The sequence below is a fragment of the Pasteurella oralis genome (genome assembly GCF_002850605.1).
Taxonomy (GTDB): domain Bacteria; phylum Pseudomonadota; class Gammaproteobacteria; order Enterobacterales; family Pasteurellaceae; genus Pasteurella; species Pasteurella oralis.
Window position 1 is genome coordinate 57,672 of sequence record NZ_NXGB01000003.1, and the last position, 57,671, is coordinate 115,342.

The 57,671-nt window shown below is 37.7% G+C and carries 59 protein-coding genes and 2 tRNA genes (2 of these 61 cut by a window edge); 34 read left to right on the forward strand and 27 right to left on the reverse strand.

The window, feature by feature from the left end; genetic code table 11:
• Nucleotides 1–1,703 carry the 3' portion of a heavy metal translocating P-type ATPase gene (locus C0975_RS04585; protein ID WP_101775222.1) on the forward strand. It extends 460 nt beyond the left edge of the window, so only the last 1,703 of its 2,163 coding nucleotides appear in the window; its start codon lies beyond the left edge, outside the window; the stop codon is at nt 1,701–1,703.
• Nucleotides 1,704–1,773: 70 nt separating this feature from the next.
• On the opposite strand, the gene folA is transcribed toward C0975_RS04585, so the two are convergent.
• Nucleotides 1,774–2,265: a type 3 dihydrofolate reductase gene (folA, locus tag C0975_RS04590; protein ID WP_101775223.1), complete on the reverse strand. Its 492-nt coding sequence runs from the start codon at nt 2,263–2,265 to the stop codon at nt 1,774–1,776.
• Nucleotides 2,266–2,436: 171 nt separating this feature from the next.
• On the opposite strand from folA, the gene proB reads away from it, so the two are divergent.
• Both proB and C0975_RS11580 read left to right on the forward strand, forming a co-directional pair.
• Nucleotides 2,437–3,540 carry a glutamate 5-kinase gene (gene proB, locus C0975_RS04595; RefSeq protein WP_101775455.1) on the forward strand — a complete coding sequence of 368 codons (1,104 nt, stop codon included), beginning with the start codon at nt 2,437–2,439 and terminating at the stop codon, nt 3,538–3,540.
• Between the two features lie 155 nt (nt 3,541–3,695).
• On the forward strand, nt 3,696–3,881 hold the full coding sequence (locus C0975_RS11580) for a hypothetical protein (RefSeq protein ID WP_245853298.1): 186 nt from the start codon (nt 3,696–3,698) through the stop codon (nt 3,879–3,881).
• A gap of 36 nt (nt 3,882–3,917) precedes the next feature.
• Here the strand turns inward: C0975_RS11580 and bamJ are convergent, their stop codons facing one another.
• Both bamJ and asd read right to left on the reverse strand, forming a co-directional pair.
• Nucleotides 3,918–4,550: a BamJ family beta-barrel-assembly machinery protein gene (bamJ, locus tag C0975_RS04605; RefSeq protein ID WP_101775224.1), complete on the reverse strand. Its 633-nt coding sequence runs from the start codon at nt 4,548–4,550 to the stop codon at nt 3,918–3,920.
• 25 nt (nt 4,551–4,575) lie between these two features.
• A complete protein-coding gene (gene asd, locus C0975_RS04610; protein WP_101775225.1) occupies nt 4,576–5,463 on the reverse strand; it encodes an archaetidylserine decarboxylase in 888 nt (295 codons plus the stop codon).
• A 127-nt stretch (nt 5,464–5,590) separates the two neighbouring features.
• Here asd and bioA point away from each other — a divergent pair, with 127 nt between their 5' ends.
• The 6 genes from bioA to C0975_RS04640 all read left to right on the forward strand — a co-directional run bounded on the left by bioA (nt 5,591) and on the right by C0975_RS04640 (nt 11,003).
• Nucleotides 5,591–6,883, forward strand: a complete 1,293-nt coding sequence (gene bioA, locus C0975_RS04615) for an adenosylmethionine--8-amino-7-oxononanoate transaminase (RefSeq protein ID WP_101775226.1) — start codon at nt 5,591–5,593, stop codon at nt 6,881–6,883.
• Nucleotides 6,870–8,039: an 8-amino-7-oxononanoate synthase gene (gene bioF / locus C0975_RS04620; RefSeq protein WP_167383035.1), complete on the forward strand. Its 1,170-nt coding sequence runs from the start codon at nt 6,870–6,872 to the stop codon at nt 8,037–8,039. Before bioA ends, bioF begins: the two co-directional genes overlap by 14 nt.
• Nucleotides 8,036–8,698: a pimeloyl-ACP methyl esterase BioG family protein gene (locus C0975_RS04625; protein WP_101775227.1), complete on the forward strand. Its 663-nt coding sequence runs from the start codon at nt 8,036–8,038 to the stop codon at nt 8,696–8,698. The genes bioF and C0975_RS04625 overlap by 4 nt, the downstream gene beginning before the upstream one ends.
• A complete protein-coding gene (bioC, locus tag C0975_RS04630; protein WP_101775228.1) occupies nt 8,686–9,441 on the forward strand; it encodes a malonyl-ACP O-methyltransferase BioC in 756 nt (251 codons plus the stop codon). Before C0975_RS04625 ends, bioC begins: the two co-directional genes overlap by 13 nt.
• Before the next feature lie 27 nt (nt 9,442–9,468).
• Nucleotides 9,469–10,113: a dethiobiotin synthase gene (bioD, locus tag C0975_RS04635; RefSeq protein ID WP_101775229.1), complete on the forward strand. Its 645-nt coding sequence runs from the start codon at nt 9,469–9,471 to the stop codon at nt 10,111–10,113.
• 131 nt (nt 10,114–10,244) lie between these two features.
• Complete coding sequence (locus C0975_RS04640) at nt 10,245–11,003, forward strand: carbonic anhydrase (protein WP_101775230.1); 759 nt, start codon at nt 10,245–10,247, stop codon at nt 11,001–11,003.
• 108 nt (nt 11,004–11,111) lie between these two features.
• Here C0975_RS04640 and oppF read toward each other — a convergent pair whose 3' ends face one another.
• The 5 genes from oppF to C0975_RS04665 all read right to left on the reverse strand — a co-directional run bounded on the left by oppF (nt 11,112) and on the right by C0975_RS04665 (nt 16,718).
• Nucleotides 11,112–12,101 (reverse strand): murein tripeptide/oligopeptide ABC transporter ATP binding protein OppF, encoded by a 990-nt coding sequence (gene oppF, locus C0975_RS04645; protein ID WP_101775231.1) that lies wholly within the window; start codon nt 12,099–12,101, stop codon nt 11,112–11,114.
• Entirely contained in the window at nt 12,101–13,090 is a 990-nt protein-coding gene (oppD, locus tag C0975_RS04650) for an ABC transporter ATP-binding protein (protein WP_101775232.1), read from the reverse strand. The genes oppF and oppD overlap by 1 nt, the downstream gene beginning before the upstream one ends.
• Nucleotides 13,091–13,111: 21 nt before the next feature.
• Nucleotides 13,112–14,023, reverse strand: coding sequence for an oligopeptide ABC transporter permease OppC (gene oppC / locus C0975_RS04655; RefSeq protein WP_101775233.1), 912 nt, complete (start codon nt 14,021–14,023; stop codon nt 13,112–13,114).
• A 25-nt stretch (nt 14,024–14,048) separates the two neighbouring features.
• Nucleotides 14,049–14,969 (reverse strand): oligopeptide ABC transporter permease OppB, encoded by a 921-nt coding sequence (gene oppB, locus C0975_RS04660; RefSeq protein WP_101775234.1) that lies wholly within the window; start codon nt 14,967–14,969, stop codon nt 14,049–14,051.
• 99 nt (nt 14,970–15,068) lie between these two features.
• Complete coding sequence (locus tag C0975_RS04665; protein WP_101775235.1) at nt 15,069–16,718, reverse strand: ABC transporter substrate-binding protein; 1,650 nt, start codon at nt 16,716–16,718, stop codon at nt 15,069–15,071.
• 289 nt (nt 16,719–17,007) lie between these two features.
• Between C0975_RS04665 and yceD the strand changes: the two genes are divergently transcribed.
• The 9 genes from yceD (at nt 17,008) to C0975_RS04710 (ending at nt 24,876) form a co-directional block, all read left to right on the forward strand.
• A complete protein-coding gene (yceD, locus tag C0975_RS04670; RefSeq protein ID WP_101775236.1) occupies nt 17,008–17,532 on the forward strand; it encodes a 23S rRNA accumulation protein YceD in 525 nt (174 codons plus the stop codon).
• Nucleotides 17,533–17,549: 17 nt separating this feature from the next.
• Complete coding sequence (gene rpmF / locus C0975_RS04675) at nt 17,550–17,720, forward strand: 50S ribosomal protein L32 (protein ID WP_005544470.1); 171 nt, start codon at nt 17,550–17,552, stop codon at nt 17,718–17,720.
• A 29-nt stretch (nt 17,721–17,749) separates the two neighbouring features.
• On the forward strand, nt 17,750–18,805 hold the full coding sequence (gene plsX / locus C0975_RS04680; RefSeq protein WP_101775237.1) for a phosphate acyltransferase PlsX: 1,056 nt from the start codon (nt 17,750–17,752) through the stop codon (nt 18,803–18,805).
• A gap of 42 nt (nt 18,806–18,847) precedes the next feature.
• Complete coding sequence (locus tag C0975_RS04685; protein WP_101775238.1) at nt 18,848–19,801, forward strand: beta-ketoacyl-ACP synthase III; 954 nt, start codon at nt 18,848–18,850, stop codon at nt 19,799–19,801.
• 65 nt (nt 19,802–19,866) lie between these two features.
• Nucleotides 19,867–20,805 (forward strand): ACP S-malonyltransferase, encoded by a 939-nt coding sequence (fabD, locus tag C0975_RS04690; RefSeq protein WP_101775239.1) that lies wholly within the window; start codon nt 19,867–19,869, stop codon nt 20,803–20,805.
• Nucleotides 20,806–21,077: 272 nt separating this feature from the next.
• Nucleotides 21,078–21,806 (forward strand): 3-oxoacyl-ACP reductase FabG, encoded by a 729-nt coding sequence (gene fabG, locus C0975_RS04695; RefSeq protein WP_101775240.1) that lies wholly within the window; start codon nt 21,078–21,080, stop codon nt 21,804–21,806.
• A 264-nt stretch (nt 21,807–22,070) separates the two neighbouring features.
• Nucleotides 22,071–22,301, forward strand: coding sequence for an acyl carrier protein (gene acpP, locus C0975_RS04700; protein ID WP_034617387.1), 231 nt, complete (start codon nt 22,071–22,073; stop codon nt 22,299–22,301).
• A gap of 239 nt (nt 22,302–22,540) precedes the next feature.
• A complete protein-coding gene (locus tag C0975_RS04705) occupies nt 22,541–23,878 on the forward strand; it encodes an anaerobic C4-dicarboxylate transporter (protein ID WP_101775241.1) in 1,338 nt (445 codons plus the stop codon).
• 98 nt (nt 23,879–23,976) lie between these two features.
• Nucleotides 23,977–24,876, forward strand: coding sequence for a DUF2167 domain-containing protein (locus C0975_RS04710; RefSeq protein WP_101775242.1), 900 nt, complete (start codon nt 23,977–23,979; stop codon nt 24,874–24,876).
• 84 nt (nt 24,877–24,960) lie between these two features.
• Here C0975_RS04710 and rho read toward each other — a convergent pair whose 3' ends face one another.
• A complete protein-coding gene (gene rho, locus C0975_RS04715) occupies nt 24,961–26,223 on the reverse strand; it encodes a transcription termination factor Rho (RefSeq protein ID WP_046339095.1) in 1,263 nt (420 codons plus the stop codon).
• Between the two features lie 214 nt (nt 26,224–26,437).
• Here rho and rhlB point away from each other — a divergent pair, with 214 nt between their 5' ends.
• The 10 genes from rhlB to lipA all read left to right on the forward strand — a co-directional run bounded on the left by rhlB (nt 26,438) and on the right by lipA (nt 35,886).
• A complete protein-coding gene (gene rhlB, locus C0975_RS04720) occupies nt 26,438–27,712 on the forward strand; it encodes an ATP-dependent RNA helicase RhlB (RefSeq protein WP_101775457.1) in 1,275 nt (424 codons plus the stop codon).
• 83 nt (nt 27,713–27,795) lie between these two features.
• Complete coding sequence (gene rsfS / locus C0975_RS04725; RefSeq protein ID WP_101775243.1) at nt 27,796–28,107, forward strand: ribosome silencing factor; 312 nt, start codon at nt 27,796–27,798, stop codon at nt 28,105–28,107.
• A gap of 3 nt (nt 28,108–28,110) precedes the next feature.
• Nucleotides 28,111–28,578, forward strand: coding sequence for a 23S rRNA (pseudouridine(1915)-N(3))-methyltransferase RlmH (rlmH, locus tag C0975_RS04730; RefSeq protein ID WP_101775244.1), 468 nt, complete (start codon nt 28,111–28,113; stop codon nt 28,576–28,578).
• A 15-nt stretch (nt 28,579–28,593) separates the two neighbouring features.
• Nucleotides 28,594–30,525 (forward strand): penicillin-binding protein 2, encoded by a 1,932-nt coding sequence (gene mrdA, locus C0975_RS04735; protein WP_101775245.1) that lies wholly within the window; start codon nt 28,594–28,596, stop codon nt 30,523–30,525.
• Nucleotides 30,525–31,640 (forward strand): rod shape-determining protein RodA, encoded by a 1,116-nt coding sequence (rodA, locus tag C0975_RS04740; RefSeq protein WP_101775246.1) that lies wholly within the window; start codon nt 30,525–30,527, stop codon nt 31,638–31,640. Before mrdA ends, rodA begins: the two co-directional genes overlap by 1 nt.
• A 49-nt stretch (nt 31,641–31,689) precedes the next feature.
• Nucleotides 31,690–32,571, forward strand: a complete 882-nt coding sequence (locus tag C0975_RS04745; RefSeq protein ID WP_174674042.1) for a septal ring lytic transglycosylase RlpA family protein — start codon at nt 31,690–31,692, stop codon at nt 32,569–32,571.
• Nucleotides 32,572–32,593: 22 nt separating this feature from the next.
• Nucleotides 32,594–33,778 (forward strand): serine hydrolase, encoded by a 1,185-nt coding sequence (locus C0975_RS04750; RefSeq protein WP_101775248.1) that lies wholly within the window; start codon nt 32,594–32,596, stop codon nt 33,776–33,778.
• Nucleotides 33,779–33,888: 110 nt separating this feature from the next.
• On the forward strand, nt 33,889–34,185 hold the full coding sequence (gene ybeD, locus C0975_RS04755; protein ID WP_101775249.1) for a DUF493 family protein YbeD: 297 nt from the start codon (nt 33,889–33,891) through the stop codon (nt 34,183–34,185).
• 6 nt (nt 34,186–34,191) lie between these two features.
• Entirely contained in the window at nt 34,192–34,848 is a 657-nt protein-coding gene (gene lipB / locus C0975_RS04760) for a lipoyl(octanoyl) transferase LipB (protein ID WP_101775250.1), read from the forward strand.
• Nucleotides 34,849–34,923: 75 nt separating this feature from the next.
• The gene (lipA, locus tag C0975_RS04765; protein WP_101775251.1) at nt 34,924–35,886 is read left to right on the forward strand and encodes a lipoyl synthase; all 963 of its coding nucleotides are present in this window, start codon (nt 34,924–34,926) and stop codon (nt 35,884–35,886) included.
• A 71-nt stretch (nt 35,887–35,957) separates the two neighbouring features.
• On the opposite strand, the gene C0975_RS04770 is transcribed toward lipA, so the two are convergent.
• From C0975_RS04770 to C0975_RS04830, 13 genes are all read right to left on the reverse strand, one after another.
• Nucleotides 35,958–36,377 carry a DUF417 family protein gene (locus C0975_RS04770; protein WP_101775252.1) on the reverse strand — a complete coding sequence of 140 codons (420 nt, stop codon included), beginning with the start codon at nt 36,375–36,377 and terminating at the stop codon, nt 35,958–35,960.
• A gap of 247 nt (nt 36,378–36,624) precedes the next feature.
• Nucleotides 36,625–37,578 carry a transaldolase gene (gene tal, locus C0975_RS04775; protein ID WP_101775253.1) on the reverse strand — a complete coding sequence of 318 codons (954 nt, stop codon included), beginning with the start codon at nt 37,576–37,578 and terminating at the stop codon, nt 36,625–36,627.
• A 33-nt stretch (nt 37,579–37,611) separates the two neighbouring features.
• Entirely contained in the window at nt 37,612–38,661 is a 1,050-nt protein-coding gene (gene tpiA / locus C0975_RS04780) for a triose-phosphate isomerase (RefSeq protein ID WP_101775254.1), read from the reverse strand.
• Between the two features lie 11 nt (nt 38,662–38,672).
• The gene (locus C0975_RS04785) at nt 38,673–39,344 is read right to left on the reverse strand and encodes a cyclase family protein (protein ID WP_101775255.1); all 672 of its coding nucleotides are present in this window, start codon (nt 39,342–39,344) and stop codon (nt 38,673–38,675) included.
• A gap of 10 nt (nt 39,345–39,354) precedes the next feature.
• Nucleotides 39,355–40,647 (reverse strand): TRAP transporter large permease, encoded by a 1,293-nt coding sequence (locus C0975_RS04790; protein WP_101775256.1) that lies wholly within the window; start codon nt 40,645–40,647, stop codon nt 39,355–39,357.
• Nucleotides 40,647–41,123 carry a TRAP transporter small permease gene (locus C0975_RS04795; protein ID WP_101775257.1) on the reverse strand — a complete coding sequence of 159 codons (477 nt, stop codon included), beginning with the start codon at nt 41,121–41,123 and terminating at the stop codon, nt 40,647–40,649. Before C0975_RS04795 ends, C0975_RS04790 begins: the two co-directional genes overlap by 1 nt.
• A 62-nt stretch (nt 41,124–41,185) precedes the next feature.
• Nucleotides 41,186–42,163, reverse strand: a complete 978-nt coding sequence (locus tag C0975_RS04800; RefSeq protein ID WP_101775258.1) for a TRAP transporter substrate-binding protein — start codon at nt 42,161–42,163, stop codon at nt 41,186–41,188.
• A 50-nt stretch (nt 42,164–42,213) separates the two neighbouring features.
• A complete protein-coding gene (gene rpiB / locus C0975_RS04805) occupies nt 42,214–42,669 on the reverse strand; it encodes a ribose 5-phosphate isomerase B (RefSeq protein ID WP_101775259.1) in 456 nt (151 codons plus the stop codon).
• Nucleotides 42,670–42,690: 21 nt separating this feature from the next.
• Complete coding sequence (locus tag C0975_RS04810) at nt 42,691–43,644, reverse strand: sugar-binding transcriptional regulator (protein WP_101775260.1); 954 nt, start codon at nt 43,642–43,644, stop codon at nt 42,691–42,693.
• Nucleotides 43,641–44,492 (reverse strand): sugar phosphate isomerase/epimerase family protein, encoded by an 852-nt coding sequence (locus C0975_RS04815; RefSeq protein ID WP_245853301.1) that lies wholly within the window; start codon nt 44,490–44,492, stop codon nt 43,641–43,643. The genes C0975_RS04810 and C0975_RS04815 overlap by 4 nt, the downstream gene beginning before the upstream one ends.
• A 156-nt stretch (nt 44,493–44,648) precedes the next feature.
• Nucleotides 44,649–45,275, reverse strand: coding sequence for a dihydroxyacetone kinase subunit DhaL (dhaL, locus tag C0975_RS04820; RefSeq protein WP_101775262.1), 627 nt, complete (start codon nt 45,273–45,275; stop codon nt 44,649–44,651).
• 1 nt (nt 45,276) lies between these two features.
• The gene (locus C0975_RS04825) at nt 45,277–46,281 is read right to left on the reverse strand and encodes a dihydroxyacetone kinase subunit DhaK (RefSeq protein WP_101775263.1); all 1,005 of its coding nucleotides are present in this window, start codon (nt 46,279–46,281) and stop codon (nt 45,277–45,279) included.
• A 20-nt stretch (nt 46,282–46,301) separates the two neighbouring features.
• Nucleotides 46,302–47,315 carry a 4-hydroxythreonine-4-phosphate dehydrogenase PdxA gene (locus tag C0975_RS04830; protein ID WP_101775264.1) on the reverse strand — a complete coding sequence of 338 codons (1,014 nt, stop codon included), beginning with the start codon at nt 47,313–47,315 and terminating at the stop codon, nt 46,302–46,304.
• 359 nt (nt 47,316–47,674) lie between these two features.
• Here C0975_RS04830 and C0975_RS04835 point away from each other — a divergent pair, with 359 nt between their 5' ends.
• From C0975_RS04835 to C0975_RS04845, 3 genes are read left to right on the forward strand one after another with little or no spacing between them, the layout of a single operon-like run.
• Nucleotides 47,675–48,661, forward strand: a complete 987-nt coding sequence (locus tag C0975_RS04835; protein ID WP_101775265.1) for a TRAP transporter substrate-binding protein — start codon at nt 47,675–47,677, stop codon at nt 48,659–48,661.
• A gap of 24 nt (nt 48,662–48,685) precedes the next feature.
• Entirely contained in the window at nt 48,686–49,246 is a 561-nt protein-coding gene (locus C0975_RS04840) for a TRAP transporter small permease (RefSeq protein WP_101775266.1), read from the forward strand.
• The gene (locus C0975_RS04845) at nt 49,243–50,523 is read left to right on the forward strand and encodes a TRAP transporter large permease (protein WP_101775267.1); all 1,281 of its coding nucleotides are present in this window, start codon (nt 49,243–49,245) and stop codon (nt 50,521–50,523) included. Before C0975_RS04840 ends, C0975_RS04845 begins: the two co-directional genes overlap by 4 nt.
• 607 nt (nt 50,524–51,130) lie before the next feature.
• On the opposite strand, the gene C0975_RS04850 is transcribed toward C0975_RS04845, so the two are convergent.
• Nucleotides 51,131–51,207: transfer RNA gene (locus tag C0975_RS04850), tRNA-Arg, on the reverse strand.
• A gap of 29 nt (nt 51,208–51,236) precedes the next feature.
• Nucleotides 51,237–51,313 (reverse strand) — tRNA-Pro (locus C0975_RS04855).
• A gap of 158 nt (nt 51,314–51,471) precedes the next feature.
• Here C0975_RS04855 and folD point away from each other — a divergent pair.
• On the forward strand, nt 51,472–52,323 hold the full coding sequence (gene folD, locus C0975_RS04860; protein WP_101775268.1) for a bifunctional methylenetetrahydrofolate dehydrogenase/methenyltetrahydrofolate cyclohydrolase FolD: 852 nt from the start codon (nt 51,472–51,474) through the stop codon (nt 52,321–52,323).
• Between the two features lie 265 nt (nt 52,324–52,588).
• Here folD and C0975_RS04865 read toward each other — a convergent pair whose 3' ends face one another.
• Nucleotides 52,589–53,104: a single-stranded DNA-binding protein gene (locus C0975_RS04865; protein WP_101775269.1), complete on the reverse strand. Its 516-nt coding sequence runs from the start codon at nt 53,102–53,104 to the stop codon at nt 52,589–52,591.
• 167 nt (nt 53,105–53,271) lie between these two features.
• On the opposite strand from C0975_RS04865, the gene uvrA reads away from it, so the two are divergent.
• Both uvrA and sodC read left to right on the forward strand, forming a co-directional pair.
• The gene (gene uvrA / locus C0975_RS04870; RefSeq protein WP_101775270.1) at nt 53,272–56,103 is read left to right on the forward strand and encodes an excinuclease ABC subunit UvrA; all 2,832 of its coding nucleotides are present in this window, start codon (nt 53,272–53,274) and stop codon (nt 56,101–56,103) included.
• A 72-nt stretch (nt 56,104–56,175) separates the two neighbouring features.
• Entirely contained in the window at nt 56,176–56,736 is a 561-nt protein-coding gene (gene sodC, locus C0975_RS04875) for a superoxide dismutase family protein (RefSeq protein ID WP_101775271.1), read from the forward strand.
• Nucleotides 56,737–56,817: 81 nt separating this feature from the next.
• On the opposite strand, the gene rlmB is transcribed toward sodC, so the two are convergent.
• Nucleotides 56,818–57,555: a 23S rRNA (guanosine(2251)-2'-O)-methyltransferase RlmB gene (gene rlmB / locus C0975_RS04880; RefSeq protein WP_101775272.1), complete on the reverse strand. Its 738-nt coding sequence runs from the start codon at nt 57,553–57,555 to the stop codon at nt 56,818–56,820.
• Nucleotides 57,556–57,671, reverse strand: the end of a protein-coding gene (gene rnr / locus C0975_RS04885) for a ribonuclease R (RefSeq protein ID WP_101775273.1). It continues 2,278 nt past the right edge of the window; only the last 116 of its 2,394 coding nucleotides appear in the window; its start codon lies off the right edge, out of view; its stop codon occupies nt 57,556–57,558.

The window sequence follows — 57,671 nt, forward strand, 5'->3', positions numbered from 1 at the left end:
GCTTAGGAACATTAAGTATTTATTTTTATTCTCTATTTATGTTGTTGTATAGCTCAGAACATACAGCGTATGCTATGCCGCCTGTGTATTTTGAAGCAGGTGTTATGGTATTAGGTTTTGTTAGTCTGGGTAAATTTTTAGAAGAACGCACTAAAAAACACAGCTTAAATAGCTTAGGTTTACTGCTTAAATTAACACCAAAACAAGTCAAAGTATTACGTGAACAACAATGGCAAGAGATTCCTTTAGATCAAGTACAAGTGGGTGAGTTATTACGTGCTAATCAAGGTGAACGTATTGCCGCAGATGGTATTGTACAAAGTGGGAGTGGTTGGAGTGATGAAAGTCATTTAACTGGCGAGTCCAAACCTGAAATTAAAAATGTAGGGAGTAAGGTGTTGGCTGGTGCAATGTTGAGCGAGGGTACATTAATTTATCGAGCAGAACAATTAGGTAGCCATACTTTATTGGGTGATATGATGAATGCATTATCAGAAGCACAGGGAAGTAAGGCCCCAATTGCTCGTTTCGCAGATAAAGTAGCCGCAGTGTTTGTGCCTGCCGTTATTGGTATTGCGTTATTCACTTTTGTCTTAACTTATTGGATTAGCCAAAATGCAGTGACAGCATTGATTCATGCCGTGGCAGTATTGGTGATTGCTTGTCCTTGTGCATTAGGTTTAGCGACCCCTGCTGCGATTATGGTTGGTATGGGCAATGCAGTAAAACGTGGGATTTGGTTCAAAGATGCCGCTGCAATGGAAGAAAGTGCAGCCGTAAATACGGTAGTATTAGATAAAACTGGCACCTTAACTGAAGGTAAACCACAGATCGCTACATCTTGGCTTGACCAAAATATGGGCTATTCAGCAACACAATTGCTACAGATTGCAGCTTCGGTTGAGCAACATGCCAATCATCCTTTGGCGCAAGCGATTGTACAGTTGGCAGCTGAACAGCAGCTGGCTTTATTCAACACTACACAAATTCAGATCACACTTGGTGCAGGTATTCAGGCAGTGGTGGAGGATATTGGTGTTGTGAAAGTAGGTAAGCCAGAATATTGTCAATTATTACTGCCTACACTGACAGATCCTGTTTGGCAAATTGCAAGTATTGTTGCGGTTGCTGTCGATGAACAACCAATTGGTGCATTTGCAATTGCTGATAGTTTGAAAACGGATTCTCTGGTGGCGATTGAACGCTTAAGAAAACAACATATTGATGTGTATATCATGAGTGGTGATCAACAAAGTGCAGTGGAATATATTGCTCAGCAACTTAGTGTTACACAAGCCTATGGAAATTTATCACCACGTGATAAAGCTGCAAAAATTCAGCAGCTTAGAGCGGAAGGCAAAGTCGTTGCTATGGTGGGTGATGGCATTAACGATGCGCCTGCATTGGCAACTGCTAATGTAAGTTTTGCTATGCAAAATGGGGCAGATGTGGCAGAGCATACTGCTTCAGCAACGCTGATGCAACATTCAGTTAATCAGATGGTAGATGCCTTGTTGGTTTCACAAGCGACTTTAAAAAATATTAAGCAGAATCTGTTTTTTGCTTTTGTTTATAATGTGTTAGGTATTCCATTAGCTGCTTTCGGTTTATTGAATCCGATTATTGCGGGTGCGGCGATGGCAATGAGTTCAGTTTCTGTGTTAATGAATGCATTACGCTTAAAATCGCTGAAACTTGAGTAATAGTAGGGGTTTACTGAGATTAAGAAAAAGTCTATCGAATAATATGATTCGATAGGCTTTTTTCGTGATTTTAGCGGCAGTTGCTAGCTGATAAAATAACAAAGCGTAAATCATAAGGGTTATTGCCATCTGCCTTACGCCATTCTTCATAGTCAATGTGCCAATCGTTCCAATTGATAGTAGGGAAATAAGTATCGCCTTCTAATTCTGCTTGGATTTCAGTGAGATAGAGCTTGTCTGCTTGCGGCAAATATTGCTTAAACAGTTCACCACCACCAATGAGCATAATTTCAGCAGAATCTTTGACAAAATCGACCGCACTTTCCAGACTGTTTTTCCAAATAATACCTTGCTGTTGATAAGGCTGGCGTGATAGCACGATATTGGTTCTATTCGGCAACGGGTGTCCGATGCTTTCAAAGGTTTTACGCCCCATAATGACAGGTTTACCTGTTGTATTTTTACGAAACCAAGCTAAGTCGGCTGGCAGGTGCCAAGGCATTTGATTATCTTTTCCAATGACAGCATTTTTTGTCATCGCAACGATAAGGCTGAAAGTCATATGATAGTCCTGTTATTAAGCCAGAGAAATGCGATTACTATAACATAATTTGGGGTGTAGAAAAGGAGGTTATCTTGTCGGTTTAAGCAAGAGAAAATTAATGCTTTTTTTAGTTATTAATGGTAATTTAGCCACAATTTTTGAACAAAAAAGAATAAGATGATGCTCAATATGAAAACAGATAAAACGATCGTAGTGAAATTTGGTACTAGTACCTTAACACAGGGTTCTGCCAAGTTAAATTTGCCACATATGATGGAAATTGTACGCCAACTTGCTCAGCTGCACCAAGCAGGTTTCCGTCTAGTTATTGTCACTTCTGGCGCGATTGCGGCTGGTCGTCATTATTTGAATCATCCTCAGTTGCCGCCTACAATTGCCTCAAAGCAATTGCTGGCTGCGGTGGGGCAGAGTCAGTTGATTCAAACATGGGAAAAGCTTTTTGCTATTTATGATATTCATATTGGTCAAATTTTATTGACTCGTGCAGATATTGAAGATCGCGAACGTTTCTTAAATGCAAGAGACACTTTACGTGCTTTACTTGATAATCAAATTATTCCCGTGATTAATGAGAATGACGCGGTGGCGACGTCAGAAATCAAAGTAGGGGATAATGATAATTTATCAGCGCTGGTTGCGATTTTAGTACAAGCAGAACAGCTTTATTTGTTAACTGATCAACAAGGACTTTTTGATAGTGATCCGCGTAAAAATCCAGCGGCTAAACTGATTTCAGAAGTGGATAAAATTACTGATCATATTCGTTCAATTGCGGGTGGCAGTGGGACCTCTTTAGGGACTGGTGGTATGTCTACCAAAATTAGTGCTGCCGATGTTGCAACGCGCTCGGGTATTGAAACGATTATTGCGCCAGGTAACCGAGCAAATGTGATTAGTGATTTAGCTTATGGTGCAGATATTGGGACAAAATTTACGGTACAAGCAGATCGTTTAGAAGGGCGTAAGCAATGGTTATATGCTGCACCAGCGGCGGGTGTGATTACGATTGATGAGGGAGCAGAAAGTGCGGTATTGATTCAATATAAATCATTACTACCTGCTGGGATTATTAATGTAGACGGACGCTTTTCGCGTGGTGAAGTTGTGAAAATTCGCACTCAACAAGGTAAAGATATTGCATTAGGCGTACCGCGCTACAATAGTGATGCATTACATTTGTTGAAAGGTAAAAAATCACAAGATATTGAGCAAATTTTAGGTTATGAATACGGCTCAGTTGCGGTACATCGAGATGATATGATTGTGCTATAAACTTAGGATAATACAATGAAGCAAATTAATTTACTGTTATTTAGTGTGATTGCACTTAATCTCACGAGCTGTGCTCAACCTAGTGTTTCTGCACATCCGCAAATTGAAGCACATAAACCTTTTTCAGTGACGCAAACGGAAAAACGTATAATACAATGGCATGTCAAGATAAAGACGATTGGTATTTGGATGGTTATCGTGTTGGGAAGTCGTTTCGTCAGCATAAACAAAAAATGTTAGCTCAACGTAGTACTTATTGTGAGCAGCAAACACAGCAAGCGATAGCACAAGTTTTTTTAATTTCGTGGGAAAATGGCTATCAACAAGGTTTAAAACGATAAAATGAAATAAAAGCGGTGAACTCACCGCTTTATTATTTATAGGATATCTAATAATTCCACTTCAAATACTAATGTACTAAATGGCGGAATTGATGCGCCTGCACCACGCTCACCATAAGCTAAGTTGTGAGGAATAGTTAAGCGCCATTTTGAACCCACTGGCATCATAGCTAGAGCTTCAATCCAACCAGCAATCACACCACTGACTGGAAACTCCGCAGGTTGACCTCGTTTAACTGAGCTATCAAATACAGTACCATCAATTAAAGTCCCTGTGTAGTGTACACGCACTTGATCTTGACGACTTGGTACAGAACCTGTGCCTTCAACTAATACTTCGTATTGCAAACCTGACTCAGTGATGTTAACGCCATTTTTTTTTGCATTTTCTGTTAAGAATTGCTGACCTGCTGCTTCAATTTCTTTGAATTGGGCTTGTTGCGCTTCAGTTGCTTGCTGCTGTAAGGTTTGTAAAGCTTGGCTAACCACAGTTAAATCTAATGCAGGTGGATTTTGGTTTAATACATCAAAGATACCTTTTGCGACAGCTTCCGCGCTGACATCAAGTTGACTATCTAGTAATTGTTGACCAATTTGTAGACCGATACCGTAACTGCCTTGCGCAGAAACGCTGTCTAATGAAACTTGTTCAAAAAATTGTTTGCTCATGCTATTTTCCTATTGTCGTTAAATATTATTTTTGGTGTGCTAAAATTTCACCCATCCGCACAGGGCTGTCTACTTGTAAATGATCTGCGAGCTGTACATGATCTTTTTCAAATAAATTGATGACAGTCGAGCCTAATTGAAATGCGCCCATTTCTTGTCCCTTCACTAATTTAATCGCGTTTTCACCTTCATAACGCCAAGTCGTCACTTGATTTGGACGTGGCGGGTTAACAACACCTGCCCAAACTGTACTCATGCTTGCAGTAATTGTGGCACCTACTAAAATCTGCACCATTTTGCCAAATTCCGTATCAAATACACAGATAAGGCGTTCATTTTGCGCAAATAGATTTGGTACATGTTCAGCTAAGAAAGGATTCACGGAAAATAAGTCACCTGGTACATAAATCATTTGACGTAATGTCGCATCACAAGGCATATGTACACGATGATAATCACGCGGTGAAAGGTAAATCGTTGCAAATTCACCATGTTTGAATGTGTCTGTTAATGCTTGATCGCCAGCAAGTAAATCAGACAAGCTGAAATAATGCCCTTTAGCTTGTAATAAAAGATCATGAGCAATATGCCCAATTTGGCTGATTCGTCCATCTGCTGGGAGGCAAAGTGCGGTTGGATTTTGATTAATTGGACGCGCATTTTCCGCCAGTGGGCGAATAAAAAACTCATTGAAGCTCGCATAGTCACTAAAAGCAGGTCTAGCCGCTTCTGCCATGTTGACATTATATTTTTTAGCAAACAACTTGATCACAAAATGAGTGACTGAACCCCATTGCTGTTTGGCGAACCAACCTGCAAGTTGAGTTAAATAAAGTTGCGGCATGACGTATTGGAAAGCAATTTTAATTCGTTGCCAATAACTAAGTTGAGATTTTTTTTCTAATATATTCATGGTGATAAATCATCTTTTTAAGTTAGAATAAAAGGCTTTCAAACCTCAGTGCTGGGCGATTATAGCAAGTTATTCAATTTATGTAAGTAGTTGTGTTCATTTACGCCAGTTTACCGGAGAGTCCCCCATGAATGAAAATTCACTTTTACAATTTGATCGGCAACACATTTGGCATCCCTATGCAGCAGTAAATAGTGAACTACCATTATTTGCAGTACAGCGTGCAGAAGGGGTGATAATTCAATTAATGGATGGTAGGCAGCTTATTGATGGCATGTCTTCTTGGTGGTCTGCGATACATGGTTATAATCATCCACGTTTAAATCAAGCCGCGACGCAACAGCTGGCGCAAATGAGTCATGTCATGTTTGGTGGTTTAACCCATGAACCTGCTGTACGATTAGCACAACAACTTGTTCAACTCCTACCCGCGCCATTAGATAAAATTTTCTTTGCTGATAGTGGTTCTGTTGCGGTCGAAGTCGCAATGAAAATGGCAGTACAATATCAACAAGCTAGAGGTGAGCAGCAACGCTATAAATTCGCCACTATTCGTGCAGGTTATCATGGCGATACTTGGCATGCCATGTCAGTGTGTGATCCTGTGACAGGTATGCACAGTTTATTTGCTAAAGGATTACCCGTTCAATATTTTTTACCACAACCTTGTGTGAAGTTTGATGAAATCTGGCATGATGAAGCCATTACGCCATTAGAAGAGCTACTTGCTGAAAAAGGTCATGAAATTGCTGCTTTAATTTTGGAGCCTATCGTGCAAGGTGCAGGAGGAATGTATTTTTATTCTCCACAATATTTAGTACAAGCAAAAGCATTATGTGAACAGTATGGGATATTGCTGATTTTTGATGAAATTGCAACAGGGTTTGGGCGTACTGGTAAGTTATTTGCTTATCAACATGCACAAGTGCTACCTGATATTATGTGTCTTGGTAAAGCACTGACTGGTGGCTATTTGACTCTCTCTGCTACAATTACGAGTCAACAAGTTGCTGAAACAATCTGTTCTGGTGAAGCGAAATGTTTTATGCATGGACCAACTTTTATGGCAAATCCATTAGCTTGTGCCATTGCTGCTGAAAGTATCCAATTATTATTAGACAGTGACTGGCAAAGCAATGTGCAGCGGATTGAACAACAATTTAAACAAGAATTACATGCTGCGCAAATGCTCTCTGCGGTAAAAGAAGTCCGAGTGTTAGGGGCAATTGGCGTGATTGAAATGAAACAAGCTGTCAATATGGCGACTTTACAACTACGTTTTGTGAAAAATGGCGTATGGGTTCGCCCGTTTGGTAAGCTGGTATATTTAATGCCGCCTTTTATTATCCAGCCTCATGAATTATCGCAGCTTATTGCAGGCACTATTCAAGCTCTAAGGGAAGAATATGGCAATCTATAATCATTTCAGTCAGCAACTTGCCGGTTTGCGTGAACAAAATCAATTTCGCCAACTGCCACAATTAACACATCTGGGGCGTTTTATTCATAAAGATGGCAAAACCATGCTTAATATGTCATCGAATGATTATTTAGGCTTAGCGAATAATGCAGCATTACGCCAAGCTTTTCTCAATCAATATCAAGATCAATTACCAAGTTTGACTTCGTCTTCCTCGCGTTTGTTAACGGGGTCTTTTCCGATTTATGATTCACTTGAAACATTGATGGCGAACGCTTTTGGTCGTGAAAGCGCCTTACTGTTTAACAGTGGCTATCATGCCAATATTGGGATTTTACCTGCTTTAGCCGATAAGCAAACGTTAATCGTGGCAGATAAATTAGTCCATGCTAGTCTGATTGATGGTATTCGTTTAGCACAGTGTGATTTTCTACGCTTCCGTCATAATGATTATGCGCATTTGGCACAAATCTTGCACAAAAAACACCGCACTTTTGCGCGTATTATTGTGGTGACGGAATCTGTATTCAGTATGGACGGTGATCTGGCTGATTTAAATCAACTGGTGGTATTAAAACAGCAATTTGACAATGTCATGTTGTATGTCGATGAAGCCCATGCCATTGGTGTTTATGGTGCAACAGGGCTTGGATTAGCACAGCAACAACAATGTATTGAACAGATTGATCTCTTAGTTGGTACTTTCGGTAAAGCTTTGGCTTCTATGGGCGCCTATGTGGTTTGTGATCAGGTGCTCAAAGACTATTTAGTCAATAAAATGCGTCCTTTAATTTTTTCCACTGCCTTGCCGCCATTGAATGTGGCTTGGACTCACTTTTTATTTGAAAACTTACCGCACTTTAGCCAGCAACGGCAACATTTAGCCCAGCTTAGTGATTACTTACGCCAACAAATTGTTCGCTTATTTAATGTTACCATGCCAAGTGAAAGCTGTATTGTGCCTTATATTTTAGGTGACAATCAGAACACGGTACAATTGGCACAGCAATTACAGCAGCAAGGCTATTATTGTTTACCTATTCGTCCGCCGACAGTACCACAAGGTACTTCGCGTATTCGTTTCTCTCTTAGTGCAGACATGACGTTTGATGATGTGACGGGATTAGTTGGCTGTTTACAGGAGTTGAGCGCGTGAAAATACAACATTTTGATCAACAAGGGCAGCATGTTATCGTCTATTTCGCTGGTTGGGGCACGCCACCAAGCGTAGTTCAGCATTTACGTCTACCTGAAAATTACGATTTAGTGATTTGTTACGATTATCAACAGTTAGACTGTGAGTTTGATTTCAAACGCTACCAAACTATTCGTGTTGTGGCATGGTCAATGGGTGTTTGGGTGGCAGAACGTATTATGCAACCTTATCAATTGACCTCTGCAACGGCAATTAATGGTACTGGCTATCCTTGTCATGATCAATTTGGGATTCCTTGTACTATATTTGAAGGGACCTTAACAGGATTGAATGAAGAAAATCGGCATAAATTTGAGCGTCGAATTTGTGGCAATAAAACAGCGCTGCAAGATTATCAACAGTTAGCACAACGCCCGACACTTGATGAAATTTACTCAGAACTGACCGCACTTTATCAAGGTTTACAGCAAGATCAACGTACCGATCTGATTCTATGGAGCAAGGCGATCATTGGTACAAAAGATAAAATTTTTCCTGCGCAACATCAACGTGATTATTGGCAATCTCGTTGCCAAATCACAGAAGTTGAAGCGGAGCATTTGTTGTTTCCACAGTTTAGTCATTGGGCGCAATGTTGGGAATACCAATGCAAAAGTTAACGAAACAGCGTATTAAACAACGCTTTACGCAGGCCTTGGCGCACTATGATCAACAAGCCTTCGCTCAACAACAAATCCAACAGCGTTTAATTGATTTACTACCTTTAATGCAATGCCAAAAATTTGAAAATGTACTGGAGTTAGGTTGTGGAACGGGGGGATTAACACAAGGTTTAATGACAGCACTTTATGCACAGCATTGGGAACTCAATGATCTTTGTGATGTGCAGCAGCATTTACAGATGACACTGCCTCAGCCTTTTAAATTTCATTGTGGTGATGCAGAACAGTTTTGTTTCAGCAAAAAATATGATCTGATTGCGGCAGCTTCAGTGGTGCAATGGTTTGAAGACAAACAAGGTTTTATTCAGCGGGTGAAAACTGGCTTAAGAAAACAAGGGTTCTTGTTGTTAAGTACGTTTAGTGCGACCAATTTATACGAAGTGAAACAAATTACGGGAATTGGGTTAGACTATCCGAGTGCAGCACAATGGCAGCAATGGTTGGTGCCAGAATTTGAGCTATTGGCATTCGCACAGGAGGAGATTGTATTGACCTTTGCGCAACCCATCGAAGTATTAAAACATCTGCAAAAAACAGGCGTCAATGCGATTAGCCAACATGGATGGACTAAAACTAAATTGCAGCATTTTTGCCACCAATATCAGCAAAATTATGTCAATTCGCAACAACAAGTGACTTTAACCTATGCGCCATTGTATTTATTGGCACGCTTAAAATAGCATCAAATAAACTCAAAAAGGATAAGTATGGCAGCGACAATTTTCTTTATCAGCGGTATTGATACCGATATTGGCAAAACTATCGTCACTGGCTGGTATGCTAAAAAATTAATGCTGCAAGGCTTCTCAGTGATTACCCAAAAGATGATTCAAACTGGCTGTGAAGGTATTGCAGAAGATTTATTAACTCACCGTAAAATACAAGGCATTGAACTAACTGAAGAAGACAAACAAGGAATCACTTGCCCTTATGTATTTGATTATCCTTGTTCTCCGCATTTAGCTGCAAGGTTAGCGCAGCGCAAAATCGACAGTAAAATCATTGAAAAATCGACCGCACTTTTAGCACAGAAGTATGACTATGTGCTACTGGAAGGGGCGGGGGGATTATATGTACCCTATAACGACAGTGAAACCACCTTAGATTATATTCGTACCCAGCAATATCCCGTCATTCTAGTCACATCTGGTAAGTTAGGGAGCATTAATCACACTCTATTAAGTCTACAAGCTTGTCAGGTTAACAAGATTAAAGTGCATGCTGTTGTTTATAATTTATACCCAACAGGCGATGCTATTATCAGTCAAGAAACCCAACATTTTTTACAAACTTATTTAGCACAGCATTTTCCTAGCACCTTATTTGAAGTGATGGACTTCATTGCCTTCTGAACAGGTAGAACAAGTCATGTTTCACTTGAAATGGAGTACTATTTTGCCTAGCATAGCCTTGTTTTTTTTTAAGGTTTTATGGTGTTTAAACCGTATTATCAATTTATTTATTTGGGTTAAGGAGTTATGCAATGAAAATGTTAAAAATTTTTAAGCTTACTTTTGGAGTGATCACGCTTACTGCTTGTAGTCAAACAATGCAATCTGCCGAAAAGCATAGCCATTGGGGCTATACGGGGCATGAATCACCAGAGCATTGGGCGGCGCTTTCACCAAAATTTGCGATTTGTAGTGAAGGAAAAAGCCAATCACCAGTGAATATTGTTAACACGATTGATGGCAAGTTAGCGCCTATTAAAATTGATTATCGTCCTTCTCAGGTTGAAATTGTAAACAACGGACACACTATTCAAGTGGATTTCAAAGAGCCGACTAACCTCATGCAATTGAACGGTAGCACCTATACATTAAAACAATTCCATTTCCATGTACCAAGTGAAAATCAAATTAAGGGAAAATCTTTCCCATTAGAAGCCCATTTTGTGCATGCGGATCAAGCGGGTAATCTTGCCGTGCTTGGCGTGTTATATACATTATCAAGTGAGAATCAGCGTTTAGCACCGATTTGGAATAACATGCCACAGAAAGCTGGTGAAACTTTCAAGCTCGAAAGTGCATTTGATCCCGCTAAATTGATTCCTAAAAAACGTGACTATTATCGCTTCAGCGGTTCATTAACCACGCCACCTTGCTCTGAAGGCGTGAATTGGTTAGTGTTAAAACAATATGACCATATTAGCCAATCACAAGTCGACGCTTTTTCTGCGTTAATGCATGGACATAATAACCGTCCTGTACAGCCAATTAATGCTCGTGTGATTGTTGAATAAGGACATTTTTTGACTTAAAAAGTGCGGTCGGTTTTACAGCGATTTTTTAGTTTAAAACTCGCAAAAAACAAACCGCACTTTTTGTGCGGTTTGTTCGTGTTTGTTAGATTAGCCTGCTTTAAAACAAGCGACAAAGTGATTATCTTGTCCTTTGAGTAACGGTTTATCTGCAATGCAGTGCTGATCTGCTAATGGACAGCGGGTTCGGAATACGCAACCTGACGGTGGATTAATCGGGGAAGGCAGGTCGCCTTCAAGTAATTGAATCTGTTTGTTGCGTTCCAATTTAGGATCAGGAATAGGTACCGCAGACATCAAAGCTTTAGTATACGGGTGTTTGGTGTCGTGATAGACCTGTTCATAATCGCCTAGTTCGACAGCATTACCTAAATACATCACTAAAACACGATCAGAAATATGCTTCACTACCGCTAAATCATGTGCAATAAAAATGAGTGATAATCCCATTTCACGTTGCAATGATTTGAGTAAATTAACGACCTGTGCTTGAATTGACACGTCTAATGCAGATACGGGCTCATCACAAATGATCAATTTAGGTTCTACAATTAAAGCACGAGCAATCCCAATACGCTGACATTGACCACCTGAAAACTCATGAGGATAGCGATTAATTAAGTTTGGCAATAAGCCGACTTTCATCATCATTGCACGGACTTTTTCTTTAATTTCTTCTTTAGTTAAGTGCGGTTGATAAATTTTTAGTGGTTCAGCAATAATGCTCCCAATAGTCATCCGTGGATTTAATGATGCCAATGGGTCTTGGAAGATCATTTGAATATCACTGCGTACAGCTTTCCACTCTTTTGCATTTTGTTGGGTTAAGTCTTTGCCTAACCAAAGAATATTACCACCAGAGCTTTCTACTAAGCCCGTAATCGCACGTGCTAAAGTGGATTTACCACAGCCTGATTCACCCACAACGCCAAGTGTTTCGCCTTCATATAAATTGAAAGAGACATTATTGACCGCTTTTAAAGTTTGATGTTTAGTGAAAAACAAAGATTTGGTATCTTTAATTTTGAAATGAACGCTTAAATCTTTGACTTCTAGGATGGCTTTTTTCTCTGTCGTCATTATGCGTTTCCTCTAGTTAACTGTTCTGCTGATAAAAAGCACGCGCACAGGCGTTGATCTGCCAATATTTCTAATTTTGGTGCTTTTAAACATTGTTCTGTGGCATGAATACAACGAGGTTGGAATGGACAACCACTTGGTAGTTGAAGTAAGTTTGGTGGATTACCAGGAATAGTAATCAGCTCTTCTTCTTGACCATCAACACGTGGAACCGCACCAATGAGTCCTTTTGAATAAGGATGGCTTGGACTATAGAAAATTTGTTCTGCTGTGCCATATTCCATTGTACGACCTGCATACATAACCAACACGTTATCACAAATGCCTGCCACAACACCTAAGTCATGAGTAATCATGATGATTGCAGTATTAAATTCAGTTTTAAGTTCGTTTAATAACGTCATGATTTGTGCTTGGACTGTCACATCTAACGCAGTAGTTGGTTCATCAGCGATCAATAATTTTGGACGGCATAGCAGTGCCATTGCAATCATCACACGCTGACGCATACCACCTGAAAATTCATGAGGATACATATTCATACGTTTGCGGGATTCTGGCATTTTTACAGCATCTAACATACGTACAGATTCTTCAAATGCCGTTTTACGATCCATACCTTTGTGTAAGATCAAGACTTCCATCAGTTGCTCACCAATTTTCATGTAAGGATTAAGCGATGTCATGGGATCTTGGAAGATCATAGCAATTTGTTCTGCACGCAGGCGGTTAAGCTGTGCTTCTGGTAAATTAAGAATTTCTTCACCATTAAATTTGGCTGAACCCGCAATACGTCCGTTATCAGCAAGTAACCCCATTAAAGCGAAGGCAGTTTGGGATTTACCTGAACCTGATTCACCAACAATTCCTAATGTTTCACCCGCATTTAAAGAAAATGTTAAGTTATTGACCGCTGTAACATCGCCATCTGGCGTTTTGAAAGTGACACGCAAGTCTTGTACATCGAGTAGTAAATTTTTTGTTGTCATTGTGCTCTCCAAAGGCTTGTACTAGCGATCTTTCGGGTCAAGTGCATCACGCAAACCATCACCGATAAAGTTAAAACAAAATAGGGTAATGACTAAGAACAGCGCTGGGAATACTAATAACCAAGGTGCAGCTTCCATTGATTTGGCACCATCGTTCAGTAATCCACCCCAGCTACTTAGCGGTTCCTGTGTCCCCAGACCTAAGAAGCTTAAAAATGATTCAAATAAGATCATACCTGGTACCAGTAAGGAGGCATAAACGACTACAACGCCAAGCACATTAGGCACAATATGACGCCATACAATTTGACGAGAAGAGACACCACACACGATCGCGGCTTCGATGAATTCTTTTTGCTTCAAGCTTAAGGTTTGTCCACGTACAATCCTTGCCATGTCTAGCCAAGACACCATACCTATTGCCACAAAAATGAGGAAAATATTGCGTCCAAAGAAGGTGACTAACAAGATAACAAAGAACATAAATGGGAAAGAGTTAAGAATCTCTAGAAAACGCATCATAAAAGTATCAACTTTACCACCAATATAGCCAGAAGTTGCACCATATAATGTGCCGACTAAGACGGCGATTAATGCGCCTGCAATACCAACTAATAGCGAGATTCTACCGCCAATGGCGACTCGAACGAGCAGATCTCGCCCAGATGCATCGGTACCAAAATAATGCATTGTTTCCCATTCTGGTGGAATTGAAATGGCTCCAAAATCAAGCTCATCGTAAGGATAAGGCATGAGCATTGGGGCAAAAATAACGAAAAGGCTAATACAAAATAAAATAAATAAACTGGTTAATGCCGCTTTATTATGAAAAAAGCGACGGCGTGCATCTTGCCATAAACTACGTCCTTCAACCGTTTCTAATGTTTCCACAACGGTTTCTAGCAGTTCAGCATCTTTTTGATTTTTTAACATTTTTTATCCCTGTTAGCACTGCAAATTAATAACGGATTTTTGGATCGATAACCGCATATAAGATATCGACAACAGCATTAAATGTAATCGTTAATGCGCCAACTAAAATGGTTAGGCTTAATACTAAAGAATAATCACGGTTGAGTGCGCCATTAACGAAAAGTTGTCCAATACCTGGAATACCAAAAATACTTTCAATGACCATTGAGCCCGTGATAATACCGACAAAGGCAGGACCCATATAAGAAATCACAGGTAATAAAGCCGGGCGTAATGCATGCTTGGTTAAAATACGTCCCATTGGTAAGCCTTTGGCTTTGGCGGTACGAATAAAATTAGAATGTAATACTTCAATCATGGAGCCACGTGTGATACGTGCGATACTGGCAATATAAGATAAACAGAGCGCAATCATGGGCATTAACATGAATTTAAATGCGCCGCCTTCCCAACCACCGGAAGGTAACCATTTTAATGTGATAGAAAAAACCAGTATCAATAATGGGGCAACCACAAAGCTGGGGATGACTACGCCAGTCATAGCAAAGGTCATAATCAAATAATCCAGCCACTTGTTTTGTTTTAGTGCAGCAATCGTACCTGCGCTGACACCAAGTGTTAAAGCAACTAAAAAGGCAGAAAAGCCCAGTTTAAAGGAAACTGGAAAGGCTGTCGCGACAAGCTGATTTACCGTATAGTCTTTATATTTAAAAGAAGGACCAAAATCACCATGTGCAAGATCTTTTAAGTAAATAACGTATTGTTTGTAAAGTGGTTCATTTAAGTGGTATTTAGCTTCGATATTAGCAATGACTTCAGGTGGATAATTTTTTTCACTGGTAAATGGGCTACCTGGTGCTAATCGCATCATGAAAAAAGAAATTGTAATCAGAATAAAAAGCGTTGGAATTGCCTGAAACAAACGACGAATGATCAATTTAAACATACAAGATAATCCAATTTAAAACACGCCAACGTGTAAAAAAATAAGAAAGTGCGGTCGGTTTAGTAAAAGTATTGACCGCACTATAAAGTCGTATAAAAATTATTGTTTAACTAAATAAACATCTTTTAAGTAGTAGTTTTTACCTGGGTGCTTGGTCGCAAAGCCTTTTACATAAGGTTTTACCATACGAGGATCAACATAGTAATACATTGGTACTAATGCTGTATCTTTTTCTAGCTGTTGCTCAAGTTTAGCGTAAACTTCTGCACGACCTTCATCACTCTCTACTTGGTAGGATGAGGCTAATAATGCATCATATTCTGCACTCTTATAGAAAGCAGTATTGTTACTACTGGTTGATAAGAAATAGTTTAAGAACGTTGTTGCTTCGTTATAGTCAGCACACCAGCCTGCACGAGTGACATCATAGTTACCTTGATGGCGTGAGTCTAAATAGGTTTTCCATTCTTGGTTTTCTAATTTAATGTTTACTGCACCATCGAGATTTTTCTTCCAAATAGAAGTTGCCGCAATCGCAATTTTCTTATGGTTATCTGAAGTGTTGTAAAGTAAGTTGAAAGTTAATGGATTATTCTTATCAAAGCCAGCTTCTTTTAGTAATTCGACAGCTTTTTTATTACGCTCTGCTTGCGGTAAGTTTGACCACTCAGGCGTTGTGATTTTTTCACCGCCATTAATATAAGGTGGTGTAAAATTATATGCAGGAACTTGACCTTGCGCAGTCACTTTTTCAGTAATAATGTTACGGTCCATTGCCATTGATAAGGCTTTTCTTACACGAACATCATTGAATGGTGCTTTTTTATGATTGATTTCATATAGATAAGTGCATAGCACCGGTGGTGTATATACTTCATTTGGGAATTCGGCTTTTAATTTAGCAAAAAGCTCTACTGGAAGTGCGTAGTTAGTGATATCTAAATCACCTGCGCGATAGCGTGAAACATCAGTATTTTCAGAGGTAATTGGATAAAGCGTGACATGAGTTAATACTGTTTTTGGGTGGTTCCAATAATGATTATTTGGTACCATCTCTAATTTTTCATTGATGATCCAATTAGTAATTTTAAACGCCCCATTACCGACAATATTTTTAAGATCAGTCCATTTATCGCCAAACTGTTCTACAAGTTTTTTATTTACTGGTGCAAGTACATAGTGTTCAGTGAGTTTATCTGCATAAGGGACACTTTCAGAAAGTGTGAGTTGTAACGTATGTGCATCAAGTGCTTTTACACCTAAGTCTGTGAGAGGTTTTTTACCTGCAACAATATCTGCTGAATTTAATAATTTTAAATATTTTAAATAGCTGGAATAAGGCGAGGCTGTTTTTGGATCAGCTAAACGTTGGAAAGCAAACACGAAATCTTCTGCGGTAACAGGTTCACCATTTGACCATTTGCCATCTTTACGAAGATGGAACGTCCAAGTTTTGAAATCTGCACTATGTTCCCATTTTTCTGCGGCACCTGGAATGATATGACCATCAGCATCTGAAATCACTAATGTTTCGAAAAGTTGACGAGCAACTAATGCTTCGGGCGTTCCTTCGATTTTATGCGGGTCAAGAGAGGATGGATCTGAGCCATTATTCATTCTGAGTTCTTGCTTATCAGCAAGAACAGTACCTGCAGGTACTTCGGCTGCGAAAGCGCTTTGTGTTGCCAAAAGCGTTAACGCACTTGTTAATGCGATATTAAGAAATGTTTTTTTCACTGTGTTTGTCATAGTTTTACCTTTTTTTGTGAGTAAAAAGAACTTCTATTAATAAAGGAAAAATGGAGTGCTGTAAAGTATTGAAAGTGTGATTTGTGAGCTAAAATAGATAAATTTGATTTAGATACACCATTTGTTATTTTCTTTTGAAGTTTTTCTACTCTTTATTCATCATTTTTAAATAAATGAATTAAAATTGATGTGATGAAAAAGGTTTTTGCTAAATTTTCGGGGGAAGTTCAGTGAAAAAGTAATAATTTCCTTTGACTATTTTGTTCTCAAACGGTAATATTCACGCCCTATGCAAAAGGTAAAATTACCCCTAACTGTTGACCCAGTTAAAGATGCACAGCGTCGATTAGATTATGATGGCTATTATGCTATTAATCAGCTTGAACGTCTTTCTGAGTCAGTAAGTAAAGTGCTCAGCGATGCACAGGTTAGATTATCGTTTTTTATTGATCCACAAAAATTAGTGGTCATGAAAGGTCAAGCAACAGTTGATATTGAAGTTGTCTGTCAACGTTGTCAAAAAGCCTTTATGCAAACTATCGATTGTACATTTTGTTACAGTCCTGTGGCTAATTTGGATCAAGCCGATGTATTGCCCGAAATTTATGAGCCAATCGAATTTGATGAGTTTGGTGAAATAGATTTACTTGGTACTGTTGAAGATGAATTAATTTTAAGTCTACCAATTGTACCATTGCATTCATCTGAACACTGTGAAGTGTCCGTGGCTGAACAGGTTTTTGGCGAATTGCCCGAAGAGCTGGCAAAAAAACCGAACCCGTTCGCTGTATTAGCTAGTTTAAAGCAAAAGTAAATTTAGGAGTATAGCCAATGGCTGTTCAACAAAACAAAAAATCTCGTTCAAGACGCGATATGCGTCGTTCACACGATGCATTAACCACTGCCGCAGTATCAGTTGATAAAGCAAGCGGTGAAACTCATTTACGTCACCACGTAACTGCCGATGGTTACTATCGTGGTCGTAAAGTGATTAATAAATAATTTATACATTATTTAATTAAGGTAATCACTTGAGTCGTCTAACCCTTGCGTTAGATGTGATGGGCGGGGACATAGGTCCCCGTATTACTATCCCTGCATCCTTACTTGCGTTGGAAAATGATCCAATGCTTTCTTTATTATTGTTTGGTGATAGCCAGCAAATTCTTCCCTTACTTGAAAACATCCCCGCTTCTGTTCAACAACGCCTTACTGTTTGTCATTGTTCACGTACGATTGATAATGAACATGGTATTTCTTATGCATTGCGCAATAGCAAAGGGACATCAATGCGTTTGGCTATCGAAGCCGTACAAAAAGGTGAAGCGCAAGGTTGTGTTAGTGCAGGGAATACAGCTGCATTAATGGGGCTTTCAAAAATTTTGTTACAACCACTTAAAGGGATTCAACGCCCTGCGCTTATTTCTGTGATTCCAACTGTTGATGGCAGAAAAAGTGTTATGCTTGATCTTGGTGCTAACATTGATTGTGATGCGGAAAACTTATATCAATTTGCATTGATGGGCAGTATTTTTGTCGAAAATATTTTAAATTTGGTTTATCCGAGAGTTGCGTTACTTAATATTGGCAGTGAAGATATCAAAGGGCATAAGTCAATTCGAGATGCGGCAGTTTTATTAGAAAAGGATACCGCACTTAATTATGTTGGCTTCATTGAAGGTAACTTTTTGTTAAATGGCAAAGCTGATGTTATTGTAAGCGATGGATTTGCGGGCAATGTGGCATTAAAAACGCTTGAAGGTGCGGCTAAAAATGTTATTGCCTTACTAAAAGGTAAATCGAAAAATAGTCTACTGAAACCTGTATTTTCTTGGTTATTACGTCATTTATTTAAAGATAGCTATCAGCGTTTAAAGCAAATTAACCCAGATGAATATAATGGTGCTTCTTTAATTGGATTGGCATCCGTTGTAGTAAAAAGCCATGGTAGTGCAAATATCGAGGCCTTTTCTTATGCAATTGCTGATGCTGCATTTCAAGTGCGTCAGCAAATTCCAACAAAAATTTTAGCTGGACTCGAAAAATACGAGTCATCTGCGCATATAAAAATAACAAGTGATCATTAATTTAATATAGCGAGTTCGCTATCCTTTTTAACGAGATTTATTATGTATAGTAAAATCTTATCAACAGGTAGTTACTTACCCAAAAATATTCGTACTAATGCAGATTTAGAAAAAATGGTGGAAACCTCTGATGAATGGATTTCTGAACGTACTGGTATTAAAGAACGCCGTATTGCTGATCCACATGAGACGGTAGCAACTATGGGCTTTGAGGCAGCAAAAAAATGTTTGGCTATGTCACCGATGGATGTGAATGAAATTGATTTGATTGTTGTTGCAACAACAAGTTCAACTCATGCATTTCCAAGTGCTGCTTGTCAAATTCAAAAAATGCTTGAAATTAAAGATGCTATTGCTTTTGATGTGGCTGCTGCTTGTTCAGGTTTTGTTTATGCATTAACAGTTGCAGATCAATTTATTCGTACTGGAAAAGTCAATAAAGCACTTGTCATTGGTGCAGATCTTTTTTCTCGTACTTTGAATCCAGCAGATCGTGGTACTGTAATTTTGTTTGGCGATGGTGCTGGTGCGGTTATTTTAGAACGCTCAAATGAAGCAGGAATTCTTTCTACGCATTTACATGCGACTGGAGAAAATGCAGATGTTTTAACGCTAGCCAATCAAGCGCGAAGTGTTGAAAGCGATCCCGCATATTTAGAAATGCAAGGTAATGCGACGTTTAAAATTGCTGTACGTGAGTTAGCAAATGTCGTAGAAGAAACTCTTGAAGCAAATAATTTGGATAAAAAAGATATTGATTGGTTAGTACCACATCAAGCCAATTTACGTATTATTTCGGCAACAGCAAAAAAATTAGAAATGGATATGTCGCAAGTAGTTGTTACTCTCGATCGTCATGGTAATACTTCGGCGGGTAGTATTCCAAGTGCGCTAGATGAGGCTGTGCGTGATGGTCGTATTCAGCGTGGTCAGATGTTATTGTTAGAAGCTTTTGGTGGTGGTCTGACTTGGGGAGCGGCATTAGTTAAGTTCTAATAGCACTGGTCATGCATAAAAGTGCGGTTGATTTTTAAAAAGTTTTAATGAATAAGGAAAAAAACATGAAAAAATTTGCAATGGTATTTCCGGGGCAAGGTTCACAAGCGGTGGGCATGTTAGCTGAATTAGCAGAGCAATATCCTGTTGTACAACAAACTTTTCAACAAGCTTCAGAGGTATTAGGCTATGATTTGTGGCAATTAGTGCAGAAAGGCCCAGCAGAAGAATTAAATAAAACTTGGCAAACTCAACCTGCATTGTTAGCGGCTTCTGTTGCGATTTATCGTGTTTGGCAACAACAATATCCGAATTTAAAACCCGAATTAATGGCAGGACATAGTTTAGGCGAATATTCTGCGTTAGTTTGTGCTGATGTGATTGATTTCCAAGATGCGATTAAATTAGTAGAGTTACGTGGTAAGTTAATGCAACAAGCCGTACCAGAAGGTACGGGAGCAATGTATGCTATTATTGGTTTAGATAATGCGTCAATTATTAAAGCTTGTGCAGAATCAGGACAAGGTGAAGTGGTTTCAGCCGTAAACTTTAATTCACCAGGTCAGGTTGTTATCGCTGGTGCAAAAGCCGCAGTTGAACGTGCCGCAGTCGCTTGTAAAGAAGCTGGAGCAAAACGTGCTTTACCTTTAGCAGTCAGTGTACCTTCACATTGTGCATTAATGAAACCTGCGGCTGATCAATTAGCGGTTTCTTTAGATAATATTGCAATTAAAACACCAACGACTTCAGTGATTAATAATGTTGATGTTGCAACAGAAACGGAAAGTTCAGCAATTCGTAGCGCACTTGTTCGTCAGCTTTATAGCCCTGTGCGCTGGACTGAAAGCGTAGAAAAAATGGCAGGGCAAGGAATTGAAGTACTCATTGAAATTGGACCAAATAAAGTGTTAACAGGTTTAACAAGTCGTATTGTAAAAGAGCTTGTTGCTCAAGCAGTAAATGATGTTAATTCATTAGCATTAGCCGAACAGGCATTGGCATAAGATAGATTTTGTCTAGTATTGCTATGAAACATGGTGTTCACTTTATTGTTCTTTTGTGTAATGGCTACATTTGTTGAACATACTTTAGTGATTGTTTCTTCTGGCGCTACTTTAAATACACACGTTGTCTAAAACATTAACACAATGTAAACAAAAGTAAATTTTGAGTGTGTATTGAAAGAAATACAATATAAAGAAAAGAGTAAAGAACGATTTAAACTTCGCTGTGTCGAATTAGTGAATGAGACACAAATTTAATTAAGGAGATATTTATGCAGGGTAAAATCGCGTTAGTCACAGGCGCAACTCGTGGTATTGGACGTGCAATAGCAGAGGAATTAGTTGCGAAAGGGGCGTTTGTTATTGGTACTGCAACATCAGAGAAAGGGGCGGAAAGTATTTCTGCGTATTTAGGTGAAAAAGGAAAAGGTTTGGTTTTAAATGTATCCGATTTTGCTTCAATCGATGCAACATTAGAAAAAATCAAAGCTGATTTTGGTGATATTGACGTGCTAGTCAATAATGCGGGTATCACACGTGATAATTTATTGATGCGTATGAAGGATGAAGAATGGTTTGCTATTATGCAAACTAACTTAACATCAGTTTACTATTTATCAAAAGCGATGTTGCGTTCAATGATGAAAAAACGCTTTGGTCGTATCATTACTATTGGTTCTGTGGTGGGGTCAATGGGAAATCCAGGACAAACTAACTATTGTGCAGCGAAAGCGGGTTTAATCGGTTTTAGTAAAGCGCTGGCAAAAGAAGTGGCTTCGCGTGGTATTACCGTGAACGTGGTTGCCCCAGGTTTTATCGCGACAGACATGACAGAAGTGTTAACAGATGAGCAAAAAGCAGGTATTTTGTCGCAAGTTCCGGCAGGTCGTTTAGGGGAACCAAAAGATATTGCGAAAGCAGTTGCGTTTTTAGCTTCTGATGATGCGAGCTATATTACAGGTACAACTTTGCATGTGAATGGTGGTATGTATACCAACTAATTGTGTGAAATCAATTACAGATTTTAGGGGATAAAAGCATAGCCAAAGATTGAGGTTAATGTTAAAATCTTGGTTGCAATGTAACTTGGTTACGCCACTTTAAAGCGTAGATGAAGTAACGTAACTGTATTTTCACTGTATGTGTTTTTTAAAAGATGGTTTTAAGGTTTGACCACCAGCAAAAATCATTGTAACTTTACAAAAAATATATACACTAACTAACTCGTCGCAGTGAGCGAAAAACTAAACAATAGGAAGAAACAAATGAGCATTGAAGAACGCGTAAAAAAAATCATCGTTGAGCAATTAGGCGTTAAAGAAGACGAAGTTAAATCTGAAGCGTCTTTCGTTGAAGATTTAGGTGCGGATTCTTTAGATACTGTTGAATTAGTGATGGCTTTAGAAGAAGAATTTGATATCGAAATTCCAGATGAAGAAGCAGAAAAAATTACAACAGTTCAATCTGCGATTGATTACGTTCAAAACAATCAGTAATTCACATTTAGGCGGTTTGTATAACCGCCTAAATTTTTTCCCATCTTATCACTATCATTTCCTCATTTGATTTAAATAACTCCCTATTTTTTATAAGCATTTTACTTTTTTTGATTTAAACCAAATAATTGTTTTATTTTTCGAAAAAATTACTTAAAAGAAAGTGAAAAGGATTGTGTACAAATATAAATCAAGTATGATGTCGCTAATATTTTTTATAACATTTTAGAGGTATATCTATGCTTTATTTAGAGTTTTTGTTCCTACTACTCATGCTATATGTGGGTAGCCGTTTTGGCGGTATAGGATTGGGGGTTGTATCTGGGATTGGCTTAGTGATCGAAGTCTTTATTTTCCGCATGCCAGTTGGAAAAGCCCCAGTTGATGTTATGTTGATTATTCTTTCCGTTGTTACTTGTGCATCTATTTTAGAAGCTGCTGGTGGCTTAAAATTTATGCTGCAAGTCGCAGAACGTATTTTACGTAGTAACCCGAAACGTATCACATTACTTGGTCCAATCGTTACTTATTTAATGACATTTATGCTTGGAACAGGTCACTCAGTCTATTCGATTATGCCAATTATTGGTGATGTGGCATTAAAAAATAAAATTCGCCCTGAGCGTCCAATGGCAGCAGCATCTGTTGCATCTCAATTAGCGATTACGTCAAGTCCACTTTCTGCAGCAGTAGTATTCTATCTTGGTAAAATTGTTGAATTACCCGGTTTTGCACATATTTCCTTATTAGATATTATTTCAGTTACCGTTCCTGCAACCTTTATTGGTACACTTGCATTATCTTTATATAGTATGCGCCGTGGTAAAGAGCTAGAAGATGATCCAGAATACCAGCGCCGCTTACAAGATCCAATTTGGCGCGATCGTATTTTAAATACAACAACGACAACGTTAAATGAAGAGTTACCGCCTGCGGCAAAACAATCAGTTTACTTATTTTTGCTCGCTTTAGCTGTTATTGTCATTGTGGCGATGTTCCCTGAAATTCGTACTATTGGTGAGGGTGATAAAGTTAAACCTATTTCGATGTCACTTATTATCCAAATGATGATGCTCTGTTTTGGCGGTATTATCTTATTAGTGACTCGAACTAATCCTCAAATTGTACCAAATGGTGTTGTATTTAAATCAGGTATGGTGGCAGCTATTGCAATTTTTGGTATTGCATGGATGAGTGATACTTACTTCAAATTCGCTATGCCAGAGTTTAGAGAAGGTATTACTTCAATGGTAAGACATTACCCTTGGACCTTTGCACTTGCGTTATTTGCTGTGTCAGTAGTCATTAACAGTCAAGCTGCAACGGCTGTCATGATGTTACCTGTTGGTCTTGAATTAGGTCTACCTGTGGCATTATTGGTCGGTTTAATGCCCGCTACTTATGGTTATTTCTTTATTCCAAACTATCCATCAGATATTGCAACAGTCAACTTTGATGTGACAGGTACAACAAAAATAGGTAAGTATTACTTTAACCATAGCTTTATGGTACCAGGACTTATTGGGGTTGTGACAGCTTGTTGTGTTGGTTATGTGATAGCACAAATCATGATTTAATTTGTGATTTTTGTTATAAAAATGCGGTCAAAGTTAAAATATTGACCGCATTTTTCATATCATTTGGTTATTTCTCTTTCTATATTTAAGGAACATGTATGTTTAGAGCGTTAGGACAAATTTTCACAAAACTGACCGCACTTTTATTGCTTGTATTCAGTGTCAATACGATGGTTGTAGCAGAAACTGCAGAGTCAAAGCAAAAATTAGATGAAATTGAAAGGCTTCTCTTTATTCATGGGACCGAAGGTCCTGTCAAATTTCCTTTACCTGGTGGTGTTTTTGACTTGCCTAGTGATATGGTACTTTTGCCTGGATTTTATGCTAATCAATTCATGGAGCTTATTGGTAATAACGCGGATATAGGTCGTTTAGCAATAGTGATGAAAAAAGATGACCCTTCTTGGATTTTTGATATCGTCTATTCTGATATCGGTTATATCTCAGATAAAGAAGCAAAAACATGGGATATAGATGCACTGTTTGAGAAATTGCGAGAAGGTGATAAAGAGCTCAATGAGATTCGTCGTGAAAAAGGTGCAGCAGAAATTGATACCTTAGGTTGGGTCAAAAAACCAATTTACGATGACAAAAAGCACCATCTCGTTTGGGCTATTAATTTAAAACCAATAGGACCTAATGTAGAGGAAGGGGCTAGCAATATTGTTAATTATAATGCTTATCTGCTTAGTCGTATAGGTTATATCGGGTTATCATTCTTGACTGAAGAATCAACATTTGAGTCTGAGCAAGCGATTGCGGAAGAGCTGCGTGAGCGTATCCACTTTAATGAAGGGGAAGGATATGAAGATTTTACACTAGGGAAAGACAAAGTTGCTTGGTTTGGGATATCTACTTTAGTTAGCGGTACATTTGGACAAAAATCAAGTTTATTTACAGAGAGAGATAAATTTTTTTTGCTAGTTGCGATGATTATTATTGCGGTTGTATTGTTTGCTGTTATTGCATTTAAACGATTATTAAGACGGAAGTGTTAATTTCATCGAATAGCCATGATACAGTTCAGTAATAGAAAAGCCTCAAAATCAATTTTTGAGGCTTTTAACATTTGAGTTGTAAAACTATGAACGCTTCATAATCTCGAAGAATTCATCATTAGTTTTTGCTACCATGAGTTTATCAATGAGGAATTCCATTGCTTCCACTTCACCCATTGGGTTAAGAATTTTACGTAGGATCCACATTTTTTGTAACTCATCAGGTGTAGTGAGTAAGTCTTCTTTACGTGTACCTGAACGATTAAAGTCGATTGCTGGGAAGACACGTTTTTCTGCAATTTTACGGGATAGATGTAATTCCATATTACCTGTACCTTTGAATTCTTCAAAGATAACTTCATCCATTTTAGAACCTGTATCGACGAGAGCAGTGGCAATAATGGTTAAGCTACCGCCTTCTTCTACATTACGTGCTGCACCGAAGAAGCGTTTTGGGCGATGTAATGCATTTGCGTCCACACCACCAGAAAGAATCTTACCAGACGCGGGGGTCACGGTATTATAAGCTCGTGCTAGACGGGTAATTGAGTCTAGTAAAATCACAACATCTTTTTTATGCTCAACTGAGCGTTTTGCTTTCTCAATAACCATTTCTGCCACTTGCACATGACGCGTTGCTGGCTCATCAAAAGTTGAAGCAATTACTTCACCTTTTACTGAACGTTGCATTTCAGTCACTTCTTCTGGACGTTCATCGATTAAAAGTACGATAAGCTCACATTCTGGATAGTTGTGGGTAATACTTTGCGCAATATTTTGCAATAACATTGTTTTACCCGCTTTAGGTGGCGCGACGATAAGACCACGCTGTCCTTTACCAATAGGCGAAGCTAAATCTAAGATACGAGCAGTTAAGTCTTCTGTTGAACCGTTACCACGCTCCATTCTCAAACGAGAATTAGCATGTAATGGAGTTAAGTTTTCAAATAGGATTTTGCTACGTGAAACTTCAGGTCTATCGTCATTTACTTGATCAACTTTTAATAAAGCAAAATAACGTTCACCTTCTTTAGGTGGGCGAATTTTACCTTCAATTTTATCACCAGTTTGTAAGTTGAAACGACGAATTTGGCTTGGCGATACATAGATATCATCAGGACCAGCGAGATAGGAACTGTCTGCTGAACGTAAGAAACCGAAACCATCTGGTAAAATTTCTAATACGCCGCCACCAAAGATGTCTTCCCCACTTTTGGCATGTTGTTTTAAGATAGCAAAAACAATGTCTTGTTTGCGTAAACGCGCTAAATTTTCTAAGCCCATTTGTCCTTCGCCGAGTTCGACAAGTTCGGAAACGGGTCTATTTTTAAGTTCTGTAAGATGCATAATATTTGAGGGTTGTTATTGATTTGATAAAAAGAATAAATGAATGAATATGTGATTTTTTAGAATGTGCGTAAATTATCACTAAAACCCGCTACTGTCTAGTTTTAGCCCGGATTTTTGTGAAAAAAATTGAAAAAGTGCGGTCAGTTTTTGGGGATTTTTCTACTTCATGCTATTCTTAGCACAATTTTTTCTAAGCGATTTCTTATTTTTTATGCAAAATAATTATTTAACTCAACTCCGTTTTACTGATTTGCCTTTAAATAGCAAAGTATTAAGTGCACTACAAGCGAAGGGCTTTGATTATTGTACGCCAATTCAAGCACTTTCTTTGCCTATCAGCTTGGCTGGGAAAGATGTGGCGGGACAAGCACAAACAGGCACGGGAAAAACAATGGCATTTTTAACAGCCACTTTTCACCATTTATTAGAATGTCAAACAGGATCTTCTTTTTCACAGCCTCGAGCATTAATTTTGGCACCAACCCGTGAATTAGCAGTCCAAATTAACAATGATGCTGAGTTGTTAGCTAAAGCAACAGGGTTAAAAACAGGTTTAGCCTATGGTGGAGATGGTTATGATAAACAGTTAAAAGCGATTGAAGAAGGTGTTGATATTTTAATCGGCACGACTGGACGAGTAATTGACTATGTCAAACAAGGCATTGTTTGCTTAGATCAAATTCAAGTGGTAGTGCTGGATGAAGCTGATCGTATGTTCGATCTGGGATTTATTAAAGATATTCGCTATTTGTTGCGTAAATGCCCGCCACCACAACAGCGCTTAACTATGTTATTTTCTGCTACATTATCCTATAAAGTGCGTGAGCTAGCATTTGAAGATATGAATGAGCCTGAATATGTCGAAATTGAGCCATTACAAAAAACGGGTCATCGTATTAAAGAGGAGCTATTTTATCCATCAAATCAAGACAAAATGGCGCTGTTGTTGACTTTATTAGAAGAAGAATGGCCAGAACGTTGTATTATCTTTGCCAATACGAAACATCGCTGTGAAGATATTTGGGGTTATTTGGCCGCAGATGGGCATCGTGTCGGCTTATTGACTGGCGATGTTGCACAGAAAAAACGCCTTTCTTTATTAAAGCAGTTTACTGATGGGCAATTAGATATTTTAGTTGCGACTGATGTAGCTGCACGCGGTTTGCATATTGCTGATGTGACGCATGTTTTTAATTATGATTTACCTGATGATCGGGAAGACTATGTACATCGTATTGGACGCACGGGGCGTGCTGGCGAAAGTGGTGTTTCAATCAGTTTCGCGTGTGAAGAATATGCAATGAATTTGCCGGCAATTGAAGAATATATTGCACATAGTATTCCTGTTAGTCAATATGATGCAAATGCGTTATTAGTATTACCAAAGCCTCATCGTATTAAGCGAAGTGGGCATTCAGCGAAGAACCACGCTAATATGCAGCGGAATTCGCAAAATAAACGGCATTTAAAACGAAATTTCAGCTAAGTTATACGCATTATTTTTTCCAGATGGATTTTAGTACAAAAGGTAGATAATTGAGTGTAACAAATAAGTTAAAGGATATTAATTTGAATACATTGACTGATTTTATTATCGATAAATTAGATGATTTAAAAGCAACAGATATTTTACATCTTGATGTACGTGGTAAATCACCGATTACAGATGATATGGTAATTTGTACTGGTACATCAAGCCGTCATGTTTCTTCTTTAGCGCAAAATTTAATTACAGAATGTAAACGCGCTGGTTTTGAAACTTTTGCTGATGAAGGTCTAGATACGGCAGATTGGATTGTTGTGGATTTGGGGCAAGCGATTGTTCACATCATGCAAGCAGACAGCCGAGAAATGTATCAACTGGAAAAACTGTGGGGCTAAGTTGTGAAAATTCAACTGATCGCCGTTGGGACAAAAATGCCGACTTGGGTAACACACGGGTTTGAAGAATACCAGCGTCGTTTTCCAAAAGATATGCCGTTTGAGCTTATTGAGATTGCTGCGGGTAAGCGTGGTAAAAATGCGGATATTAAGCGTATTTTGGAACAAGAAGGTAAAGCAATGCTAGCTGCTTGTGGTAAAAATCGAATTGTCAGTTTAGATATTCCTGGCAAACCTTGGACTACAGAACAGTTAGCTGTCCAGCTTGAAGCATGGAAACATGATGGTCGTGATGTATGTTTATTAATTGGGGGACCAGAAGGATTATCGCCAGAATGTAAAGCAGCAGCTGAACAAAGCTGGTCATTATCGCCTTTAACTTTACCACATCCATTAGTGCGTATTGTCGTCGCAGAAAGCTTATATCGAGCTTGGTCTTTGACTACTAATCATCCTTATCATCGTGAATAATTGATTAATTCCACTATGAATTTGAAAAAATTGCTGTCACAACCACAACAAGAACTAATTCGAGATAAAAAATCGGAGCGCAATCTTTTTGCACGCCGTGCATTAGTGTCTTTTATTGTTGTGCTAATTTTATCAGCAATTTTGGCAACCAATTTGTACCACTTACAAATTATGAATTATGACAGTTATCAAACACGCTCAAATGGTAATCGGATTAAGTTATTGCCTTTGCCCCCCACTCGCGGCTTGATTTATGACCGTTATGGTAAACTTTTAGCGGAGAATTTAACTTTCTTTGGTTTATATATAGTGCCTGAAAAAGTGGAAAATTTAGACCGCACTTTTGAAGAATTAAAGACAATAGTTGGATTAACCGAAGAAGATATTGACGCATTCAAAAAAGAACGTCGCCGTTCTTCTCGTTATACTTCGATTTTATTAAAACCACATTTAACGGAAGAACAAATTGCTCGCTTTTCAGTAAATCAATATCGTTTTGCTAGTTTAGAGATTAAACCTTACTTCAAGCGTCATTATTTGTATGGTGAACCGTTGACACATATTTTAGGTTATGTAGCAAAAATTAATGATAAAGACGTAGAGCGTTTGAAAAAAGAAGATAAATATGCCAATTATGCTGGTACACATGATATCGGTAAGTTAGGTATTGAACGTTATTATGAGTCGCAGTTACATGGCACAACAGGGTTTGAAGAAGTTGAGGTTAATAACCGTGGTAAGGTGATTCGTAAATTACGTGAGCAACCTGCTATTGCCGGTAAAAGTATTCATTTGACGATTGATTTAGAGTTACAGCGTTATATTACTGATTTACTTGGTAATCAAAAGGGCGCTGTGGTGGTACTTGACCCGAAAGATAATAGTATTTTGGCGATGGTTTCTACTCCAAGTTATGACAATAATTTGTTTGTTGGTGGGATTTCAAGTGCGGATTATAGACGCCTTTTAAATGACCCTAATCGACCTTTATATAGCCGTGTGACACAAGGCGCTTATCCACCAGCGTCAACTGTTAAACCTTTTATTGGTGTCGCGGCGTTATATGAAAATGTGATTACACAAAACATGACAATTTTTGATCCCGGTTATTGGATTTTACCAAATACGACGAAACGTTTTCGTGATTGGAAAAAAACAGGACATGGGCATACTGATTTAAATAAGGCTATTGTAGAGTCTTCTGATACTTATTTTTATCAAACCGCTTATAACATGGGAATTGACCGTTTGTCTGATTGGATGAAACGTTTTGGTTTTGGTGTGCCAACGGGTATTGATATTCAAGAGGAAACAGCGGGTATTATGCCAAGTCGTGACTGGAAGCAAAAACGGCATAAACGACCTTGGGTGCAGGGGGATACGATTTCAGTAGGAATAGGACAAGGCTATTGGATAGCAACGCCATTACAAGTGGCAAAAGCGACAAGTATTTTAATCAATAATGGTAAAGTGCATACCCCTCATTTGATGAAAAGCATTGAGGGAAGTGCGGTCGAATTTTATCAAGATCCTTTATTGTATGAGGATATTACTGAACCAAAAGCGGCTTATTGGGAAGCAGCTAAACGTGGTATGTATAATGTAGTCAATGCTTCTAATGGTACTGGACGTAAAGCTTTTGTGGGGACGAATTATCGTGTGGCTGGAAAATCGGGCACAGCACAGGTCTTTAGTTTAAAAGAAAATCAGACTTATGATGCAAGTGGACTGAAAAAAGAATTACATGACCATGCATGGTTTACGGCTTATGCGCCTTATGATGATCCTAAAATGGTGGTGGCAATTATTTTAGAAAATGCGGGTGGTGGCTCCAGTGTCGCAGCGCCTGTCGTGCGACAAATTATGGATTATTACCTTAATCAACGTTTACCACAAATGAATCATTTATCAACAGCGCCACAAACGGAATCTGAGGTGATTGAATAATGCGCGAAAAGAACATTTGGCTTTTACTATGGCAGAAGTTACATATTGATTTATGGTTACTATTAGGGCTTATTGCAATTACGGGTTACGGTTTATTAGTGCTATATAGTGCCTCTGGTGGTAATGAAGCGATGTTTCGTAATCGTTTGGTTCAGGTGTCATTAGGTTTTGCAGTGATGTTCATTATGGCACAATTTCCGCCTAAATTTTATCAACGCATTGCACCACTTTTATTTGCTGTTGGGATTATTTTATTAATTTTGGTTGATGCGATAGGTACCACAAGTAAAGGTGCACAACGTTGGTTAGACATGGGATTATTCCGTTTTCAACCTTCTGAAATTGTTAAGTTAGCAGTGCCATTGATGGTGGCAGTTTATTTAGGGAAGCGTCATCTTCCACCAAAATTGAGTCATACTTTCATTGCGTTAATTTTAATTTTAGTCCCCACTTTTTTGGTTGCGATTCAGCCTGATTTAGGCACCTCGATTTTAGTGAGTGCCTCTGGTTTGTTTGTGGTTTTTTTAGCTGGAATGAGTTGGTGGTTAATTTTGATCGCTGTTATAGGATTGGCTGCTTTTATCCCAATTATGTGGTTCTATTTAATGCATGATTATCAACGTACACGTGTGTTGACGTTATTTGATCCTGAAAAAGATCCTTTAGGCGCGGGCTTTCATATTTTACAATCTAAAATTGCCATTGGTTCTGGTGGTTTGAGTGGTAAAGGCTGGATGGAAGGAACACAATCTCAGCTTGAGTTTTTACCTGAACCACATACAGATTTTATTTTCGCTGTATTAAGTGAAGAATATGGCATGATTGGTTTTCTGATTTTAATGGCAATTTATTTGTTTATTGTTGGAAGAGGGCTAATCATTGGTTTAAATGCGCAAACGGCATTTGGGCGCATTTTGGTTGGGGCAATTACACTCATTTTTTTCGTTTATGTGTTTGTCAATATTGGTATGGTGAGTGGAATTTTACCCGTGGTTGGTGTGCCTTTACCCTTATTTAGTTATGGTGGTACCTCATTTGTGACATTGATGGCTGGCTTTGGTTTAATTATGTCAATTCATACACATAAGGAGCATTTTCTAAAGGGAACTAATTAGCATTTTGACTATCTTAGATTATGACTAAAAATAACAGAACTAACTCATGATGAAACAAAAAACTTTTCAGATATTGACCGCACTTTTTGTTGCTTTAATTGCATTAAGTACAAAAGCAGAAATGACAAAGCAGTTATTTGGCTTACAAGGACCTAAATTAACTTATCAACAACCAGATACTAAATCCTATTCTTATTGGATAAAAGGTGTAGGTTACCGCACTCAAACAACCAATGAAGCGAAAGCTTATTCAAGAGAAGGTATTGCCAGTTTTTATCATCGAAAATTTCATGGTAGAAAGACATCGAATGGTGAAATTTACAATGAAAATTTATATACTGCTGCACATAAAACTTTACCAATAAACTCGTATGTTTTAGTGACAAATTTACGTAATAACCGTAAAGTGATCGTGCGTATTAATGATAGAGGACCTTTTGTTAAGGGGCGAATTATTGATTTATCACGTGCAGCGGCGAGGGAAATTGGGATTATTGGCAGTGGGATTAGTAAAGTACGAGTGGAAATTTTTTCTGTTGATCAACAAGGTAAAATTTCAGGTCCTGCCACTGCGGCTTTAACTAAGTTGGCAAAAAATCAAGCGGTTGCCAATAGATTAGATAACAGTCTTGTAAGTGATACAGCCACGAGTGAGCGACTAACAGATAAGGTTACATCAACAAAGAGAACAGCAACTGATGTAACCGCATATAAAATTCGTGTCCTTAGTTTAGATTCAAAACAGCAAGCCGAATCTTTGATTGCACGGCTTGGGCGTGATGACCTAAAAGTAGAAATTACCCCGAATGACACAAAATTTGATATCCACTTTGGGCCTTTTAGTGAAAAATCCCAAGTTGATGAATTAAAAACACAGTTGAGGAAACTCAATTATTCTAAACCATTAATTGTATATACATTTGGTAATTAATCTAAATCAGGATACTGACAGTATGTTTAAAAAAGTCGTAAAGAGAACGCAGGTTACACTTATTGTAAGTTTATTTGTTGCATCAAATGTCGTTGCACAAGATATTGACTATGGGATTGGTGCGCCGCAATTAAATGCACAGACATTTATTTTGATGGATTATAATTCTGGCGCGGTACTTGCCTCATTAAATCCAGATCAACGTCAATATCCTGCTTCATTAACAAAAATGATGACCAGCTATGTGGTAGGAGATGCGTTAAAGCAAGGCAAAATCAGTAATACAGATATGGTAACCATTGGCGAGAGTGCGTGGGGTAAAAATTTTCCTGGCTCTTCTAAAATGTTCTTAAATTTAAATCAGCAAGTTTCTGTTGCTGATTTAAATCGTGGTGTGATTATTGTGTCAGGCAATGATGCTTCAGTGGCTGTTGCAGAGCATGTTGCTGGTTCAGTACCAGCGTTTGTTAATGTAATGAACAAATATGTAGCACAATTTGGTTTAAAAAATACTCATTTCACCACAGTACATGGTTTAGATGATGATAACCAATATTCTTCGGCACGAGATATGGCACTTATTGGTGCGCATTTAATTCGTGATTTACCAGAAGAATACCGTATTTATGCAGAAAAAGACTTTACTTTTAATAAGATTAAACAGAATAATCGCAATGGTCTGCTTTGGGATAAAACTTTACAAGTTGACGGTATTAAAACAGGTCATACTGATAAAGCAGGTTACAACTTAGTTACTTCCGCAGTGAATGGGAATAACATGCGTTTGATTTCTGTAGTAATGGGTGTGCCAACCATTAAGGGTCGCGAGGTTGAAACTAAGAAACTTTTACAGTGGGGATTTGCAAATTTTGAAACTTTCAAAACACTTGAAGCAGGTAAAGCGGTTTCCGACCAATCCGTGTACTATGGCAACAATAGTAATGTTGCATTAGGTGTGCTGCAAGATGGTTTTATTACTATTCCGAAAGGAAGACAAACAGATTTAAAAGCGCGTTATGAGCTGCATTCAAAATATTTAAAAGCACCATTGGCTAAAGGACAAATTGTTGGGCAGGTGGTGTATCAGCTCGATGGTAAAGATGTGGCAAAAGTCGATTTACAAGTGATGCAAGAAGTACAAGAAGGTGGCATTTTTGGTAATGCGTGGGATTGGTTAGTATTAACAGTAAAAAGTCTGTTTGATTAATTCAATTTCGTCCTTATCTTGTAATAAATAAATTGGATATTTTTATGACCGCACTTTAAGTGAATAGCTTAAAAGTGCGGTTACATTTTGGTTAATTTTAGGATATTGAAATGACAGAAAAAACAGTACAGCTTAATGACCTTCCGCAAGCAAAACTAAAAGATCTTTTAGCGTTTCCATGTACATTCACTTTTAAAGTTGTTGGGAGTAATCGTAACGATTTAGTGGATGATATTGTTGCTGTAGTGCAAAAATATGCTAAAGGTGATTATAATCCGCGTGAACAAGTAAGCAGTAAAGGTACCTATAATTCTGTTTCAATTGATATTGTGGCAGAAAATATTGAGCAAGTAGAAACCTTATATGAACAACTAGCCAACATTAATGGCGTAAGAATGGTGTTATAACAGCGAATGGTAAAACAAACAGAACTTATCGTTCGTCAATTAGGTGTACAGCACTACCAAGACATTTGGCATAACATGCAACGTTTTACTGATCAACGTGATGTACAAACACCCGATGAAATTTGGTTAGTACAACACTTGCCTGTGTTTACACAAGGGCAAGCAGGTAAAGCGGAACACCTTCTCCAACAAACGGCAATCCCTGTTGTACAATCCGATCGTGGTGGACAGATCACTTATCATGGACCGGGTCAGCAAGTCATGTACGTGCTAATTGATATTAAGCGCCAAAAGGCATTAGGTAATGAGCTGAATGTACGTCAATTAGTTACCGCACTTGAACAGACCGTGGTACAAACATTAGCAGATTATGGACTTAAAGCCTATGCCAAGCCTGATGCGCCAGGCGTTTATATTGATGAAAAGAAGATTTGCTCACTTGGTCTACGCATTCGTAAAGGATGCTCTTTTCATGGGTTAGCACTGAATATCAATATGGATTTGTCGCCTTTTCATTTCATTAATCCTTGTGGTTATGCGGGATTAGAAATGTGTCAACTCGCTGATTTTATTCAGCCAGCTGAAGCAACTTGTGAGCAAGTTGCACCAAAATTAGTTGCACACTTTGCCCAATTATTAGGATATAATGCAACAAAATTTTAACATCTCAACGAAATTTGAAATTTTGCGAAAACTGACCGCACTTTTCAGATAGCGTGATTGGAGTAAGGAAGTCAAATGGGCACACCTTTTAAAATGGAACGTGGCGTGAAATATCGTGATGCTGCTAAAACGTCCATTATCCCAGTAAAGAATATCGATCCTGATCAAGAGCTATTAAAAAAGCCTGAATGGATGAAAATTAAGCTGCCAGCGAATTCGGCAAAAATTAATAGTATTAAAAATGGCATGCGCCGCCATGGTTTGCATTCTGTATGTGAAGAAGCGTCTTGCCCAAATTTACATGAATGTTTTAATCATGGTACTGCGACTTTTATGATTTTAGGTGCGATTTGTACGCGCCGTTGTCCATTCTGTGATGTGGCACATGGTAAACCATTGCCCCCTGATCCAGAAGAACCACGTAAATTAGCGGAAACTATTCAAGATATGAAGTTGCGCTATGTTGTGATCACTTCAGTGGATCGTGACGATTTGCCTGATCGTGGTGCAGGACATTTTGCAGAATGTGTTAAGGAAATCCGACAGCTTAATCCAGATATTAAAATAGAAATTTTAGTACCTGATTTCCGTGGACGAATTGAGCAGGCACTAGATAAGTTAAAAGATAATCCGCCTGATGTATTCAATCATAATTTAGAAAATGTACCACGTTTATATCGTGAAATTAGACCTGGCGCCGATTATGAATGGTCATTAAAGTTATTGCATGACTTTAAGGCAATGTTCCCCCATATTCCGACAAAATCAGGTTTGATGGTTGGGCTGGGTGAAACTAATGAAGAAATCTTAGAAGTGATGCAGGATCTGCGTAAAAATGGCGTGACGATGTTAACATTGGGGCAATACTTGCAACCAAGCCGCCATCATTTGCCTGTTGCGCGTTATGTACCACCAATAGAGTTTGATGAGTTTCGTGATAAAGCACAGGCTATGGGCTTTGAGCATGCAGCTTGTGGACCATTTGTGCGCTCATCTTATCATGCCGATCTACAGGCTAAAGGTGAAATTGTGAAGTAACTTATTAGGCTAGAAAAAATGGAAAGTATAAAAACTTTCCATTTTTCATTAGTAGTGATTTGCAAAAATTACTAGATTGGATAAGCACGATTTAAATCATATTTAAATAGTACTAATGCCATGCCGATTAATAAAATATCTTTGAAAATAAAGCCATTAAAACCGAGTTGTGGCAATAAACTTACCGTGACAACAGCAGTAATAAAAACTAAAAAGCTACCTAGCAAACCGACTTTAGGTCGACTAAAGCCCATTGCTAAACTCACATAAGCAATAGTCTCAACTACGCCTAGTAAATAGCTTGTATTATGAAAACCTAATAAGTCATACAAAAAATTTAACCAACTATTTGCGATAATTGGTTTCAGCCCCTCGACTTCGAATTCAAACCATTTCGTGTTACCAAAAACAAAAAACAGAATAATTACGGTCAGACGCAGCACAACGATATCAATTTCTGACTGTTGAAATTTTTGACGCCATGTTTTCATATTGCTTTCCTCAATGATAATAGAATAAAACAGCAATAAGTTAGACGAAGCAATGACATATCTCTTACAAAATTATTTCGAATTTAATGCTGAAACATTTTCGGCGTAAATAAAAATACCTGTATCTATTTGAGTACAGGTATCTATTTGTTTAAGTCCTTGGTAGGAAATTATTCTTTTCCTTTATCATTCACAATTTCACGGTATTTAGGACTATATTACCTAATGAAATGTTTATGATGACGGGTTAAAATTTTGCTAACAACATGGCTTCTAATTTTTCTTGGTCAGCAGCAAATTTACGGATTCCATCAGCCAATTTTTCCACTGCCATCGCATCACTATTGTGCTGCCAGTAGAATTCCGCTTCAGTTAATGGCGTTGGTTTGGCTTTCACCTCACCAGTGTAGCTTAATTTACGCACCAATGGACTGGTATTTTCTTGTAATTCTTTTAACAATGCTGGCGCAATAGTTAAACGGTCGCAACCTGCTAACTCTGTAATTTCACCTACATTACGGAAACTCGCACCCATCACGATAGTATTATAACCATGTTGTTTATAGTAATTGTAAATTTTCGTCACGGAAATCACACCCGGATCTTCCGCTGGCGCATAATCTTTTTTATCACCGTTCGCTTTATACCAATCTAGAATACGACCCACGAAAGGCGAAATTAAATACACTCCTGCTTCAGCACAAGCACGTGCCTGAGCTTCAGAGAATAACAGCGTTAAGTTACAGTTAATTCCTTGTTTTTCAAGCGCTTCTGCTGCACGGATACCTTGCCAAGTGGAGGCGATTTTGATCAGGATACGCTCATTGGCAATCCCTGCTTCGTTATAAAGTGCGATTAATTTTTTCGCTTTTTCAATTGTGGCGTCGGTATCATAAGAAAGGCGTGCGTCCACTTCAGTTGAAATGCGTCCCGGTACAATTTTTAAGATTTCTAAACCAATATTCACGGCTAATTTATCTTCTGCATCGATTAATTGTTGTTCTGGGCAGTCACTTTTTGCTTTTGCATAGGCAATCGCTTCATCAATTAAAGGGGCATATTGTGGCAGTGCGGAAGCACTTAAAATTAAAGATGGATTAGTTGTGGCATCTTCTGGTTGATATGTTTTGATTGCTTCGATATCACCAGTATCGGCAACAACAACCGTCATATTACGTAGAGAATCAAGTTGTGTGGTCATAGTTTTCCTCATTTAATAAGTATAGATTAGATGCTAGAGTAGTCTTTTCATTTCACAATAAATGTTTTCTACTGATTTAGGTCCAACAATGATTTGGTATTGATTTGCGATGGAAAATAATCCATTTACGCCATTTATTTTTTCAATAGCAGGTTTATTTATATGACTTTCATTATTAATGATGACATGTATGCGGCTAGCACAATGGCTTAGTGCACTGATATTTGTGGAACCACCGAGTTGTTTTATTAATTGGCTCGCAATATCCGTAAATGCGTTGCTAATGTTTTTATTTGATAAGGTGTTTAATGCGCTGTTGATTAATAGGTGGAAATTTTGGGCATCCCAAGCACTACGTCCCACAAATAATCCATCAATATTAGGTTGAATGATTAACTCCTTAGTATTTTCTAAATTAACACTGCCACCATATAAAACAGGTATTTTTTGACTTGCTTCACCAAACAGCTCAAACAGGCATTGCTTAATGACACCATGTTTCTCATTTGCATATTCTGATGTAGCAGGTATGCCGTTTTCACCGATTGCCCAAACTGGTTCATAAGCAATCCATAAATTTTCTAAAGCTTTACTCGGCACAGATTGTAAACCAACTTTTAATTGTGTTCTCAGCACTTCATTGGCGGTGTCAGTGTTTTTTTGCGCTAGAGTTTCTCCAATACATAACAATGTCTTAAAACCATGCTTTAACGCTGCGACGACTTTCTCATTTTCTTCCTGATCCGTTTCATTAAAAATGTGGCGTCGCTCAGAATGTCCAATCATGACTAATTGAACACCTAGCTCCTTTAACATTATTGGGGAAATTTCGCCTGTAAATTGCCCTTTATCATGAGGATTCATATTTTGAGCACCAATCATAATTTTATGCTTGTCCGAATGATTGGCGACAGTCATGACAGCATCTTTTAATGCAACATAAGATGGGATAACAAATAACTCAATAGCATATTCTGATTCAAGTTGCTGTCTGACTTGAGATAGTTGTGATAAATAGTCAATCGTATCGTTATTACCTTTATACATTTTTAAATTAGTGCCAAAATAAATTTTTTTAGACATAATCTAACCCCTTAAAGATTTTTGACCAAAACTCGACAAGGCGCACCATCCGCATTTTCAATTGCTATTGGTAACATTAACCCTTCTACACGTGTACTCGTAATTTTATTTGTATTACAAATATATTCTACTAAAGTCACACCTTTTAATAATAAATGTTGATGAGTAACATGCTTCGATAAGGGTTTTTCTATCGTATTATGTAACCATGCTCGAATAGGGTAGTCTTGAGGGAAATCAAATGTGACTAACTTTAAGTTTTTTTCAGATAAATACTTTGCGCCATCTTCTGTGATATAAGGCGATTTTCCCCAAAAATCAGTAGTATTATAATGATAATGGGTATCCCAACATGTTTTGAAAATAATTCGCTCGACATTCTCTTTTGGCCAAATTGACTCTAATATTTCTGCTGTAATGGCAAAGTTATCTTGAATTTGTTCAGATAAATCTAATACATGAAATAATCCAATATACACATCAGGCGAGATATCTAAAATATTGTAAGCATTTTGCTGAATATGACTAAGCGCGTCCATATGCGTAAAAGCATGACAAGAAACTTGTAATTGTGTTGCCTCAAATAAATCGCCTGCATCGAAATTGCCTTTTTTCTCAATATGAGTTTGCCAACGAACATGGTTAGTACAAATTGGCATTGATAAATCTATCCAATTACTCATTATTTACTCCTTATTTAAATAATAAATCTGGTAGGAACGTACTAAATTCTGGGACCAGAATGAGTAGTACGAGTAAACCTAATAATGATAATAAGAAGGGAATACTTTCTTTTAACACTTTAATCGGTTCACATTCTGCAATATTTGCCGATAGGAAGATTAAATAACCTACTGGCGGAGTGACTAAACCAATCATCAGATTTAAAATAATCACTAGACCAAAGTGAACTGGTGCAATACCAAATTGATTGACTATTGGCATGAAGACTGGAACAAGGATAGTTAATGCGGCAGTTGGATCCATTATCATCCCGATGAAAAGCACAATAATATTAATTAATATCAACGCTTCTAATGGACTATCGCAGACAGAAGACACCCAGTTAGCAACTTGATGACTGATTTGCAGACGTGCTATCATCCAAGCAAAAATAGAAGATGCACCTACAATTAGCATAACAGTAATCGTACCTTTTAAAGAAGAAATGAAAGCTTTTTTTAAGCGTTCAAGATTTAACTCTTTATAAACAAATGTACCAATTAAATAGGCATAAATAACAGAAACAGCTCCTGCTTCAGTTGCTGTGAAAATCCCTGAAATAATCCCATATAGGATAATAATTGGACAAAGTAATGCCCAAACTGCATCTTTGGCGCTCTCTTTGACTTCTTTAAGATTAAATTCAACTGCACTATTACCATAACCTTTTATTTTTGAAATAATGAAAGTGATTAATATCAATGTAAGCGCTATCATTAAGCCAGGAATAATACCTGACATAAACATTTTTCCAACGGAAACGCCAGCTCCTGCTAATGCTGCAAAAACAATCATAGGAACACTAGGTGGAATGATAGGCCCAATAATTGAGGCAGATTGAGTTAATGCCGCTGAAAAAGGTGCTGGATAACCTCGTTTTTTCATTTCTGGGATGAGAGAGCTTCCAATTGCTGCTGTAGAGGCAACAGCTGAGCCACTAATAGAGCCAAAAAATAAGCTAGAAAAAATATTAATATAAGCCAATGATCCTTTCCAACGCCCAATAATTGAAGTGACAAAGCGAATAATGCGATTTGTTATTCCGCCAACACTCATTAATTCTCCAGCAAGGAAGAAAAAAGCAAGTGCTTGTAGTGCATTAGTGTCTAATCCTTGCATGACTTGTTGGGCAACAATAGTAACTGGAATATTAGGTAAAAAATAGAATAGCGTGACAATTGAAGCGAAAATAATACTATAAAATAAAGGTAAACCTAAAACAGTTAATAAAAACATTGTTCCTAATAAAATGATGAATGACATTATAAATCCCTCACTTTTTTAGTTTGAATTAATGCGATTAAGGCTAATATAATTCTGATCGCTTCTAAAGATAGGCAAATGATAAAGGGAACATAAACCCAAGAAATTGAAATTTTAAATGCAGAATAATAGCTATTAATATTCATTGTATAAAGTTTTATCCCACCTTTAATAAGTAAGAAAAGACAAACAAGCATAATACAATAGAGTAATGATGATAATATCCAGCCAAATTTAAACTTCTCAAAAATCATTATTCTAAGTAATGGAACTTGGATCTGGGTTGTAGTTAAAATTCCGAATATAATCATATAGGTATAACAAAATCGTAAGAACTCTTCAGCCCAAGGGAAGGAGATATTAATAACATAGCGAGTAATGACTTGAGTAAAAGTCATTATGACAAGTATTGCAAAAAATATACATCCTAAAGAAAGAAAAGTATTATTGATAAATTTATTATAACGTTCAATCATAATTCCCTCTTGAATATTAAAATGGCTAGTGTTTAGTATATTAATCACTAGCCATTTATTTATTACTTGGTTTCAACAGTTTTATTAATTAATTTATCACCAAATTTTTTAGCATAATCATTCCATGCTTTTTTCGCCCCTTCTTGGAAAGACGCCGTATCTGGTGAATATTCAATTTCCATACCTTGTTCTTTTAATTTGCCAAGATATATTTTATTTTCTTCAATATTTAACGATTTTTCTAATTCAGCACCTTCTTTTGCCACTTGTAATAAAATTTGCTGTGTTTCTTTATCTAATGAATTAAAGGTATCTAAATTCATCGTCATCGGTGCAGCGGTATAAGCATGGTGTGTCAGAGAAAGATATTTTTGTACTTCTTGTAAATTATTATTGTAGATATGATGTACTGGGTTTTCTTGACCGTCTATGACACCAGTTTTTAAAGAGAAATATACTTCATTAAATGGCATTGGTGTTGGGTTAACGCCCCATTCTTTAAACGCTGAGATATGCGCTGGATTAGGTGTGGTTCTTAATTTTAAGTGAGATAGGTCACTCACTGTTTTTATTGGGCGTTTATTATTTGTGATATCTCGAAATCCAACTTCATAAAAAGCTAAACCTTTTAGTCCTACTTTTTCAAAAGAGGCGAGTAAATGTTCTCCTACTTCGCTTGTTAAAACTTTTTCAACATGCGCTTCATCTCTGAATAAAAATGGTAGATCTAATAAATTTAATTCCTCATTGAAGGTGGTATAGTAAGGATTTCCGACCACAACAATATCAATTGTGCCCATACGAACCCCATCAATTTGTGCGCCAGAGTTTCCTAATTCACTATTAGGATGTAATTTTATAGTAATACGACCATTTGATAATTCATGCGCTCTTTTTGCCATTAATTCTGTTGCTTTTGTCACCGTATCACTTGGTGAGCCATAATGGCTGAGTGCAAATGTATAGTTACCTGCTGCTATAGACATGCTGGAAAATAAAGTTAATGCTATTGCAGAAGAAAGAAGATTACGTTTTTTCATAAGTCACACCCTTTTAGTTGAGATAAAGACAGTTGTTAACATCCTAATATCTATATAGATCTATGATATTTAGAATCGATTTCATTAATTTGCGCGACTTTAGGCGCAGAGCCTCCTCCTGCAAAATCGCACGCTAACCATGTTTTTAATAAAAGCTTGGCTAATTCAACACCTATCACTCTTTCGCCAAAACAAATAATCTGTGCATCGTTACTTTTTCTTGCACGTTCTGCTGAAAAAACATCATGGCAAACAGCAGCACGAATGCCAGGAATTTTATTGGCGGTAATACACATGCCTATGCCTGTACCACAAGTTAAGATTGCACGGTCGTATTGACCTTGTGCAACGGCAACTGCCACTTTCTCAGCAACATTTGGATACAATGTGGTATCACCCGCACCCGCACCAAAATCATCACATTCAATTCCTTGTGAATTTAAAAAATGAATTAATTCCATTTTTAAATTGTAAGCCGCATCGTCACAGCCAATGGCGATTTTCATGTTTAGCTCCTTATTAAGTTATTAACTTTTAGTTAAACTTAAAATTGTATTGATATTACTTGCTGTAGTTGCAATGATATTAATAATTCCTGTCCTTAGTGCGCCTAGAATAGCGGTTGCTTTGGTATTTTCAGAAGCAATACCGATGACGCAAGGTATATTTCGTAAATCATCTAAGCTCAAACCAATTACTCTGTCATTCATTACTGTATCTGCAGGTTCGCCTTGAAAGTTAAAAAAACCATAGCCTGCAATTTCGCCTACTACGCCTAAATTCATGCGTGCAGCAGTAATTTCCTGTGGTGTAAACCAGCCTAATTGGACCATATAGCTATTTTCATTCATGTCGCCAATTCCGACTAAAGCAATATCAGCTTTGCGTGCTTTATCTAAGGTTTCTTTTATGACGCCATTTTGTAAAAAAATATCTCTAAATTCGGGTTTTTCTAAATAGGCGGGTGAATATAAGGTTTCATTAGTTCCATTAAATTTACGTGCAAGATTACGGCAAATATGGTCAGCATCTATTGGTGAACCAATACGATGTGTGCCTCCTATTCCACAAATAAACTTACAATTTTTTTCTGGCAAAACACCTACATATTCCCCGACGGCCGCTACATTTCTGCCTTGGCCCACTGCAATTGTCATTCCATCTTTTAATGTTGTTGATAAATATGCATTCACTAAGGCAGCAACTTGTTTGCGCTGCTCATCTTCATTTGGGGTATCTACTGCAATTAATGCACGTTGAATACCAAATTCTTCTATCAAGCGTTTCTCTAATTTTGAGGTAAATATTGGATGATATTTAACATTAATTTCTACTATTCCTTCTTGGCGCGCTTTTTTTAACAATCGTCCCGTTTTAATACGAGAAATATTAAATTTATTTGCAATTTCTTCTTGAGTTAATTCATGTTCGTAATAAGAGATAGCGATTTCAGTTAATAAGTCCATTTCTTTTTCATTCATTTTTTTATTTGTTCCTTTATAATATTTTTAATATATTCGTTTGATTTTATTAAGGTATTTTCTATCACTTCTAATGGGATTTTTTCAGTTGTTTTTTTAGGTGTTGAATCCAATTCCCGATATAGACGTAATGGTATTTCAAGGCTACAAGGAATAGTTTCTTTAATTAATTGCTCGATGATAGGTTTGTAATTGATTTCACCTTGCCCAATTGGTACAAAACGGAATTTATCTTGATCTGTGATCACATCTTTAATATGAAAATAACAGCAATGTGTAATAGATTGAATTGCTTGCGAAACTACATCTAAATTAGGTTGGTAAGTCATCATATTACCAGGATCAAAATTTAATGCATAATATTCTGTTCCTAATATTTCTAATAATTCAATTCCATCGTTTAATGTTGTAAACGCATTGAAGTTATAATCCCCGGCATTTTCTAAACAAAGTATGCAATTAAATTCTTTTAATAATGGTTTGAGCGAAATTAGATTTTTGATTAATTTATCTTTATTAATGAGTTGGGCGGTACAAACGTTGATATATCGCGCACCAATTAAATTAGCAAATTTAATACGTGGCAGAAAAATAACATCTAAGTTATCCGTCGCTAAATCCATCGTACAACCTAATGCTAGCGTATTTAATTGATACTTCTGTTTTAATGAATGAATATAGTCAGCATTTGTTTGACTAAATAAGTCTTCTTTTAGATTACTCACATAACCTTGATTGTAGGCTAATTCAAAAAAATTAAAGCCGCACTTCTTAATTGATGAGAGTGTCGTATCTAAATCATAACCATCATAAATAGAAGTATTTACTGCTAATTTCATGTTATTCATCACGTTCATTCCATTCATCAAATTTCAACATAATACATATTCAGCTATATTGACTGATAGACTGTTGTAAAACACAATAAAAGTTTGCAATCATTTTTTGTATTAATTGTGAGTGAAATATTTATTTTATTAAACATATTTCACTCAGATATGTACTTATTGATTCACAAATTCAGCCATATATTTGAGAATTAATGACATGGATACAGCCCCTGGATCCACATAGCCTAATGAGCGTTCTCCTAAGCTTTTAGCCCGCCCAAAAACAGCAACTTGGTTACGCGTATTTTCAGCCCCTTCTGCGGCCGCTTTAGCAATACTTGTCAACGCTACTTTTAATGGATCTTGTTCCACTTTTTCAGCTTGTTTTTGTGCTGCAACTAGAGCATCAACCATCGTTTTGTCACCTGGTTTTGCTCCCCCGCGTGTAAATACAGCGTCAGCACCAGCAGTCAGAAATCGAGCAAGGACTGATGTATTGAAGTCTTGTTCACCAGCAATTGCTTTACCACCTGCGCGAAATAATGTACCGAAAATAGCACCTGAAGCACCTCCCATACTGGACATCATTTTAGTGCCTGCATTTAAAAATAATTCACCAATATCTTTGGGTTGAAAATCACTCTTTTGTAAAAGTTCCTGTACCGCAGTGAAGCCTCGTAGCATACCTAAACCGTGATCACCATCGCCAATTTTTAAATCAAGCTCTGTTAAAGTTGGTTCACTTGCTATCATTTTTTCAGCGGTATATAGCAACAATGCTTTTGTTTCGATTACATTCATTTTATTTTCTCCATGCAAAGCCATCACAAGGTAAATCGTATAGTTTCTGTAGCTCATCATCTAAACGGAAAAGCGTTACAGAATAACCTGCCATTTCCTGTGAGGTACAGTAAGAGCCAATTAGCGTGTCATAAACTTGGATACCTCTTTGGGCTAATTCTTGATGAACTTTTCGATTGGCAATAAGCAATTCAGTATAAGTTGCTGCCCCGAGATTGTTGATAGTCACACACACACGATCTCCAGTATGTAATCCAATATCGTTACAAATACGTTCAACAATTTCCTGATTAATTTCATCTGCACTTGTTAACTTTTGGCGTCTTACACCTGTTTCGCCATGAATCCCCATACCAAGTTCTAATTCATCATCGGCTAACTCAAAATTGAATTTTCCTGTTTGTGGGATAGAACAAGCAGCAAGTGCTACCCCCATTGTGCGTGTATTAAAATTGGCTTTAGTAGTCACAGTATGTAGTTTTTCAAGATCATAACCTGCTTCAACAGCAGCACCTGCAATTTTTAATACATACATATCGCCCGCTACGCCGCGTCGTTCTTGCATTCTCTCAGGAGGCGCAGCAGAAATATCATCGGTCACTCTTACTGTTTTAACTTGAATACCTTCTTCTTCTAATAATTCCGCTGCAATATCAAAGTTCATGTTATCGCCAGCATAGTTACCATACACGAATAACACGCCTTGCCCTTTTTGAGCAGCTTTTGTTGTTTCAATGATAATGTCTGGTGATGGAGAGGTAAAAATTTCGCCTAAGGCTGCTGCATCGGCTAGCCCTTTACCGACAAATCCAGCAAACATAGGTTCATGCCCACTTCCTCCGCCAGTTACTACGATGATTTGCTTATCGTCGATATCACGACGAATTACTCCGCTATAACCTTCCACTTTGAGCAGTTTTCCACCGCAAGCGTATAAAAGACCTTCTAATTGTTCCGCTGGTACATCATTTGGATGATTGAGCAATTTTTTTGGTTTTCTAGTCATTTTGTTACCCTCAGCAAAGATTATTTTTGATTTAACACACCTGTTCCCATTCGCACAGCAATATTAAATGCCGCTTCTAGTGCGGTCGGAATTGCAACATTTTTACCATGCAAATCAAACGCAGTGCCGTGATTAGCCGTTGTGATAGGAATCGGAATTCCGCCTTGCACAGTGACACCACGCTCAAATCCTAAAATTTTAAGTGCGGTAGAAAATTGATCGTGATACATCGATACCACACCATTAATTTTTAAACGTTCTACTTCACGCATTGTGGTATCGCCTGGGAATGGACCATAAACATCAATGCCTGCTTGACGTGCTTTTTCCATACCAGGTTTAATGATTGTCATTTCCTCATCACCGAATACACCACCTTCGCCACCATGTGGATTTAAAGCTTGTACTGCAATTTTAGGCTTCTCAACACCAGCTTGTACTAAAGAGCGGTATAGTAAATGAATGCAGTCAAACACAGCTTTTACTGATAAATTTGGCACAATATCTTTGAAAGGAATGTGAGATGTGACTCGTGCTGCCCAAATATCATCAACGACATTCAGCTCACAAACGAATTCATTAAAATCAGTTTGTTCAGCAAACCAGTGTAATTCATCTCGATACCGCAATCCACCCTTATGCATAGCTTGTTTATTAAGTGGAGCAAAGCAAATTGCTTGAACGTAACCCATTTTGGCAAGGTTTAAGGCAATTTTTAGTGTTTCTAGTATATAAACTCCACTTTGTTCTGTTGCTTTGCCATATTCAAAAGGCGTCGGATGTGAAGATTTATGTGCAATAAGGGCTGGAATGCCTCGTTTAAATGCATATTGCGCCATACTATTAAAAGAGATTTCTTCATAAACAAACCGCACTTTTGCGATTTCCATTCCTTTTTCTAATTCGTCTTTATCTGCAACTAATACGATGTTTGCTTTTTCTCGAATATTTTCTTGTGCTAAAAGCTTCGCAACCAATTCTGGTCCAATGCCTGCTGGATCGCCTAAAGTCAGTGCTATAGTGGCTTTGGTCATGATTCTTCTCCTAAATGTGGTATAAAATAGATGATCAAAAGATCTCTGTTGTAACTTTTGTTTGATGTATTAAACCAAATTTTTAACTTTTATAATGTGATACATCTCACATAATTGAATTTATTTCTCAGATAATATAGGTTTAAATTCAAAAGGATTTCGCTTGTAACTCATTATTGACGAGAGTCAAAGCGTGATTTCGATCACAAATTCATTATTTCATCCATTGAACAAATGAATTGTAGTGTTTATATTGAACGCTGATGAAATACTTAAAATGATTTATTTATGAAGCAGGGGGGATTTATTAAGCCTTTTTATCCTTATTAGATATAAAACCACCAATGGAGGCTTTAACTATGAAAGCATCATTATTTAAGCAATTAACTATCGCAGCATCTCTATCTTTACTCACTCATTTTACTTTAGCTAAAGATCTTGTGGTATCAACGACAGCCAGTTTAGGTTCGCTTCAGTATGATACGACACAGCATTTTGTTGAAATAACCAATAACAAGCTCTCTCAAGCTAACTTAAACTATCAATTAAAGTTTTTTGGCTCGGGTCAATTAGGGAATGATAAAGATACACAACAAAAATTGAAATTAGGTACTATCGATATCGCATTACTTTCTTCAACACTTGCCACAAATATTCCACAAATGGCTATCTTTGAATTACCTTTTTTGATCACAAATCGTGAGCAATTAAATAAGATTGAAAAAGATGTTTTTTATCCTTTGATTGCGCCTGAAATTGAAAAGAAAGGCTATAAAATAATTGGGCTTTGGGAAAATGGTTTTAGAAGTATTACAAATAATACACATCCAATTAACAAGCCCAAAGATCTCAAAGGGCTGAAAATTAGAACACCAAGTAGTTCTTGGCGCCTGAAAATGTTCAAAACATGGGGCGCTAATCCAACGCCAATTCCATTTGGAGATGTATTTATTGGTTTAAGAACGGGCGTAATAGATGGTCAAGAAAATCCATTGACCAACATTTATGCAGCTAAGTTACAAGAGGTACAAAAGTATCTGAGTATTACTAACCATGTATATTCTCCAGCCTATCTTACAGTGGGCACTAATACTTATAAAAAATTACCAGAGAACGTACGACATATTATTGAAGCTGGTGCTAAAGAAGCGCAAATTTGGGGCTATGCTCAAGCAGCACAGCGAGAAAATGAGCTAGAGAAGAAATTATCTGAAAGTGGCATGGTGATTAATAAAGTAGATATTCAAGCATTTATTGACGCTAGCCAGCCGATTTACGATGAGTTTATTTCTGAAGTACCAAATGGTAAGGCTCTGTTAGATAAAATTCAGGAAGCGATTAAATAGGAAGATGACCAGGAGTAAACTCTTATGGATACATTATTTAATCTGGCAAAAAGAATCCTAACCATTATTTCAGTCCTTATTTTAAGCGCATTAACCATAATCATTATTGTCTCTATTTTTGCGCGATTTTTAGGTAAATCATTATATTGGTATGACGAAGTTTCTGCCATATTACTGGCATGGCTTACATTTTATGGGGCAGCTTTGTGTGCACTAAATCGTAATCATATGGGGTTTGGTAATTTTGTTACTTCAATACCAATACATCTAAGAAAAATAATTTTTTGTATAACAGAAGTTCTAATTATTGGATTCTTTAGTCTATTAGCTTGGGCTGGGTTCTATGTTCTATCTATTTTTGGTGATGAAACATTAACGAGCCTTGATTTTATTTCTTTAGCAACAGCGCAATCTGCTTTGCCAATTGGTTGTGTATTATTTGTTATTGCAGAAGTGCTATCAATACCAAAAGCTTTTCATTCTATGGTGAAAGGCAAGACACAAGATGATGAAGAAATAGAACAAGCCTTAAGAGAAGTAGAAAGTAACGTAGAGATGAAAATGGCAAGGGAGAAAATACAATGATCGCATTCTTAGTCCTTATTGGTCTTATTATGCTTGTGATGATTAATGTGCCAATTGCTGTTGCTATCGGTATAGTATCTTTAGTCGGTATGTTAACTACTAATAGCTTTGATTCTGTATACAATGTTGCACTGTCAGTTTTTGATGGTGCCTCTAATTTTTCATTACTTGCAATTCCGCTTTTTATTCTTGCAGGCGTGCTGATGAATACAGGAGGGATCTCTGTCAGATTAATCAATTTCGTTAATGCGTTAATTGGCTTTGTCCGTGGTGGGCTTGCTATGGTCAATGTCGGTGTTTCAATGATCTTTGCTGAAATTTCTGGTTCGTCAGTTGCTGATGTTGCTGCATTAGGCTCTATCCTGATTCCAGCGATGAAAAAAAGAGGTTATAGCTCTAGTTTTTCAGCTGCAGTGACGTCATCTTCTGCTTCTTTGGCTGTCATCATCCCGCCATCTTTACCAATGATTATTTATGGTGCAATGGCTGATGTTTCGATTTCGAAATTATTTATTGCAGGACTTGCAGCAGGTGGGATTGCATCATTAGGGATGTTTGCGGTGTGTTATTATTACGCTGTTAAATATAACCTGCCTCGAGAAGAACATTTTAGCTTACGCAAATTATGTAGTGCTTTTAAAGATGCATTTTGGGCATTAACATTACCTGTACTTATTTTAGGAGGAATTATCTCAGGCTTTACTACAGCCACAGAAGCCGCTGGCTTAGCAGTATTATTAGCATTAATTATTGGTTTCTTTATTTATAAAGAATTATCAATTATTGCAGTTTATAAAGCATTAGTTGAGAGTGTAAATGGTACGTCTATTGTCATGTTACTTGTTGCAACCTCTGCTGTACTTGGTCTATTTTTAACAGAACAACAAGTTCCTCAGCAAATGGCATCGACGATTTTGAGCATATCTGATAATAAATATGTTGTGTTAATGATGTTAAATATTATGCTATTTATTATTGGAATGTTTTTACATGGTGCCGCAGCTATTATTCTCGTTGTCCCAATTGTTATGCCACTAATTAACCAGTTAGGCATTGATCCTATTCACTTTGGTATAATATTAACCCTTAATATCGCAGCAGGTCAGCAAACGCCACCAGTAGCCAGTGTCTTGATTACTGCCTCATCAATTGCTAAGAAAGACATTTGGAGTGTGACAAAAGATAATGTTTGGTTTATTGCAGTATTGTTGATGACATTAATGATGGTTACCTATATTCCAGCATTAACGACAGGGGTAGTAAGTCTATTATATTAAAAAGAGATATTGATGTATCCAAAAAAGGCCTAGTTTGATCTAGGCCTTTAGTTCTTATTATCACTTATTGATGAGGTTTAGAGCGATAATGCGCTCGAACTCTCTCAATTCGTCCAAATCGACATCTGAGATAAGTATGTACATATACTACTTTCGTTAGCATATAATTCCTTATGTATTGTTGTTGAAGAACTATTCGCACGGATATGATTAAAATATCAGTCTTATTGAAAAAGGAGTCAGATAGTAGTACACTCATCAATCCTTAATAGATATGTGTGCTTTTATTTGTTTCAAATGGAAGTTCTTAATATCCATTATCCTAGCCAATACTGGCAGGTATTGGCTACCCCGTTAAAAAAATACTTTTAGTATTAATTTAAAATATAGTCATAAAGAAGAGCTAAAAATAAGTTAGGGAAATTCTAGATCAAAAGTTTTGTGATTGCAAGGGCGAAGAAGAGAAAATGTGAGTAAATAAAGAAAAATAAACTTGCAATATAATGAAGTGAGTTAAAAAAAATGAGAACTGAATCCGAGTTCCCTAACAAGAATACAAAATTTATTTTCCAGTATTTTGCTAAAGCAGGAACTTTTAGTATATATGTGGCACGCCCTATTGGATTCGAACCAATGACCTACGGCTTAGAAGGCCGTTGCTCTATCCAGCTGAGCTAAGGGCGCATTTCAAATGGATATCTAAATTGGGGAAGTGGTCGGCGAGATAGGATTTGAACCTACGACCCACTGGTCCCAAACCAGTTGCGCTACCAAGCTGCGCTACTCGCCGACGAATGTGTAGCATTATAGTTTTCTTTTAATTCCAGTCAATTAATTTTTTCTATTTTTCATTCAATCGCACAAATTAATCTCAATTTCACTTACATTTGAACTAGTTTTCTGACAAAATAGCAAACGTTTTCTTTCACTAAATTAAAGGACAGATTAATGACTGCACAAGTGATTTCTGGCACAGAATTGTCTAAAAAAATTAAATCAGATATAGCACAAAAAATACAACAATATATACAACAAGGTAAGCGTGCGCCAGGATTAGCGGTAATTCTTGTTGGAGCAGATCCCGCTTCACAAGTTTATGTTGGCAGTAAGCGTAAAAGTTGTGCAGAAATTGGGATTCAGTCCAAATCTTATGACTTGCCTGACGTGACTTCGGAAGATGAGTTATTAGCTTTAATTGAGCAACTTAATCAAGATAGAGAAGTTGATGGTATTTTAGTTCAGCTACCGTTACCGAAGCATATTGATAGTACGAAAGTAATTGAACGAATTGCACCAGAAAAAGATGTAGATGGTTTTCATCCTTATAATGTTGGGCGTTTATGTCAGCGTATTCCTACATTACGCGCTTGTACTCCTTACGGTGTGATGAAATTATTAGAAACGACGAGTATTAATTTATATGGACAACATGCTGTTATTGTTGGCGCGTCAAATATCGTAGGTAGACCGATGGCATTAGAGTTATTGTTAGCAGGTTGCACGGTGACAGTGACTCATCGTTTTACCAAAGATCTTGAACATCATGTACGTCAAGCAGATATTTTAGTTGTGGCAGTAGGTAAGCCACAGTTTATTCATGGTGATTGGGTAAAAGAAGGTGCAGTGGTCATTGATGTTGGTATCAATCGTATCGAGGGTAAACTCGTTGGTGATGTGGAATATGATGTTGCAGCAGAAAAAGCCAGCTATATTACACCAGTTCCCGGCGGTGTTGGTCCAATGACAGTGGCAATGTTAATGTTTAATACATTAGCAGCTTATGAAATGCAGACATCATAAGCAGATGATGAGAAAAAAGTGCGGTCGATTTTGACCGTCTTTTTTTAGCTTGTGTATTTATTTACATTTGAGTCTAGAGGGTAATCATGCAAGTCGGAAAGCAGAATGTTATTGAAAATAGAAATTATAGTGTAAAAGAAGCAATAACTTTTGTTGAAAAAATTAACATTTAAGATCAGAGTTGACTTTGCTAAGCAGAATTTTAAGTGATAAAAAGACGCTACTGATAGCGCAGCGTCTTTTTATAGATATTTCTGATTCTGATTTAGAACGGGATATTATCTTCTTCAAAGCCCATATCCATTGGTGGTTCATTTTGCGGTGCGGGCTTTTGTGCTGGACGGGCAGGTTGTGAGCTAAAGTTATTGCCATAGTTGCCACCAGCAGGTGCATTGTATTGTGATGCAGAGGCTTGAGGTGCATAGCCACCTGCTTGTGGTCGATCGTTGCGGCTGTCTAGCATTTGTAGAACATCACCTTGGATTTCGGTAGTATAGCGATCTTGGCCATTCTGATCCTGCCACTTACGCGTTCTTAAACGCCCTTCAACATACACTTTTGAACCTTTGCGTAAATATTCCCCCGCCACTTCAGCCTGACGGCGGTAGAACACGATGCGGTGCCATTCTGTGATTTCACGACGTTCGTTAGTGTTTTTATCAATCCAGCTTTCGCTTGTTGCAACACTAATATTCGCTACGGCTTCACCATTTGGCATTGTGCGAATTTCAGGATCATTGCCTAAATTTCCCACGATAATTACTTTATTTACTCCAGCCATATAATCCTCTTTCTCATTTTGAATTGGGGTGAAAATTCTTATTATTTTGCCCTAAAATAATAAAAAAATCTATGTTTAAAACAAGTGTAACTGGATATTTGCACAGTTATTTGAGAATATGCGATAATGATCGCAATTTGAACACTTGCTAATGGCTTTTTATATTTATGGATAAAATTGAAGTACGTGGGGCGAGAACCCATAATTTAAAGAATATTAACTTAACTATTCCACGTGATAAATTAATTGTAATTACAGGTCTTTCCGGTTCAGGAAAATCTTCTTTGGCGTTTGATACTTTATATGCAGAAGGGCAGCGTCGTTATGTAGAATCCCTTTCTGCCTATGCACGCCAATTCTTGTCTTTAATGGAAAAGCCCGATGTGGATCATATTGAAGGGCTATCTCCCGCGATTTCGATTGAACAAAAATCAACTTCTCATAATCCGCGTTCGACTGTGGGGACTGTCACTGAAATCCACGATTATCTACGTTTGTTATTTGCTAGAGTCGGTGAGCCACGCTGTCCGACTCATCAAGTTGCGTTAACTGCACAAACAATTAGTCAAATGGTAGATAAAGTGTTGAGCTTACCTGAGGACAGTCGAATGATGTTACTTGCGCCAGTAGTCAAGGAGCGTAAAGGTGAACACGTGAAATTGCTCGAACAAATTGCATCACAAGGGTATATTCGTGCACGAATTGATGGCGAGATTTGTGATTTGTCGGATGCACCTAAATTAGAATTACATAAAAAGCATACTATTGAGGTAGTAGTAGACCGTTTTAAAGTGCGTGCTGATTTATCCACAAGATTAGCGGAATCTTTTGAAACTGCATTGGAATTATCGGGTGGTACAGCCGTAGTTGCTTCAATGGATGATAGTAGCGCTGAGGAATTAGTATTCTCTGCAAATTTTGCTTGCCCACATTGTGGTTATTCTGTACCAGAATTAGAGCCACGCTTATTTTCTTTTAATAATCCTGCGGGTGCTTGTCCAACTTGCGATGGACTAGGTGTGCAACAATATTTTGATGAAAAAAGAGTAGTACAAAATCCAAGTATTTCTCTGGCAAGTGGCGCAGTGAAAGGCTGGGATCGTCGTAATTTTTATTATTATCAAATGCTGACTTCATTGGCAAAACATTACGATTTTGATATTGAATTGCCATTTGAAGCATTACCGAAAAGAGTGCAGCACATTATTTTAAACGGTTCGGGTAAAGAAGAAATTGAATTTCAGTATATGAATGATCGTGGTGATGTTGTTGTACGACACCATGCTTTTGAAGGTATTTTGAATAATATGTCACGCCGTTATAAAGAGACAGAATCAATGTCAGTGCGTGAAGAATTAGCCAAAAATATTAGTACTTGCCCTTGTCATGATTGTAGCGGTTCTCGATTACGCCAAGAAGCTCGCCATGTGTATATTGGTAGCACAAATTTGCCAGAAGTAGCAGAGAAGAGTATTGGTGAAACGCTACAATTTTTTACTGAGCTAAGTTTAACTGGGCAGCGGGCGCAAATCGCTGAAAAAATCTTGAAAGAAATTAAGGAACGATTACAGTTTTTAGTGAATGTCGGTTTGGATTATCTTTCTCTTTCGCGCTCAGCAGAAACATTGTCAGGTGGTGAGGCACAGCGCATTCGTTTAGCAAGCCAAATTGGTGCGGGCTTAGTGGGGGTGATGTATGTATTAGATGAACCTTCAATTGGTTTACACCAACGCGATAATGAACGTTTGTTAAATACGTTGATTCACTTGCGTAATTTGGGCAATACGGTCATTGTAGTTGAGCATGATGAAGATGCCATTATGGCGGCAGATCATATCATTGATATTGGTCCGGGAGCAGGTGTGCATGGGGGGCAAGTAGTTGCGGAAGGAACAGCAAAAGCTATTATGGCAAATCCGCATTCGATTACAGGTAAATTTTTATCTGGTATTGAAAAGATCGAAATTCCGCAAAAACGGACCGCACTTGATAGGAAGAAAGTACTTAAATTAAATGGTGCTACAGGGAATAACTTAAAAGCAGTCAATTTAGAAATTCCAGTGGGATTGTTTACTTGTGTGACAGGGGTATCAGGTTCAGGGAAATCCACATTGATTAATGATACCTTATTTCCTTTGGCGCAAAATGCTTTAAATCGCGCAGAAAATACACAATATGCACCTTATAAATCGATTTCAGGGTTGGAATTTTTTGATAAAGTGATTGATATTGACCAAAGTCCAATTGGTCGAACACCGCGTTCAAATCCTGCGACTTACACTGGATTATTTACACCAATTCGCGAGTTATTCTCAGGAGTGCCAGAAGCACGTGCACGAGGCTATAATCCCGGACGTTTTAGTTTTAATGTTCGTGGTGGGCGTTGTGAAGCTTGTCAGGGCGATGGGGTTATTAAAGTTGAAATGCACTTTTTGCCTGATGTCTATGTGCCTTGTGAACAATGCAAAGGCAAACGTTATAATCGCGAAACTTTAGAAATTCGTTATAAAGGCAAAACAATTCACCAAGTGCTAGAAATGACAGTGGAAGAAGCACGTGAGTTTTTTGATGCGATTCCACAAATTGCACGTAAGTTACAGACGTTGATGGATGTAGGGTTATCTTATATTCGTTTAGGTCAATCCTCCACGACCTTATCTGGTGGTGAAGCACAGCGCGTGAAGTTAGCAACTGAATTATCAAAACGTGATACAGGGAAAACCTTGTATGTGCTTGATGAACCTACGACAGGTTTGCATTTTGCTGATATTAAGCAGCTACTAACCGTGTTACATCGCTTACGTGATCAGGGCAATACGATAGTTGTGATTGAGCATAATCTAGATGTGATCAAAACAGCAGATTGGATCATTGATTTAGGTCCTGAAGGAGGAAGCGGTGGTGGTCAGATCATTGCAACAGGTACCCCAGAACAGGTTGCTGAGGTACAATGCTCACATACTGCACGTTTCTTAAAAACTATTTTGCAAAAAGGCTAAAAACTTAAATAGCTTTACGTTAAAATACAAGGGCTATTTAGCATTATTTTACACTCAATTTAGGAGAGTTATATGAAAAAAACAGTATTAGCACTTATGCTTTCATGTGGCGTCGCAGCATCAGCATTTGCTCATAGCCATGCGGCAGATCATAAGCACAGTGGTGAAATGTTAGAAGTGAAAGTCGAGTTACTTGATCCAGTCAAAGGTAATCAGGATGCAGGTAAAGTTGTGATTACTGAATCCGCGTACGGTTTAGTCTTTACACCAGAATTAAAAGGATTAACGGTGGGTTTACATGGTTTCCATATTCACCAAAATCCAAGCTGTGAAGCAAAAGAAAAAGAAGGCAAGCTTGTTGCAGGTTTAGGCGCGGGTGGTCATTGGGATCCGAAAAATGCAGGTAAACATGGTTATCCATGGTCTGATGAAGCACATTTAGGTGATTTACCAGCGTTAACAGTAAATGCAGATGGTACATCGACTAACCCTGTGTTAGCTCCGCGCTTAAAACATTTAGATGAAGTAAAAGGTCGTTCAATCATGATTCATGCTGGTGGCGATAATCACTCAGATCATCCTGCACCATTAGGCGGTGGCGGTCCACGTATGGCTTGCGGTGTAATCAACTAAGTTGAGTTTTCTACCAATCAAAAGCCTAGCATTGTGCTAGGCTTTTTATGAGTTAAAGTGCGGTCTTGTTTTGTGAAAGTTTTAAGCTAAACGTTGGCGCACAATTTCAAATAGACATACGCCTGTCGCCACAGACACATTTAGAGAGGAAACTGAACCTGCCATTGGAATACTAATTAATTGATCGCAATGCTCACGAGTCAGGCGGCGCATGCCATCGCCTTCAGCTCCCATTACTAAAGCTAATCCTCCCGTTAATTTGGTTTGATATAAGGTTTCTGTTGCTTCACCAGCAGTACCGACGACCCAAATATTATGCTGCTGTTGTAAATCACGTAAAGTCCGTGCCAAATTCGTTACTCGGATTAAAGGCATCACTTCTGCTGCACCACAAGCAACTTTACGGGCAATAGAAGTGAGCTGTGCAGATTTATCTTTAGGGACAATCACTGCACAAACCCCAGCAGCATCAGCAGTGCGTAAACAAGCACCTAAATTATGTGGATCTGTGACACCATCAAGCACTAATAATAATGGGTGAGTTTTATTGGCTAAAATATTATCTAAATCGGCTTCATTGAGCTCTTTAGCAGACTGTACACGAGCGATAATTCCTTGATGAACTTCACCGTCTGCTTTTTTATCTAAGGTTTGCCGGTTTAAGAATTGCACTGAAATGCCTAAATTATGTAGTTCATTTAACAGTGGTTGTAAGCGCTTATCTTCGCGCCCTTTTAAAACATAGACTTCAATTAAGCGCTCTGGTGCATGATTTAAAAACGCACCCACTGCATGAATGCCATAAATATTTTCACTCATTTATTTTCTCTTTTTGGCTGATTTTGACTTTGTTTTGTTGCTAGATGATTTGTTTGAAACTTTTGATTTTCTGACCGCACTTTGGCGTCCTTTGCTTTTGTTGCGTTGCTTTTCAA

Excerpts from the sequence above, each read along its gene's own strand:
- rho (WP_046339095.1), bottom strand. The coding sequence starts at position 26,223 with ATGCATCTTACAGAACTTAAAAATAGACCCGTTTCCGAACTTGTCGAA.
- folA (WP_101775223.1), bottom strand. The coding sequence starts at position 2,265 with ATGACTTTCAGCCTTATCGTTGCGATGACAAAAAATGCTGTCATTGGA.
- C0975_RS04685 (WP_101775238.1), top strand. The coding sequence starts at position 18,848 with ATGTATAGTAAAATCTTATCAACAGGTAGTTACTTACCCAAAAATATT.
- bioC (WP_101775228.1), top strand. The coding sequence starts at position 8,686 with ATGCAAAAGTTAACGAAACAGCGTATTAAACAACGCTTTACGCAGGCC.
- C0975_RS04665 (WP_101775235.1), bottom strand. The coding sequence starts at position 16,718 with ATGACAAACACAGTGAAAAAAACATTTCTTAATATCGCATTAACAAGT.
- oppD (WP_101775232.1), bottom strand. The coding sequence starts at position 13,090 with ATGACAACAAAAAATTTACTACTCGATGTACAAGACTTGCGTGTCACT.
- bioF (WP_167383035.1), top strand. The coding sequence starts at position 6,870 with ATGGCAATCTATAATCATTTCAGTCAGCAACTTGCCGGTTTGCGTGAA.
- proB (WP_101775455.1), top strand. The coding sequence starts at position 2,437 with ATGAAAACAGATAAAACGATCGTAGTGAAATTTGGTACTAGTACCTTA.
- lipA (WP_101775251.1), top strand. The coding sequence starts at position 34,924 with ATGGGCACACCTTTTAAAATGGAACGTGGCGTGAAATATCGTGATGCT.
- uvrA (WP_101775270.1), top strand. The coding sequence starts at position 53,272 with ATGGATAAAATTGAAGTACGTGGGGCGAGAACCCATAATTTAAAGAAT.
- sodC (WP_101775271.1), top strand. The coding sequence starts at position 56,176 with ATGAAAAAAACAGTATTAGCACTTATGCTTTCATGTGGCGTCGCAGCA.
- C0975_RS04835 (WP_101775265.1), top strand. The coding sequence starts at position 47,675 with ATGAAAGCATCATTATTTAAGCAATTAACTATCGCAGCATCTCTATCT.
- C0975_RS04705 (WP_101775241.1), top strand. The coding sequence starts at position 22,541 with ATGCTTTATTTAGAGTTTTTGTTCCTACTACTCATGCTATATGTGGGT.
- rpiB (WP_101775259.1), bottom strand. The coding sequence starts at position 42,669 with ATGAAAATCGCCATTGGCTGTGACGATGCGGCTTACAATTTAAAAATG.
- acpP (WP_034617387.1), top strand. The coding sequence starts at position 22,071 with ATGAGCATTGAAGAACGCGTAAAAAAAATCATCGTTGAGCAATTAGGC.
- bioA (WP_101775226.1), top strand. The coding sequence starts at position 5,591 with ATGAATGAAAATTCACTTTTACAATTTGATCGGCAACACATTTGGCAT.
- C0975_RS04710 (WP_101775242.1), top strand. The coding sequence starts at position 23,977 with ATGTTTAGAGCGTTAGGACAAATTTTCACAAAACTGACCGCACTTTTA.
- lipB (WP_101775250.1), top strand. The coding sequence starts at position 34,192 with ATGGTAAAACAAACAGAACTTATCGTTCGTCAATTAGGTGTACAGCAC.
- rpmF (WP_005544470.1), top strand. The coding sequence starts at position 17,550 with ATGGCTGTTCAACAAAACAAAAAATCTCGTTCAAGACGCGATATGCGT.
- C0975_RS04770 (WP_101775252.1), bottom strand. The coding sequence starts at position 36,377 with ATGAAAACATGGCGTCAAAAATTTCAACAGTCAGAAATTGATATCGTT.
- fabG (WP_101775240.1), top strand. The coding sequence starts at position 21,078 with ATGCAGGGTAAAATCGCGTTAGTCACAGGCGCAACTCGTGGTATTGGA.
- C0975_RS04785 (WP_101775255.1), bottom strand. The coding sequence starts at position 39,344 with ATGAGTAATTGGATAGATTTATCAATGCCAATTTGTACTAACCATGTT.
- yceD (WP_101775236.1), top strand. The coding sequence starts at position 17,008 with ATGCAAAAGGTAAAATTACCCCTAACTGTTGACCCAGTTAAAGATGCA.
- bamJ (WP_101775224.1), bottom strand. The coding sequence starts at position 4,550 with ATGAGCAAACAATTTTTTGAACAAGTTTCATTAGACAGCGTTTCTGCG.
- C0975_RS04745 (WP_174674042.1), top strand. The coding sequence starts at position 31,690 with ATGAAACAAAAAACTTTTCAGATATTGACCGCACTTTTTGTTGCTTTA.
- C0975_RS04865 (WP_101775269.1), bottom strand. The coding sequence starts at position 53,104 with ATGGCTGGAGTAAATAAAGTAATTATCGTGGGAAATTTAGGCAATGAT.
- C0975_RS04795 (WP_101775257.1), bottom strand. The coding sequence starts at position 41,123 with ATGATTGAACGTTATAATAAATTTATCAATAATACTTTTCTTTCTTTA.
- C0975_RS04840 (WP_101775266.1), top strand. The coding sequence starts at position 48,686 with ATGGATACATTATTTAATCTGGCAAAAAGAATCCTAACCATTATTTCA.
- C0975_RS04800 (WP_101775258.1), bottom strand. The coding sequence starts at position 42,163 with ATGAAAAAACGTAATCTTCTTTCTTCTGCAATAGCATTAACTTTATTT.
- ybeD (WP_101775249.1), top strand. The coding sequence starts at position 33,889 with ATGACAGAAAAAACAGTACAGCTTAATGACCTTCCGCAAGCAAAACTA.
- folD (WP_101775268.1), top strand. The coding sequence starts at position 51,472 with ATGACTGCACAAGTGATTTCTGGCACAGAATTGTCTAAAAAAATTAAA.
- dhaL (WP_101775262.1), bottom strand. The coding sequence starts at position 45,275 with ATGAATGTAATCGAAACAAAAGCATTGTTGCTATATACCGCTGAAAAA.
- fabD (WP_101775239.1), top strand. The coding sequence starts at position 19,867 with ATGAAAAAATTTGCAATGGTATTTCCGGGGCAAGGTTCACAAGCGGTG.
- C0975_RS04750 (WP_101775248.1), top strand. The coding sequence starts at position 32,594 with ATGTTTAAAAAAGTCGTAAAGAGAACGCAGGTTACACTTATTGTAAGT.
- rlmB (WP_101775272.1), bottom strand. The coding sequence starts at position 57,555 with ATGAGTGAAAATATTTATGGCATTCATGCAGTGGGTGCGTTTTTAAAT.
- tal (WP_101775253.1), bottom strand. The coding sequence starts at position 37,578 with ATGACCACACAACTTGATTCTCTACGTAATATGACGGTTGTTGTTGCC.
- C0975_RS04830 (WP_101775264.1), bottom strand. The coding sequence starts at position 47,315 with ATGACCAAAGCCACTATAGCACTGACTTTAGGCGATCCAGCAGGCATT.
- C0975_RS04790 (WP_101775256.1), bottom strand. The coding sequence starts at position 40,647 with ATGTCATTCATCATTTTATTAGGAACAATGTTTTTATTAACTGTTTTA.
- mrdA (WP_101775245.1), top strand. The coding sequence starts at position 28,594 with ATGAATTTGAAAAAATTGCTGTCACAACCACAACAAGAACTAATTCGA.
- oppB (WP_101775234.1), bottom strand. The coding sequence starts at position 14,969 with ATGTTTAAATTGATCATTCGTCGTTTGTTTCAGGCAATTCCAACGCTT.
- C0975_RS04640 (WP_101775230.1), top strand. The coding sequence starts at position 10,245 with ATGAAAATGTTAAAAATTTTTAAGCTTACTTTTGGAGTGATCACGCTT.
- rodA (WP_101775246.1), top strand. The coding sequence starts at position 30,525 with ATGCGCGAAAAGAACATTTGGCTTTTACTATGGCAGAAGTTACATATT.
- oppF (WP_101775231.1), bottom strand. The coding sequence starts at position 12,101 with ATGACGACAGAGAAAAAAGCCATCCTAGAAGTCAAAGATTTAAGCGTT.
- asd (WP_101775225.1), bottom strand. The coding sequence starts at position 5,463 with ATGAATATATTAGAAAAAAAATCTCAACTTAGTTATTGGCAACGAATT.
- bioD (WP_101775229.1), top strand. The coding sequence starts at position 9,469 with ATGGCAGCGACAATTTTCTTTATCAGCGGTATTGATACCGATATTGGC.
- C0975_RS04845 (WP_101775267.1), top strand. The coding sequence starts at position 49,243 with ATGATCGCATTCTTAGTCCTTATTGGTCTTATTATGCTTGTGATGATT.
- tpiA (WP_101775254.1), bottom strand. The coding sequence starts at position 38,661 with ATGTCTAAAAAAATTTATTTTGGCACTAATTTAAAAATGTATAAAGGT.
- C0975_RS04825 (WP_101775263.1), bottom strand. The coding sequence starts at position 46,281 with ATGACTAGAAAACCAAAAAAATTGCTCAATCATCCAAATGATGTACCA.
- C0975_RS11580 (WP_245853298.1), top strand. The coding sequence starts at position 3,696 with ATGGCATGTCAAGATAAAGACGATTGGTATTTGGATGGTTATCGTGTT.
- C0975_RS04815 (WP_245853301.1), bottom strand. The coding sequence starts at position 44,492 with ATGAATAACATGAAATTAGCAGTAAATACTTCTATTTATGATGGTTAT.
- C0975_RS04810 (WP_101775260.1), bottom strand. The coding sequence starts at position 43,644 with ATGAATGAAAAAGAAATGGACTTATTAACTGAAATCGCTATCTCTTAT.
- rhlB (WP_101775457.1), top strand. The coding sequence starts at position 26,438 with ATGCAAAATAATTATTTAACTCAACTCCGTTTTACTGATTTGCCTTTA.
- oppC (WP_101775233.1), bottom strand. The coding sequence starts at position 14,023 with ATGTTAAAAAATCAAAAAGATGCTGAACTGCTAGAAACCGTTGTGGAA.